This is a genomic window from Marinobacterium lutimaris (genome assembly GCF_900108065.1).
Lineage (GTDB): Bacteria > Pseudomonadota > Gammaproteobacteria > Pseudomonadales > Balneatricaceae > Marinobacterium_D > Marinobacterium_D lutimaris.
The window spans coordinates 115,344-173,014 of record NZ_FNVQ01000004.1 but is presented as its reverse complement, the minus strand read 5'-3'; the positions used below and the strand labels follow the sequence as shown (position 1 = coordinate 173,014).

Annotated in this window: 47 protein-coding genes and 6 tRNA genes (2 of these 53 cut by a window edge); 23 read left to right on the top strand and 30 right to left on the bottom strand. The window is 58.5% G+C overall.

Translation table 11 applies throughout. The features are described 5' to 3' along the window. From recB to C4S72_RS17855, 3 genes are all read left to right on the top strand, one after another. Positions 1-2,955: the 3' portion of an exodeoxyribonuclease V subunit beta gene (recB, locus tag C4S72_RS17865; protein ID WP_104004545.1), read on the top strand. The gene continues 765 nt to the left of window position 1, outside the view; the window shows 2,955 of its 3,720 coding nt (coding positions 766-3,720); its start codon lies off the left edge, out of view; the stop codon is at positions 2,953-2,955. After that, positions 2,948-4,993, top strand: coding sequence for an exodeoxyribonuclease V subunit alpha (recD, locus tag C4S72_RS17860; RefSeq protein WP_235009185.1), 2,046 nt, complete (start codon positions 2,948-2,950; stop codon positions 4,991-4,993). The genes recB and recD overlap by 8 nt, the downstream gene beginning before the upstream one ends. Positions 4,994-5,075: 82 nt before the next feature. Next, a complete protein-coding gene (locus C4S72_RS17855; RefSeq protein ID WP_235009184.1) occupies positions 5,076-5,582 on the top strand; it encodes a GNAT family N-acetyltransferase in 507 nt (168 codons plus the stop codon). A gap of 72 nt (positions 5,583-5,654) precedes the next feature. On the opposite strand, the gene C4S72_RS17850 is transcribed toward C4S72_RS17855, so the two are convergent. Both C4S72_RS17850 and C4S72_RS17845 read right to left on the bottom strand, forming a co-directional pair. Further along, positions 5,655-6,497, bottom strand: coding sequence for a universal stress protein (locus tag C4S72_RS17850; RefSeq protein WP_104004543.1), 843 nt, complete (start codon positions 6,495-6,497; stop codon positions 5,655-5,657). A 54-nt stretch (positions 6,498-6,551) separates the two neighbouring features. Then, on the bottom strand, positions 6,552-8,042 hold the full coding sequence (locus C4S72_RS17845) for a SulP family inorganic anion transporter (protein ID WP_104004542.1): 1,491 nt from the start codon (positions 8,040-8,042) through the stop codon (positions 6,552-6,554). A 363-nt stretch (positions 8,043-8,405) separates the two neighbouring features. Here C4S72_RS17845 and C4S72_RS17840 point away from each other — a divergent pair, with 363 nt between their 5' ends. The 4 genes from C4S72_RS17840 to C4S72_RS17825 all read left to right on the top strand — a co-directional run bounded on the left by C4S72_RS17840 (position 8,406) and on the right by C4S72_RS17825 (position 11,117). Beyond that, positions 8,406-9,062 carry a c-type cytochrome gene (locus C4S72_RS17840; protein WP_104004541.1) on the top strand — a complete coding sequence of 219 codons (657 nt, stop codon included), beginning with the start codon at positions 8,406-8,408 and terminating at the stop codon, positions 9,060-9,062. After that, positions 9,059-10,033 (top strand): c-type cytochrome, encoded by a 975-nt coding sequence (locus C4S72_RS17835; RefSeq protein WP_104004540.1) that lies wholly within the window; start codon positions 9,059-9,061, stop codon positions 10,031-10,033. The genes C4S72_RS17840 and C4S72_RS17835 overlap by 4 nt, the downstream gene beginning before the upstream one ends. 224 nt (positions 10,034-10,257) lie before the next feature. Then, positions 10,258-10,740, top strand: coding sequence for a DUF2489 domain-containing protein (locus C4S72_RS17830; protein ID WP_104004539.1), 483 nt, complete (start codon positions 10,258-10,260; stop codon positions 10,738-10,740). Further along, on the top strand, positions 10,740-11,117 hold the full coding sequence (locus tag C4S72_RS17825) for a hypothetical protein (RefSeq protein WP_104004538.1): 378 nt from the start codon (positions 10,740-10,742) through the stop codon (positions 11,115-11,117). Before C4S72_RS17830 ends, C4S72_RS17825 begins: the two co-directional genes overlap by 1 nt. 180 nt (positions 11,118-11,297) lie before the next feature. Here the strand turns inward: C4S72_RS17825 and C4S72_RS17820 are convergent, their stop codons facing one another. From C4S72_RS17820 to C4S72_RS17800, 6 genes are all read right to left on the bottom strand, one after another. Continuing rightward, the gene (locus C4S72_RS17820) at positions 11,298-13,952 is read right to left on the bottom strand and encodes a hybrid sensor histidine kinase/response regulator (RefSeq protein ID WP_104004537.1); all 2,655 of its coding nucleotides are present in this window, start codon (positions 13,950-13,952) and stop codon (positions 11,298-11,300) included. Positions 13,953-13,962: 10 nt separating this feature from the next. After that, positions 13,963-14,832 (bottom strand): type 1 periplasmic-binding domain-containing protein, encoded by an 870-nt coding sequence (locus C4S72_RS17815; RefSeq protein ID WP_160115546.1) that lies wholly within the window; start codon positions 14,830-14,832, stop codon positions 13,963-13,965. Between the two features lie 71 nt (positions 14,833-14,903). Continuing rightward, on the bottom strand, positions 14,904-16,910 hold the full coding sequence (locus C4S72_RS17810) for a TonB-dependent receptor plug domain-containing protein (RefSeq protein WP_104004535.1): 2,007 nt from the start codon (positions 16,908-16,910) through the stop codon (positions 14,904-14,906). Between the two features lie 33 nt (positions 16,911-16,943). Continuing rightward, positions 16,944-19,097, bottom strand: coding sequence for a TonB-dependent receptor plug domain-containing protein (locus C4S72_RS17805; RefSeq protein WP_104004534.1), 2,154 nt, complete (start codon positions 19,095-19,097; stop codon positions 16,944-16,946). Positions 19,098-19,121: 24 nt separating this feature from the next. Next, complete coding sequence (locus C4S72_RS25805) at positions 19,122-19,274, bottom strand: hypothetical protein (protein ID WP_160115545.1); 153 nt, start codon at positions 19,272-19,274, stop codon at positions 19,122-19,124. 161 nt (positions 19,275-19,435) lie between these two features. After that, positions 19,436-19,693, bottom strand: a complete 258-nt coding sequence (locus C4S72_RS17800; RefSeq protein WP_104004533.1) for a hypothetical protein — start codon at positions 19,691-19,693, stop codon at positions 19,436-19,438. Positions 19,694-20,076: 383 nt separating this feature from the next. Here C4S72_RS17800 and C4S72_RS17795 point away from each other — a divergent pair, with 383 nt between their 5' ends. The 4 genes from C4S72_RS17795 (at position 20,077) to C4S72_RS17780 (ending at position 25,594) form a co-directional block, all read left to right on the top strand. Further along, the gene (locus C4S72_RS17795; protein WP_104004532.1) at positions 20,077-21,594 is read left to right on the top strand and encodes a putative bifunctional diguanylate cyclase/phosphodiesterase; all 1,518 of its coding nucleotides are present in this window, start codon (positions 20,077-20,079) and stop codon (positions 21,592-21,594) included. Between the two features lie 394 nt (positions 21,595-21,988). Next, positions 21,989-22,528, top strand: a complete 540-nt coding sequence (locus C4S72_RS17790) for a sugar dehydrogenase complex small subunit (protein ID WP_104004531.1) — start codon at positions 21,989-21,991, stop codon at positions 22,526-22,528. 19 nt (positions 22,529-22,547) lie between these two features. Next, positions 22,548-24,197 carry a GMC family oxidoreductase gene (locus C4S72_RS17785; protein WP_104004530.1) on the top strand — a complete coding sequence of 550 codons (1,650 nt, stop codon included), beginning with the start codon at positions 22,548-22,550 and terminating at the stop codon, positions 24,195-24,197. Continuing rightward, positions 24,197-25,594 carry a cytochrome c gene (locus C4S72_RS17780; RefSeq protein WP_200826830.1) on the top strand — a complete coding sequence of 466 codons (1,398 nt, stop codon included), beginning with the start codon at positions 24,197-24,199 and terminating at the stop codon, positions 25,592-25,594. Before C4S72_RS17785 ends, C4S72_RS17780 begins: the two co-directional genes overlap by 1 nt. 442 nt (positions 25,595-26,036) lie before the next feature. Here C4S72_RS17780 and C4S72_RS17775 read toward each other — a convergent pair whose 3' ends face one another. The 6 genes from C4S72_RS17775 to C4S72_RS17750 all read right to left on the bottom strand — a co-directional run bounded on the left by C4S72_RS17775 (position 26,037) and on the right by C4S72_RS17750 (position 31,093). Next, positions 26,037-26,714, bottom strand: coding sequence for an endonuclease (locus tag C4S72_RS17775; protein ID WP_104004529.1), 678 nt, complete (start codon positions 26,712-26,714; stop codon positions 26,037-26,039). A gap of 224 nt (positions 26,715-26,938) precedes the next feature. Continuing rightward, positions 26,939-27,886: an agmatinase gene (locus C4S72_RS17770; RefSeq protein ID WP_104004528.1), complete on the bottom strand. Its 948-nt coding sequence runs from the start codon at positions 27,884-27,886 to the stop codon at positions 26,939-26,941. 78 nt (positions 27,887-27,964) lie between these two features. Continuing rightward, complete coding sequence (locus C4S72_RS17765; RefSeq protein WP_104004527.1) at positions 27,965-28,714, bottom strand: amino acid ABC transporter ATP-binding protein; 750 nt, start codon at positions 28,712-28,714, stop codon at positions 27,965-27,967. Beyond that, positions 28,711-29,382 (bottom strand): amino acid ABC transporter permease, encoded by a 672-nt coding sequence (locus C4S72_RS17760; protein WP_104004526.1) that lies wholly within the window; start codon positions 29,380-29,382, stop codon positions 28,711-28,713. Before C4S72_RS17760 ends, C4S72_RS17765 begins: the two co-directional genes overlap by 4 nt. A 3-nt stretch (positions 29,383-29,385) precedes the next feature. Next, entirely contained in the window at positions 29,386-30,117 is a 732-nt protein-coding gene (locus C4S72_RS17755) for a transporter substrate-binding domain-containing protein (RefSeq protein ID WP_104004525.1), read from the bottom strand. Between the two features lie 10 nt (positions 30,118-30,127). After that, positions 30,128-31,093 carry an agmatinase gene (locus C4S72_RS17750; protein ID WP_104004524.1) on the bottom strand — a complete coding sequence of 322 codons (966 nt, stop codon included), beginning with the start codon at positions 31,091-31,093 and terminating at the stop codon, positions 30,128-30,130. A 118-nt stretch (positions 31,094-31,211) separates the two neighbouring features. Here C4S72_RS17750 and C4S72_RS17745 point away from each other — a divergent pair, with 118 nt between their 5' ends. Both C4S72_RS17745 and C4S72_RS17740 read left to right on the top strand, forming a co-directional pair. Beyond that, positions 31,212-32,096: a LysR family transcriptional regulator gene (locus C4S72_RS17745; protein ID WP_104004523.1), complete on the top strand. Its 885-nt coding sequence runs from the start codon at positions 31,212-31,214 to the stop codon at positions 32,094-32,096. Between the two features lie 146 nt (positions 32,097-32,242). Beyond that, positions 32,243-32,554, top strand: coding sequence for a hypothetical protein (locus C4S72_RS17740; protein ID WP_104004522.1), 312 nt, complete (start codon positions 32,243-32,245; stop codon positions 32,552-32,554). 368 nt (positions 32,555-32,922) lie between these two features. Here C4S72_RS17740 and C4S72_RS17735 read toward each other — a convergent pair whose 3' ends face one another. Together C4S72_RS17735 and C4S72_RS17730 are read right to left on the bottom strand one after the other, a co-directional pair. Continuing rightward, a complete protein-coding gene (locus C4S72_RS17735; protein ID WP_104004521.1) occupies positions 32,923-33,996 on the bottom strand; it encodes a type I restriction endonuclease in 1,074 nt (357 codons plus the stop codon). Between the two features lie 270 nt (positions 33,997-34,266). Continuing rightward, positions 34,267-34,353: transfer RNA gene (locus tag C4S72_RS17730), tRNA-Leu, on the bottom strand. 158 nt (positions 34,354-34,511) lie between these two features. On the opposite strand from C4S72_RS17730, the gene queA reads away from it, so the two are divergent. The 6 genes from queA to rnr all read left to right on the top strand — a co-directional run bounded on the left by queA (position 34,512) and on the right by rnr (position 42,589). Further along, complete coding sequence (gene queA / locus C4S72_RS17725; RefSeq protein WP_104004520.1) at positions 34,512-35,555, top strand: tRNA preQ1(34) S-adenosylmethionine ribosyltransferase-isomerase QueA; 1,044 nt, start codon at positions 34,512-34,514, stop codon at positions 35,553-35,555. 26 nt (positions 35,556-35,581) lie between these two features. Beyond that, complete coding sequence (gene tgt / locus C4S72_RS17720) at positions 35,582-36,700, top strand: tRNA guanosine(34) transglycosylase Tgt (RefSeq protein ID WP_104004824.1); 1,119 nt, start codon at positions 35,582-35,584, stop codon at positions 36,698-36,700. A gap of 58 nt (positions 36,701-36,758) precedes the next feature. After that, positions 36,759-37,094, top strand: a complete 336-nt coding sequence (yajC, locus tag C4S72_RS17715) for a preprotein translocase subunit YajC (RefSeq protein ID WP_104004519.1) — start codon at positions 36,759-36,761, stop codon at positions 37,092-37,094. Between the two features lie 67 nt (positions 37,095-37,161). Beyond that, entirely contained in the window at positions 37,162-39,015 is a 1,854-nt protein-coding gene (gene secD / locus C4S72_RS17710) for a protein translocase subunit SecD (protein WP_104004518.1), read from the top strand. 13 nt (positions 39,016-39,028) lie between these two features. Beyond that, positions 39,029-39,955 carry a protein translocase subunit SecF gene (gene secF / locus C4S72_RS17705; protein ID WP_104004517.1) on the top strand — a complete coding sequence of 309 codons (927 nt, stop codon included), beginning with the start codon at positions 39,029-39,031 and terminating at the stop codon, positions 39,953-39,955. A 159-nt stretch (positions 39,956-40,114) separates the two neighbouring features. Then, positions 40,115-42,589: a ribonuclease R gene (rnr, locus tag C4S72_RS17700; RefSeq protein WP_104004516.1), complete on the top strand. Its 2,475-nt coding sequence runs from the start codon at positions 40,115-40,117 to the stop codon at positions 42,587-42,589. Between the two features lie 153 nt (positions 42,590-42,742). On the opposite strand, the gene C4S72_RS17695 is transcribed toward rnr, so the two are convergent. Continuing rightward, positions 42,743-44,068, bottom strand: a complete 1,326-nt coding sequence (locus C4S72_RS17695) for a bifunctional DedA family/phosphatase PAP2 family protein (protein WP_104004515.1) — start codon at positions 44,066-44,068, stop codon at positions 42,743-42,745. Positions 44,069-44,223: 155 nt separating this feature from the next. Between C4S72_RS17695 and serB the strand changes: the two genes are divergently transcribed. Next, the gene (gene serB / locus C4S72_RS17690) at positions 44,224-45,441 is read left to right on the top strand and encodes a phosphoserine phosphatase SerB (RefSeq protein WP_104004514.1); all 1,218 of its coding nucleotides are present in this window, start codon (positions 44,224-44,226) and stop codon (positions 45,439-45,441) included. Positions 45,442-45,956: 515 nt separating this feature from the next. On the opposite strand, the gene C4S72_RS17685 is transcribed toward serB, so the two are convergent. The 6 genes from C4S72_RS17685 to C4S72_RS25800 all read right to left on the bottom strand — a co-directional run bounded on the left by C4S72_RS17685 (position 45,957) and on the right by C4S72_RS25800 (position 48,834). Beyond that, positions 45,957-47,927, bottom strand: a complete 1,971-nt coding sequence (locus C4S72_RS17685) for an EAL domain-containing protein (RefSeq protein ID WP_160115544.1) — start codon at positions 47,925-47,927, stop codon at positions 45,957-45,959. 322 nt (positions 47,928-48,249) lie between these two features. Then, a tRNA-Gln gene (locus C4S72_RS17680) sits at positions 48,250-48,324 on the bottom strand. Between the two features lie 17 nt (positions 48,325-48,341). Beyond that, positions 48,342-48,418: transfer RNA gene (locus C4S72_RS17675), tRNA-Met, on the bottom strand. Positions 48,419-48,430: 12 nt separating this feature from the next. Continuing rightward, positions 48,431-48,505 (bottom strand) — tRNA-Gln (locus tag C4S72_RS17670). 18 nt (positions 48,506-48,523) lie between these two features. Further along, positions 48,524-48,600, bottom strand: a tRNA-Met gene (locus C4S72_RS17665). Between the two features lie 42 nt (positions 48,601-48,642). Continuing rightward, the gene (locus tag C4S72_RS25800; RefSeq protein WP_104004512.1) at positions 48,643-48,834 is read right to left on the bottom strand and encodes a hypothetical protein; all 192 of its coding nucleotides are present in this window, start codon (positions 48,832-48,834) and stop codon (positions 48,643-48,645) included. Between C4S72_RS25800 and C4S72_RS17655 the strand changes: the two genes are divergently transcribed. Continuing rightward, the gene (locus C4S72_RS17655; protein WP_160115543.1) at positions 48,827-49,606 is read left to right on the top strand and encodes a tetratricopeptide repeat protein; all 780 of its coding nucleotides are present in this window, start codon (positions 48,827-48,829) and stop codon (positions 49,604-49,606) included. The genes C4S72_RS25800 and C4S72_RS17655 overlap by 8 nt on opposite strands. A 378-nt stretch (positions 49,607-49,984) precedes the next feature. On the opposite strand, the gene ychF is transcribed toward C4S72_RS17655, so the two are convergent. The 7 genes from ychF to C4S72_RS17620 all read right to left on the bottom strand — a co-directional run bounded on the left by ychF (position 49,985) and on the right by C4S72_RS17620 (position 55,902). After that, positions 49,985-51,076 carry a redox-regulated ATPase YchF gene (gene ychF, locus C4S72_RS17650; RefSeq protein ID WP_104004510.1) on the bottom strand — a complete coding sequence of 364 codons (1,092 nt, stop codon included), beginning with the start codon at positions 51,074-51,076 and terminating at the stop codon, positions 49,985-49,987. A gap of 49 nt (positions 51,077-51,125) precedes the next feature. Next, entirely contained in the window at positions 51,126-51,719 is a 594-nt protein-coding gene (gene pth / locus C4S72_RS17645; RefSeq protein WP_104004509.1) for an aminoacyl-tRNA hydrolase, read from the bottom strand. A 21-nt stretch (positions 51,720-51,740) separates the two neighbouring features. Next, positions 51,741-52,325, bottom strand: a complete 585-nt coding sequence (locus C4S72_RS17640; RefSeq protein WP_104004508.1) for a 50S ribosomal protein L25/general stress protein Ctc — start codon at positions 52,323-52,325, stop codon at positions 51,741-51,743. A gap of 121 nt (positions 52,326-52,446) precedes the next feature. After that, positions 52,447-53,388, bottom strand: a complete 942-nt coding sequence (locus C4S72_RS17635) for a ribose-phosphate pyrophosphokinase (RefSeq protein WP_132293385.1) — start codon at positions 53,386-53,388, stop codon at positions 52,447-52,449. A gap of 76 nt (positions 53,389-53,464) precedes the next feature. Beyond that, a tRNA-Gln gene (locus tag C4S72_RS17630) sits at positions 53,465-53,539 on the bottom strand. 93 nt (positions 53,540-53,632) lie between these two features. Then, positions 53,633-54,196, bottom strand: a complete 564-nt coding sequence (gene lolB, locus C4S72_RS17625; RefSeq protein WP_104004506.1) for a lipoprotein insertase outer membrane protein LolB — start codon at positions 54,194-54,196, stop codon at positions 53,633-53,635. After that, positions 54,193-55,902 carry a tetratricopeptide repeat protein gene (locus C4S72_RS17620; protein WP_104004505.1) on the bottom strand — a complete coding sequence of 570 codons (1,710 nt, stop codon included), beginning with the start codon at positions 55,900-55,902 and terminating at the stop codon, positions 54,193-54,195. Before C4S72_RS17620 ends, lolB begins: the two co-directional genes overlap by 4 nt. 209 nt (positions 55,903-56,111) lie before the next feature. Between C4S72_RS17620 and hemA the strand changes: the two genes are divergently transcribed. Continuing rightward, positions 56,112-57,383, top strand: coding sequence for a glutamyl-tRNA reductase (gene hemA, locus C4S72_RS17615; RefSeq protein WP_104004504.1), 1,272 nt, complete (start codon positions 56,112-56,114; stop codon positions 57,381-57,383). A gap of 13 nt (positions 57,384-57,396) precedes the next feature. Next, positions 57,397-57,671 carry the start of a peptide chain release factor 1 gene (gene prfA, locus C4S72_RS17610; protein WP_104004503.1) on the top strand. Its footprint extends 814 nt past the window's final position, so the window shows 275 of its 1,089 coding nt (coding positions 1-275); it begins with the start codon at positions 57,397-57,399; the stop codon falls past the right edge of the window.

Genomic DNA, 57,671 nt, shown 5'->3' with positions numbered 1-57,671 from the left:
GAAACGGTAGAAGGCCTGATATTCGCGGCTGTGGAAAAGGGCGCGCTGAGCAAACAGGTCTATAAGGCGGAGAAACTGCCGGAGCAGTTCCAGAGCATGCTGGAGTGGAGCCAGGGCGATGAGGGCGACGCCAAGCTGCTGGCGAACTTTGGCAGTGAAAAGCTGCGCAGCAAGACCAACAAGAAATTCCAGCCCGATGGCACGCCGCAGCATGAGGTGTTCGATGCGCTGCAGCAGCTGGCGGATCATCTGGAAACCAGCCCGGACCTCAACCCGGTACGTGTTCATGCGGCACGTTGGGTCGCTGCTCGGGTAGAGCAGAACAAGCGCCGCGTAGCGACCCTGGGCTTTGATGATCTGCTGACTCGCTTGGCTGGCGCCCTGGCGGACGAGGATGCAGGCCCGCGCCTCGCGCGGCAGATCGTACAGCAGTACCCGGTGGCGCTGATCGACGAGTTTCAGGATACGGACCCGACGCAGTACCAGAGCTTCCGCCGGATCTATGCTGACGCCGATCCCGAGCGCAGTGCGCTGCTGATGATCGGCGATCCCAAGCAGGCGATCTACGCCTTCCGCGGCGCCGATATCCACACCTATCTCAAGGCGCGCCGCGATTGTGCCGGCGCGCTCTATACGCTGGGCACCAACTTCCGCTCCTCCGAGTCGATGGTGGCGGCGGTGAATACCCTGTTTGAAGAAGCGGAAGACAGCCAGTCCGCCGGGGCCTTCCAGTTCGGCAGCGGCGAGGACAACCCGCTGCCGTTTATGCCGGTAGAGGCGAACGGCCGCAAGGAGCGATTGGAGCTGGAAGGTGAACCTGTATCGGCGTTAACCGCCTGGCACCTGGGGGCTGACGAGGCCGCTACTAAGCCGGAGTTTCGCGCGGCTATGGCCAATACCACCGCCAGCCAGATCTGCCGTTTGCTGAATCTGTCCCAGCAGGGGCAAGCCGGTTTCAGGCTGCCTGATGCAACGCTGAAGCCGCTGCGGCCCGGCGATATCGCGATCCTGGTGCGCACCGGCAGCGAGGCGCAGTTGATCCGCCAGGCGTTGGAAAAACGCGATGTGCGCAGCGTTTACCTGTCGGACCGGGAATCGGTGTTCGATAGCCAGGAATCCCAAGATCTCTGGCGCTGGCTCAAGGCCTGCGCGGAACCGGAACAGCCGGGGCTGATCCATGAGGCGCTGGCGAGTCAGACCCTGGGGCTGGCGCTGGTGGAACTGGAGCGACTCAACCGCGACGAGCTGCTTTGGGAGCAGCGGGTCGAGCTGTTCCGCAGCCTGCGCGATCACTGGCGCCGTCATGGCGTGCTGGCGCTGATCCGCCGCTGGCTGGATGCTTTCGAACTGCCGGCGCGGCTGCTGCAAAGCACCGAGGGTGAGCGGGTACTGACTAACCTGCTGCACCTGGGCGAGATTCTGCAGCAGGCTAGCCAGCAGCTTGATGGTGAGCTGGCGCTGGTGCGCTGGCTGGCGGAGCAGCTGGTAGAGCGTCAGGGCGATGCCGAAGAGCGGGTGCTGCGCCTGGAAAGCGATGCGGACCGGGTGCAGGTGATCACCATCCACAAATCCAAGGGGCTGGAGTATCCGCTGGTGTTCCTGCCCTTTATCAGCGATTGCCGTCCTGTCAGTGCGCGTAACGGCAGCTATCTCTACCACGATGAAGCCGGCGGTACCGCCATCGAACTGGATAAGGATGACAAGGACGCGCAGAAAAGGGCAGACCAGGAGCGTCTGCAGGAGGATCTGCGATTGCTCTACGTGGCGCTGACCCGTCCGGTACACGCCTGCTGGATCGGCCTGGCAGAGCTGAAGGATGTGGGCAAAAGCGCCCTGGGACAGCTGCTTTCAGGTAGTGAGGCAAGCATCGAAACCGCCTTTACCGCGCTTTGCACTGCAGAAGTACTGGCGCTGGAACCGCTGCCGGCCGCAGAGGATGCACGTCTGCCGGTGGCTGCCGAGCGCAATGAGCTCAGACCCGCCGAGCGGGTGAGTCGCGAACCGGACACCGAACGCTGGTGGATCGCCAGTTATTCCGCCATCGCCCGTCTCAAGGGGCAACTGGAGTCGGATCAGCCGGCTACCAATGAGGCCGCGGAGACGGCGGATGACGACAACGTGCTGGAAACCCGGGATGAAACGCCGGGCCTGCCGCTGATCGAGGGCAATCCCGATATCCACCGCTTCTGGAAAGGTCCGGCGGCGGGTACCTTTTTGCACGGCATGCTGGAGTGGGCCGCCGATGAGGGTTTTGACCGGGTGGTGGTGGACGAACCACTGCGGGCCGGCTTCCTGGAACCGCGCTGTCAGCGACGCGACTGGGAGGGCTGGCGCGAGCTGCTCGATGACTGGCTGGTGCGTCTGCTGGATACGCCGCTGCCACTGGGTGATGGCGAGAGCGTAAGACTGGCCGGGCTGGAAACCGCCAAGGCGGAGATGGAGTTCTGGTTCTCCAGCGCCGCGCTGGACGTGAGTGAGCTGGATCGGCGGGTGCGCAAATGGGTGCTGCCCGGCGAGCCGCGACCGGAACTGGAGTGGGGCCAGCTCAACGGCATGCTCAAGGGCTTTATCGACCTGCTGTTTGAGCACGAAGGACGTTATTGGGTGGCGGACTACAAATCCAACTGGCTCGGCACCGATAGCAGTGCCTACACCGAAAGCGCCATGCGCGAGGCGATACTGCACAAGCGTTACGATCTGCAGTACGTGCTCTATACCCTGGCGCTGCACCGGCTGTTGAAGTCCCGCCTGCCCGATTATGCGGCGGACCCGGCAGCGGGCTATCAGCAGTATGTGGGCGGCTCGCTCTACCTGTTCCTGCGTGGAATTGAGGAACCCACGCACCACGGTGCCTTTGTGGATCGCCCGCCGGTGGAGCTGATCCTGGAGCTGGATGATCTCTTTGCCGGAAAAACGCCCATTAACAGCGAATCTGAGGAGCAGGCCTGTGGATAAGATTGAAGGGCTGCAGGATGATCTGTTTACGGTAGAGGCGGATCTTAGCGGCGCACGCCTCTGGGAGGTGCTGGAGCGCTGGCACAGCCAGGGCTGGATTCGTGGCCTGGACCTGGCGCTGGCGCGGATGCTGGCTGAATTGGATAAAGCCGCTCCGGCGGAGCTGATTCTGGCGGCGGTGTTCTGTAGTCATCAGCTCGGTCGTGGCCATATCTGCCTGGATCTGGATGCCACGCTGAGCGACCCCGATGCGGCGCTGTCGCTGCCGCCGGAAGGTGCCTATGGCGAACAGTTGCCGGACCGGCCCAGTGAGTTGCTTGGCGGACTGACGTTAAACGCCTGGCTCGAGAGCTTGAGTGGTTCGGCGCTGGTGCAGCAGGGGGCCGGTAACTCACCCTTGGTGCTGCATCAGGGCAGGCCTTCAAGACTCTACCTGCGGCGGCAGTGGCACTACGAGATCGCCGTGGCTGATTTTATCCGCCAGCGGCTGCTGCTCACAGGAGAGACTGCACCTTCCGGGCTGGCGGAAAAGCTCGATCTGCTGTTCCCGGGCAGCGATCCCGAAACGATGGACTGGCAGCGTCTGGCCTGCGCCCTCGGCGCCCGAGGCCGTTTCGGCATCATCACCGGCGGCCCCGGCACCGGTAAAACCACCACTGTCGTGCGATTGCTGGCGCTGCTGCAAACCCAGGCGCGTGATGAGGGGAGAACCCTGCGAATCCGCCTGGCGGCACCCACCGGCAAGGCTGCGGCGCGACTGACCGAGTCGATCAGCCGTGCGGTTAACTCCCTGACGGATGGCATGGGCGAGGACGTGCCCACCGAGGTGAGTACCCTGCATCGTCTGCTGGGCTCAAGGCCCGACAGCCGCCGGTTCCGTCACCATGCCGGTAATCCGCTGCACGCCGATCTTGTGGTCGTCGATGAAGCCTCGATGATCGACCTGGAAATGATGCACTCGCTGCTGCAGGCACTGCCAGCACAGGCGCGGCTGATATTGCTGGGTGACAAGGATCAGCTGGCGTCGGTGGAAGCCGGCGCCGTGCTGGGGGATCTCTGCCAGCAGGCGCAGCAGGGCGGTTACAGCAAAGGCACGCTGGAATGGGCGGTTGCCGCAGGATGCCCTGGCCTTGGCCAGTGGCAGCAAAGCGAAGGGGAAGCTGGAGAGCAGCCGCTGGCGCAGCAGATCGTGATGCTCAGGCACAGCCACCGGTTTGGCGCTGACAGCGGTATAGGACGGCTGGCGCGGGCGGTCAACGAGGGCGACTCGACAGCGGTGGAGTCAATTCTGCTGGGCGGCTCGGCAGAGCTTGCGCTGCTGGAGCCGGGCGGCGATCAGCAGCGCCTGCTTAAACCGCTGTTGCTGGATGGCGGCGTGCTGGGCCGCAGGCGCGGTGCGCCCGGGTATCGTGCTTATCTTGAGCAGCTGCACGCCAGCAAACCGAACGCCGGAGAACTGACCGATCCTGCCTGGGAGCGTTGGGGCAAAGAGGTGCTGGAGGCGTTCAGCCAGTTCCGCATCCTCTGCGCCCTGCGCAAGGGCCCCTGGGGTGTTGAAGGTCAGAACGAGTCCATCGAACAGGCCCTGGCTGGTGCCGGGCTGATTGTGCCTGATACCCTCTGGTATGAGGGACGACCGGTGATTCTGACCCGCAACGACTATTCGCTGGGGCTGATGAACGGTGATATCGGTATCTGTCTGGCGGTGCCCGATGGTGAGGGCGGGAAGGTGCTGAGAGTGGTATTCCCGCTGCCCGATGGCGGCCTTAAATGGGTGCTGCCGAGCCGGCTGCAGAATGTGGAAACGGTGTTCGCGATGACGGTGCATAAATCCCAGGGATCGGAGTTTGCCCACACCGCCATGGTGCTGCCGCCGGGACCGAACCCGGTGCTGACCCGGGAGCTGATCTACACAGGGATTACCCGCGCCAGTGACTGCTTTACGCTGGTACTGCCCTCGCGCGCGCGCCTCTACGAAGCGGTTGCTACGCGGGTGCATAGAGCCAGCGCGCTACGGGAGCGGATACTCGAGCATTGAGTCGGTTGAGAGAGTCGATTGAATAATCAGGATGAAAAGCAGCAGGGATCAGCGACCGATCTGTGCGGATAAGGGAGGATTAATGAGTAGCGGTTTTTACACCACCTATTACCTGGAAATGACGGCGCAGACTGAGCTGAACGCCAAGCCTTTGCCTGGCAGCCTGAATGTTGTCGAGAGCGAAGAGCCGCAGTACCAGTTCAACCGATTCTTATATTCGCTGGTTGGCAGTGAATGGGAGTGGGGCGACCTGGACAGCTGGAGTGACGCGCAGTGGAAAGCCCAGGTGGAACACGAGCAGCATCGCACCTGGGTGGCCTATTACCGCGGCAGTATTGCCGGCTATTACGAGCTGTTCCGGCCGGATGGGGTGAATGCGGAGATCCGCTATTTTGGCCTGGCGCCGGGATTTATTGCCAAAGGATTTGGTGGGCCGCTGCTCAGTCATGCCATTCAGTCCGCCTGGGACTGGGCGGGCACGGATCGGGTATGGGTGCACACCTGCACCTTTGATCATCCCAATGCATTGAGGAATTACCAGGCGCGGGGGCTCAGGGTTTACAAGGAGGAGCAGACTGCAATTGAGTGAGGCTGTTTGTTCTGCCTGATAGCTACCAAAGAAAAAGCAGCCGTTTGGCTGCTTTTCTGTTTGCGGCGCTGCTTAGCGTAGCAGAAGCAAAGGAACGCGGGTCTGGCGGATCAGGTTGCTGGTGGTGCTGCCCACCAGCATCTGGCGGATGCGGGAGTGGCCGTAAGCGCCCATCACCAGCATATCGGCGCGGCGCATCACTACCTCGTTAAGCAGGGTCTGCTCCACATCGCCGGCGAGGATTTCGGCAGTGACATCGAAGCCCGCCTGAGTCAGCTTCTCTTGCGCCTGCTTCAGTTCCAGCTTCACGTCGTTGGTGGAGGGGGCGATCATCAGCAGGTCACAGGGGATACCGGTGAACAGCGGACTCTGCGCCACCATATCCACCGCCTTGCGGGAGGTGGGGCTGCCGTCGTAGGCGATCAGGAAACGCTCCGGTGCCTTGAAGTCATCCGGCAGCAACAGCATCGGGCGGTGCAGGGCGCGGATTACCGCTTCCACGTTGCGGCCCAGGGTTTCACCGGCACTGCCGCCGCGACCGAACACCAGCAAGCGGGTGTCCGACTCCAGTTCCTGTAGGGTTTCCACCAGGTCACCGTGACGCTGCAGCACCTCGGGCTCGGCGATGCCATCGGCAACGGCGTGATCCCTGGCGGCGTCGAGCATCAGACGGCCCTGTTCACGGGCCAGTTTGCCGCGCTTTTCGTCCAGGTCTGCCAGCTCTTCCAGCAGCGCTTCGCGTGAACCCAGACCGATGGAGCCGGTCAGGTTGGTCTCCGTGGGGTACTGGCTGCGGTCCAGCACATGCAACAGTTTGAGCGGGGCGTCCAGTCTCAGGCTGGCCCAGCTCGCGGCGTCACAGATGCCGCTGGCGCGTTCGCCAACACCATCGATACAGGCGATCACTCGACTCATGGGCACTCCTCTTAGGTCCTTGTCAGGTCCTTTGGGTTTTTTCTTTCAGGAATATCAGTGGCCCATCAACTGGTCAACCGCTTCCGGCTTATCGTGTACGGCAAAACGGTCGACGATGGTTGCGCTGGCTTCGTTCAGACCGATCACCTCGACCTCTGCGCCTTCGCGGCGGAACTTGATGACCACCTTGTCGAGTGCGGATACTGCCGTGATATCCCAGAAATGCGCATGACTCAGATCAATCACGATCCGGTCGATATCTTCCTTGAAGTCGAACGCAGCGGTGAACTTCTCAGAGGAGCTGAAGAACACCTGGCCCACCACCTGGTAGCGGCGCTCCTGCTGGTTTTCGCTCAGTTCGCTGTCGATATAGAGGTACTGACCGATCTTGTTGGCGAAGAACAGCGCCGCCAGCAGCACACCGGCGAATACACCCAGGGCCAGGTTGTGGGTCGCTACAACGATCGCCACGGTGACCAGCATCACCAGGTTGGTAGAGAGCGGATGCTTCTTAAGATTGATGATCGATTCCCAGCTGAAGGTACCGATGGACACCATGATCATCACCGCCACCAGAGCGGCCATGGGGATCTGGGAAACCCATTTATCCAGGAACACCACCAGGATCAGCAGAACGACACCAGCGATCAGCGTGGAGATACGGGTGCGGCCGCCGGACTTCACGTTGATCACGGACTGGCCGATCATGGCGCAACCGGCCATACCGCCAAACAGGCCCGATACGATGTTGGCAGTACCCTGGCCTTTGCACTCGCGGTTTTTGTCGCTGGATGTGTCGGTCAGGTCATCGACGATGGTGGCGGTCATCAGGGACTCAAGCAGGCCCACCACTGCCAGCGGCAGGGAGTAGGGCAGGATGATCCACAGGGTTTCCAGGTTCAGCGGCACGTCGGGCCAGAGGAAGACCGGCAGCGCATCGGGCAGTTCACCCATATCGCCAACGGTGTTGATATTCAGCCCCAGCGCCATGGATACGGCGGTGAGCAGCAGAATGCACACCAGCGGCGAGGGGATCAGTTTCCCCAGCTTCGGCACGTAGGGGAAGAGGTAGATGATGCCGAGTCCCGCTGCAGTCATGGCGTAGACATGCCAGGTCACATCGGTCAGCTCCGGCAGCTGCGCCATAAAGATCAGGATCGCCAGGGCGTTAACGAAGCCGGTGACCACCGAGCGCGAGACGAAACGCATCAGCGATCCCAATTTCAGGAAGCCGGCGATAATCTGGAACACACCGGTCAGCAGAGTGGCTGCCATCAGGTATTCCAGCCCGTGCTCCTTCACCAGCGTCACCATCAACAGCGCCATGGCGCCGGTGGCGGCGGAGATCATCCCCGGACGACCGCCGAAGAACGCCGTGACCACGGCGATACAGAAGGAGGCGTACAGACCCACCTTGGGATCAACCCCGGCGATGATGGAGAAGGCGATCGCTTCCGGAATCAGGGCCAGTGCCACGACAAGCCCGGCGAGGACATCGCCGCGTAAATTCTGAAGAGACCAGCCCGACTTTAGCGTTGCAATCATGAGAGTCCCGATTCTTAGTTCAGACGGATGAATGAAATATTGGATAGTTACCGCAGGACAGCTGTCCTGCCGGCGGGCAGCAAAGCGTTTTATGCCAGCTGAAACAGACAGCAGGCAGCAACAATTGCGGCTCAGGGTAGGGTAAAAACAGCCGGCAATATTAGCACAGACAGGTAGAGGGATCACGGCGGGAGTCTGTGGCGTTCTAGAATTAGCAGTTAAATCAGAGTTTAAATTAGAAAGATCTATATTAGATATATTTAAATATGGGTCGAATAGGGTCTATGATCTATCGGGACGACAACACCTTCTTGCTGGTTTTCGCTGGATAGAGGTGAAACGGACGCTAATGGGAGCAAAACAATGAGAAGATTCCAGGCTGGGTTGGGCCTGGCTGCGATGATGCTGACGCTTGGGGTTGCCTGGGCCGAGGGCGATCCCGCAGCCGGTCAGCAATTGGTGATGCAGGGCGATGGCAAGGGCGGGGCACCCTGTCTGGCCTGTCACGGAGTGGATGGCGCCGGTAATGATGCGGCCGGCTTTCCGCGCTTGGCGGGGCTTGACGCCGGCTATCTGGCGCGTCAGTTGCGGGACTACCGTGATGGTCGCCGTACTGATCCGATTATGCTGCCAAACGCGGCCAATCTCAGCGATCAGCAGATCGATGATGTGGCGGCTTACTACCAGGGCCAGTCGGCACAGCCTACCCCGGCAGCCGCTGACGACAGCGTGCTGGCGCTGGGTGAAAAGCTGGTGAAACAGGGCGATTGGGATAATTACATTGCGCCCTGCGAAAGCTGCCACGGCCCCGACAGCCAGGGTGTGGGTTCGACCTTCCCGGCCCTGGCCGGACAGCATGCCGGTTACCTGCGCAAGCAACTGCAAGCCTGGCAGAGCGGCGCCCGCAGTAACGATGAGAACCAACTGATGCTGGCGATCGCCGGGCGTCTGAATCCACAGCAGATCGAGGCGGTGGCTGCCTATCTGTCTCACCAGTCAATCAAGGGGGCAGGCCAATGAACAAGCTGATCGCATTCGCGCTGCTGGGCGCCGTTTCTCTGCCGCTGATGGCGGAGAACTCCGTGCCGGTGCAACTGCCTGCGTTCAAGGAGGGGCAGTACGTGCACCAGGCCCCCACCGTTGATGATCTGATGAACGATGAGTCGATCAAGCCTCAGCTTAAAGAGGTGATCCTGAAGGGGCGTGATCTGTTCATGAATACCCAGCAGAAGCGCGGTGAATACGTTTTCAACGATATGAACTGCAAGAGCTGCCATATGGGCGAGGGCCGTATGAACTGGTCCGGGCCGGTGTGGCCGGCGGCGACCACGCTGCCGGACTTCCGTGGCAAAAACCAGCATGTGAACTCGCTGGAAGAGCGCATCGCCGGCTGTTTCTCCTTCTCCATGAACGGTAAGCCGCCGGAGTACGGCAGCGACGATATGCTGGCGCTGGTGGCTTATCATCAGTGGCTGGCCAAGGGCGCCCAGGTGTATGAAACCAATATCGGTGGCCGTGGTTTCAGCCATCTGGGGCGTGAGCCGGAGCAGCCCGCCGATTACGAGCGTGGTGCCCAGGTTTATGCGGATAACTGTGCGGTCTGTCACGGCGCTGACGGCCAGGGCCAGCATGTGGATGGCAAGGTGGTGTTCCCGCCGCTCTGGGGGGATAACTCCTATAACTGGGGCGCCGGTATGACCCGTGTTTTCACCGCGGCTTCGTTCATCAAGAACAATATGCCTCTGGGTAAACCGGGCTCACTGAGCGATCAGCAGGCCTGGGATGTGGCGATGTTCGTCAACAGCCACGAGCGCCCACAGGACCCGCGCTATACCGGAGATGCGAAAGAAACCCGTGAGAAGTACAACAACTTCCACAAGTGGACCCGCTACGGCACCGAGTTTAATGGCCAGATCTTGGGTCAGCATGACAACTCCGGCGACAAGCCGTTCCTGAAACCGGATGTGCTGCGTCCGCGCACTTTCGACTAAGCCCTTCAAGTAAGCCCTTCGAGTAAGCGCTCTAACCCAGCCGTCCCGACCGGGGCGGCTGGGTTATCCTCAGCACCCCCTGCCGCTATAATACGCTTAATAGTTGAACACTTAGCTCGGGCTTTTCGTATACGCCCGAAGCCGTTCATTACAAAGCTTTAAACTGAAGCCGAAAGCCATAACCACAAGCCACAACCACAAGCCACAACCTAAAGAGAGTTCTGATGAGTCCTAGTTTGACCTATACGCTGATCGCCATCGGCCTGGTCGCCATTGTGTTGCTGAGTAGCCTTATCTACCGCCAGCTCAAGTCGGCTCGCGAGCTGCGCGAACAGCAGGAGCGGCAGACCCGCGAATATGAACAGCAGGCCCAGGAGCAGCGCCGCTATCTGATCGACAGTATCCGTATCATCGCCTCTGCTGTGCTGAACGACGAGAAAATGACCATGACCGAGGGCTGTATCCGCGTCAAAGTGATGCTGGATAACCTGGCGCCGCATCTGCACCAGCACGAAAACTTCGCCGTGATTGAGCGGGTCTACCGGGCCACCGAGCACATTCCGTTCCTGGAGGACTGGAAAGCGCTGAGTCGCGCAGAAAAGCGGGAGTACCAGAAGCAGATGGCGCAGCTGGAGAAGGAGCATGGCGAGCAGGTACGCACGGCGATGACTGAGCTGCAGCGTTACCCGCTTGAGCAGATGCAGTAATGGGCGAATTCGTCCTGATTTTCGTACTGACGCTGGTTATCCTGCTGGTGCTGGTGTGCTTTCTCAGTTTTGGCCGCGCGCCAGCCTACAGACCCAGCCGCGAGGAGATCCGAGATATCCTCGCCGGCGTGATGAACCGCACCACCTCGGTGGAAGCCTGGGATATGTTCCTGGGGATGCCGATTATCCATGATGCTGAGCTCGAGCAGTTGCGCCGCCGCTGCATCAGTATTCACGAAGGGCTTGATGGCGAGCCTGCCGCCTCTGGGGGCATGGACGGTTATCTGTACGACCGGGCAGGGCGTGAGCGGATCAAGCGGGTGCTTGATGAGCTGGAGCGAATTATCCGAGAGTCCCCGTTTACGCGGGAGTTTTGATCTACTGCGTTGATCTTACCGGTTTTGAATCACCCTCGTGCAGGCATCAATCGGCGCGAGGCGCGCCTCCTACCGGGCAGATTTCCAGTAGGAGCGGCGCCCCGCCGCGATCATCCCCCGGAGTTTGAACTAACCGCGGCTCAGGGTTCAATCGACACGTAGCGTGTCTCCTACCTGTAATTATTCCAGCTGTTCCTGATCCGCTACGCGCTTCAGCCTTGAACTGGTTTCCCAGAGCGCTCGCATATCGCCTTCCTGCGCGGCCTGCTGAAGTTCGGAGGTGCAGCTCTCCAGTACCGGCATATCGTAAAGCCCGGCGACGCCGATCAACTGGTGGGCGTAGGCGCGAACCTGATTGCGGTCTTTCTCCCAGACCGAGCGCATGATCTCCTGGGCCAGGCGGCGTACCTCCTGCTGCAGGCTGTCCGGCGAGGTAAGGTTGGTCAGCGAATTGGTCAATTCCGGTGTTGCCGCAGGCGTATCGTGAGACAGGCCGGTCTTTTCTTCGCACAGCCCTATCAGCGCGCGCAGCAGCTCCGGTACGTTGATCGGCTTCAGCATAAGGCCATTGATGCCTGCCGCCTCCAGTGCCAGGTGCTCGTGGGGCACCACGTTGGCGGTCAGGGCGAAGATCGGCAGCGTTTTCGAGCGCAGACGCACCCGACGGGTCGCCTCGATACCGTCCATGCCCGGCATGTGTACATCCATCAGGATCAGATCCGGTTCGCCGGAACTGTCCAGGTAATCGAGCACCTCCTGGCCTGAGCCAACCTCGGTAACCCGCGCACCCAGGCCCTCCAGCAGGCGATGGATCAGCAGGCGGTTAAACTCATTGTCTTCGGCCACCAGGATCTCAAGCGGATAGGGCAGCTGTGTCTCCAGGGCAGGGTTGGAGCGGCTGTGGCTTTCGTCCACCGCCAGCCCCACGGCACCGAGCAGCTCCCGCCAGCGTGGGGGCTTCGACAGCACCTTGAGAGAGTCGGCATGCAGATGAATCGCGCCGCGCCCGGGAATCAGGAAGATCAGCGGTGCGCTGGTATGAGCACGAATCCTGTCGCACAGCTGCTGCACATGGCGCGTGCCCGCTTCCAGTGGGCTGACGCCGACCACCATCGTGCAACTGGCGTTATCCTGGCAGTAGTCACGCATCTCCTCCAGATGGCGGATAGGGATAACGGGAATCGGCAGAATCTGCAGTTGCTGTAACAGCATGGCGCGGCTGCCGGCGTGCGGCTCATACAGCAGCAGCGGCATCTCCGGCTGGTTCTCAAAGCAGTGAATGCCACCTTCAACCGATGCATAGCGCAGTGGCAGATCCAGATGCACGCGGGTGCCCTGGCCCTCGACGCTGTCGAGGTGGATTTTTCCGCCCATCAGTTCGGTAAGGCGCTGTGCAATCACAAGACCCAGGCCCGAGCCACCAAAGCGCCGGCTGATGGAGCTATCGCCCTGGGTGAAGGCGCTGAACAGGTGGCCGATGCGGGAGGCGGCGATGCCGATACCGGTATCGCGCACGCAGATCAGCAGGCGCGGATTGTCGCCGGGCAGCCGGCTGATCCTGACCTGAAGCTCCACCTCGCCACGCTCGGTGAACTTCACCGCATTGCCGAGCAGGTTGTTGAGTATCTGGCTGAGTCGGGTGGGATCGCCGATAACCCGGCGTGGCAGATCCGGCGGCAGGCTGGCGGTCAGTTCCAGCCCTTTGCGGGCCGCCACCGGTGACTGGGCCTCGAGCACGTCAAACAGGCGCTGTGTCAGGTCGAATTCCAGCGCTTCGATCTCGATGGCGTTGGATTCCAGGCGTGAGAAATCGAGGATGTCATCGATGATGGTCAGCAGCAGCTCGGAGGTGCGGCTGACAATCTGCAGGTACTGCTTCTGCTGGCGGTCCAGACGGGTGCTTTCCAGCAGTTCGGTGAAGCCGATAACCGAGGTCAGCGGAGTACGCAGCTCATGGCTCATGCGGGCCAGGAACTCATCCTTGGCGCGGTTGGCGTCGTCGGCGCGCTGGCGCTCCTGCTGCAGTTCCCGATTACGGCGTTCCAGGTGACGCAGGGTCTGGGTCAGACGCCGGGTGGCGCTGTCGACACGGAATTCGAACTGCAGGTTGGATTCCTGTACCCGCGTCGCCAGGCGGTTGATACCGGTGGCGAGGGTTTGCAGCTCGCCGGTGTAGCTGGTGTCGGCGCGGGCGTTAAGCTCACCGCGCTGCAGGCGTTCGATCAGCCGGGTCAGGCCCAGCACCGGGTAGGTGATGCGGCGGCCAAAGCGGTTGGCCAGCGCCAGGGCGATAACCAGGCAGATCAGCGTCAGCCCTGCGCCACGCATCAGTATCGCGCGCTCTTGGGCCAGCGTGGGCTGGGCGGAGATCAGTACCGCGACCCAGCCGAGTGTTTCACTGCCGTCATCGATGGAGAGCAGTTCAGGATTGTCCTGTAACGGCAGGGTGCGGGCGGTAATCGGCGCAACAAAGTGCCAGGTGCCCTGGTAGAGACGGGGTTCCTTTTGATCGCGGGCGACCTCGACATCGAACTCACCACTGCGGAACAGCAGGCGGAAGTCAGCGTCGTAGAACAGAATATCGGTCACTTCTTCGGCCCGGACTGGGCCGCTGCTGAGGCTGCGCAGCAGTTGGCGGTTGCCGCTGAGGACACCGAATTCGGAGGCGGAAGCGATCAATCGGGCCGTGGCCTGGCCCTGCTCAAGCAGGTTGGCGCGGGTTTCTGCCACGCGGGTCAGGGTGAAATAGCCGCCCAGTACCAGGGCCAGAAGTGTCATCGGAAGCAGGGTGAGTGCCATCACCCGGTAGCGGATGCTCAGTGAGCGGCGCCTCATCGCCTCCGCCTCACTGGCCGACCCGGTCGCGACGTTTCAGTTCGATCATCAGGGCATCACTGGGCGCCAGGGCCAGGCCAAGGTTCCGTGCTGCCGTTTCGTTGATGGTGATACTGAAGTCATCCGGGTAGGCCGGTGCGGGCAGCGGATCCTTGATGCCTCTGTGGTTGACGATCTCCATCGCCTGTTTTGCAATCTGTTCTACATTCGAATGAACCGAAACCACGGCGCCGGCGTAGGCGTAACTCGCGGAGAAACCGATCAGCGGGATACGGTTTCTCAGCGTCAGGTACAAAATCCACTTGGCGGAGGCACGGTTGAACACCGAGCTGTCGGGCAGCGGCAGAAAGACATCGCTCTGCTCGATGATCGGGGTCAGCTCGCGCACCGGGTTTTCGCTGTCCTGCAGGCGGCCGATCAGCGGCGTCAGCCCCAGGGAGCTGGCAGCAGCTGCAAAGTATGAGGCCTGCCGGTCACTGCCGGGGCCCAGTACCGTACCGATGGTTTGCATTCTCGGCTTGAGCATCTTGGCCAGTAGCATCTGTCGTGTCAGTGGCTGATCCAGATAAATCGCACTCAGGCGTTTATCTGCAAGCAGCCCTTGCCCCTTGGGGCCGGTGGTCAGATCGGCAAAGGTCTGCGAGGGCAGAAATACGCACAGGGCGTAGTCATCGGAATCGATACCGGCGATCGTAGCCTCGCAGGCCCGGGAGCCTACTGCCAAAGTAAAAGGGTGGCCTGAAGGCGCCTGTACTGACAGGACCTCAGACTCCAGTAGTCCGTTGTGGTGCTCCGTCAGCGCCTTGAGCATTTCGCTGTAGCTGCCATCGGAATCGCTTAATAAAACGAATGGGGATTCTGCCTTCGCCATCACTGGCATTAACAGAAGCAGCCACAACAATGTTGTTTGCAGCCAGGGTCTCACACGCGCCATCCTTGCCGGTGTACCGTTCATGGGTAAGTAAGATTCAACTGCAGGAAAACGCCACGATGGTAACTGTTATCCTGCGAAAACTCGTGCCACTGCGAATCGCCGAGGCCCTGTATCAGTAGAGCAGTTTCGAGCCCAGAGTCAACTTGCGGCCAGCGATAGGCTAATCTGAGGTTGGTCTGATGCTGACTAGCAGTGAACGTCCTGTCGTTCTGTAGCCATTCTACGCCACTAAGATACCTGTGATTAACGCTGGCTTCCATATTTTCACTCAGACTCCAGTTTAGCAACAGCGAAAGCGTATGTTCAGGTACTGGTGTGTCTATATAGGTCGGAAGACCGGTTTCCTCACTGCTCCTGGCGTAGCTGTAACTGGCCAGAGAGTAGATATCAGGTGTTAGTTGCAGTTTGACCTGCGTCTCGATGCCGCTGGTCACCCAGCCCGCTCCGTTGGCCCTGGCGGTTACCTTGTTGTTGATAACCGAGTCTCTCTCCCGCTCGGATTCGGACAGGGTATAGACAGTGCCGTATATGGCGTTGCTGACTTTTTCCCGGAACAGCCTCAGATCGATGAAGTCGCTGCTCCCCAGGCGGCGGTGGTAGCCCAGCTCCCAGGTCTGGTTCAGCTCGGGCTCCAGCGATTCGTACTGTTTATAGTCCACCAGATAAGCATCCCTGCCCGGCAGGTAGAAACTGGAGTTCTGGTTGGTTTCCAGAATAGAGGGCAGTCGCTCACTGCGGGACCAGCCGAGGCGGATCACCGACTGCTCGTCTGGCTTGAAGTTGACCGACTGACGCAGAGACAGGGCGTTGTTTTCGTCGGAGGCCTCGACCAGGGCGCCGCCGTTCAGCGTCCAGTGCGGCGACACCCGCCACTCCAGGGCTGACTGTGCCCGCCACTGGTCTTCGCTCACCTTGCCATCGTACAGCAGCAGATCACTTTTCTCGGACAGACCACGCCAGCCAAGGCTGGAGCTGACCGACACCGGACCGAACTTGTCGGATACCCGCAGTGACAGATCCCGGATCAGGCTATCGCCATGTTCGGCTACCGGCCGCAGGCCGCTGTTGGCACTGCGAAAAGCGTCCAGATCTACGCCGGAAAGCGCCGGCCCGAAAAAGCGCTCGAGTTGCTCATCGGTCGCGGTAGGTGTTTCCAGGTCCACCGACTGTTCCCAGGCGGAAAGGGTCAGCGTACCGGTGGCGGAGTAGATGTGTTCATAATCCAGCGCCAGGTGGTGGGATTTGTGCTCCCGCTTGTCACTGTAGCGTCCACGGGCGTGGGTGTAGTCGGTGCTGCTGATGATATATCCCTGGTCGACGCCGGCTCGGAAGGTGAGCGTGTCGCGCAGGTTGAGCGGCTGCACCAGCTGCAGGTTCAGGTAGCGGTCGCGAAAGCCGTCGTTCGAGTCCTGGCTGCCGTCATCCTCCTGATAGCCGGCAGACACACGGAAGTGGGTGGAGCCGAAGCGGTCGCTGGCGCTGAACGTCTGTTTCCGTGCGCCGCGGTTACCCAGTTCGGTGCTGGCGCGGAAGCCCTGCTCCTTCAGTGCAGAGCGGGTGATGATATTGACCGAGCCATTGAAGGCGTTGGAGCCCTGGGTCGCTGCGTTGGAGCCGCGCACCACCTCGATTCTGTCGATATCGTCCAGGCTCAGCCCCAGCGAAGACCAGTCTACGCTGGACAGCAGCGGCAGATATACCGAACGGCCATCCACCTGGAACAGCAGCCGGTTGGGCAGGTCGTCCGCCATGCCGTGGTAGGTCACGCCCCATTTATGCGAGTCCACACGGTAGCTCTGGAAACCGGGCACCAGCTGCAGCAGTTCAGGAATGGTGCGCGCACCCGAAGCATCGATGATTTCACGGGTCAGAATGGTGACCGATGCGGGGGCATCGTTGATACCCTGGCTGCTGCCGGAAACAGCCGTTACCTGCGGGATATCCACCAGATACCGGCACTCATCCGCATATAGCAGCGGAGAGAACAGTGCTAAAGCCAGGGCTAGAGGTAAAGGGTACTTCATCGATCGGGAATCATCCTTGACGCGGAAAACGGGTCAATCGTGCCTTATGCTGAATTGCAGGAAAGTGCGGCGATCAAACTCATTCAATTCATAAAAATCCTGGTAATCCGGCTCAAAGGCGTTCTGCATGATAACAGCGGCTTCCAGCTCGGTTTCCCGGCTGACCTGCCAGCGTTTTGCCACGCGCAGGTCGGTACGGTTGTATCCGGGCAGTTCGACGGAGTCGATCCAGCGCACGCCACTCATGTAATAGTGCGACAGGGTCAGATCCAGCGTTGGATCGGGTGACCAGTTCAGCATCAGTGAGGCGGTGTGCTCCGGAGAGATGTTGCTTGAAACGTTAAAGAAGCGCTTGCCCTCATAGACTTTATCTTCGCCGGTACGCCAGTTGCTGTGCTTGGTATTGATGTAGGCGTAGGAAAGTAATGTCCAGACCTGCGGAGTCAGCTCAAAACGCAGCTGTGCCTCGGCGCCTTCGTTGATCCAGCTGGCCGTATTGCGGGAGGTAAACACCCGACCGTCCTCTTCATCGGCATAGAGCAGGAAGCTGTCGACGACGTTGTTCAGCTCTTCGCGGAAAATGCGCAGATCCAGATAGCTGCGCTGCCCCGGCAGGGTCTGATAGTAGCCCAGCTCCCAACTGGATATCTCTTCAGGTTCCAGATCCGGAGTAGGGGTACGGATATGGTCGTACTCATCGCCACCCAGGTAAAGCGTGGCTTCGCCGTAGCGCTCCAGCAGCGAAGGCAGGCGCTCGCTGCTGGAATACCCCAGCCGCAGGCTGCTGCCCTGGCGTGGCGTAAAGATCAGCGCGTTACGATAGGAAAACGCTTCGCTGGCTTCGCTGCTGTATTCGTACATGACGCCGCTGCTGAGCTGCCAGCGCGGGGTGAAGTCCCAATCGGCGTTGGCAAACAGGCGCGAGCGGTCTTCGTGGACCTGGCCATTCTGCAGCAGTACAGCGCTCTTTGCGGCCATATGCCGGTAACCGATGCCGCCGGCAACGGCGAGATTTTCCCGCTTGTCACTGATCTGCAGCTCAATATCGCCGGTGTGGGTTTTGCCGTTCTCTTCCACCAGGTGGTAATCGTTAAGATCGATCAGAGACTGTGCGGCCTGGAGCCTTGCCGTACAGATTGAGCGCGCGGATGCGGATAGCCCTGATGCGGTGCAGTTGGCGGGCCCTGGCACGCCCAGCTCGGTCAAAACCTCGGCCGCGTTGGCCTTTGGGGTCTCAAGCGAAAGGCGGTTCAGCGATGCCTTCAGCTGCACCATACCGGTATCGGAATAAAGATGGTTGTAGCGGGCGCTGGCAAAGGCACTTTCGTGGTCCCTGTCGGCAAAGTGCGCATCTTCGGTGTCCAGTGCGCCCATGCGGCTGGTGCCACGGTCGATGCCGGCCTGAAACCAGAGACTGTTGACCAGGTCCGGGGTCCAGGTGGTACTCAGGTTCAGGTAGTTACGGCTTTGTTCATCCTGCCACTTGCCGTCGCTGCCGTCTTCGGCAAACCAGTCACCGGTATAAAAGTTACTGTAGTGATCGTTGCCGTCGCTCTGTTCATGATTGGCGCTGATGCGATAGCTGATCAGACCGTTACTGTCGGCAAAGCTGAGATGGCCGTTGCGGGTGTTATCGCTGCCGTACAGGGTGGTCAGGTCCAGGCCGCTGGTGGCGGTGGGCTCACGGGTGACGATATTGATCGAGCCCAGGAATGCGTTGGAGCCCTGGGTTGGGACGTTGGAGCCCCTGACCACTTCGATCCGTTCTACATCATGTATGGATATACCCAGCGTTTCCCAGCGTACGGTGGAGAGCAGCGGCAGATAGACGGACCGCCCGTCGATCATCACTTCGAGCTGGTTCGGGTATTCGCCGGCGGCACCGTGATAAGAGGTCGCAGGGGTGTCGCTGTTCAGCGTATAGGTCTGGAAGCCGGGCACCAGACGCATCAGGTCGGGAATCGTCTGAAAGCCGGATGCTTCGATAACCTCGCGGTCGATGACGGTCATCGATGCGGGGGCTTCCGACAGTTTCTGCGGCATCCGCGTGGCGGAGGTGACTTCCGGAATATCGACGAAGAAGTCCGCTTCGCTCAGCAGCCGATCATCAGAGGCCTCGGCGGCGCTGGCAAAGAGTGCGAGACTCATCAGCAGTGTTTGGGTGATACCTGGAGACTGCATGTTCATCGACCGGTTCAGGCGGCTGCGTGGTTATTTTATTTTGAGGCCGACATAGACAACGATGGCGCCCAAAATGATGGCTTCGATGATGAAACCATTGTTTTCAAGAATCCATCCAAGCATTGCAGTTTCCCTTAACTGCCAGCGACCAAGCCAGTAGATTGCACGCTTATTGATCAGCATGCACAAAGCGCGGCGATTATACCAGCGCAGATGGTCATCAACTAATCAGATTGAAATAAAGTCTCAAAAGGGTGACGTTGGGTCGAGCATCCAGACAGGAATAACGCTGCGCAGGACCGGTTTCGTGAGCGATTCCCGGCCCGGAAGGAGATCAATGTGTGTCAGTGGCTGCCTTCGGCCTCGCGATAAACGTAAAACAGCTCATCCGTGGCCTGTTCACGAAAAATAAGGCCACAGGTTTGGCCTCTCAGGTCGATATAGAGATAGGGCGCGGTGCTGAACACGCTTTCAGGGTGAGCGGCGCGCAGTGCTTCGTTAGCGTCGTAGAGCAGTGCCCAGTCCGGCAACGCTGCCTGGTTAAAGGGAGTTAGCTGCTCAAGCAGAAAAGCGGGCAGCGCTGGAAAACGGTCGATCTGCATTGCAGTGTCCTCAGGAAGGATAGATGTTGCGGATAGAGTTGTTGCAGGGTATCAGCTTCGCTAAAACGGCCCAAATCAGGTGTCGTACGCGGCGCTTCAGTGACTGATTTTGGGCTGAAACCCCAGTGTTCAGCACGCTAAGTGCCTAAATGCTGAAGAATAATGATTGTTTTGCGGAAATGGGTATAAAATCCGCGACACGTTAAAACTCATCAAAGGAAGGGTCTTTCTGTTGATGCAAATCGTCAGGGCGAAATGTTACAAATAGTCTGCATCGACGTCACGGGCATGGCGTTGAAGCAGGGTTCAACCTGGCTACATATATAAAGACGGCTTTTGTTGGCGCTTCGGGTGCCGGGCCGCTGCTGGAATTTAAACAAATAATGAAACTATCTGTGCGCTCGGCACTTAAGATCTCGTTGATCTATGTGCTGATAGGTGTGCTGTGGATTCTGTTCTCTGACCGCGGGCTGGCCATCTTGGTGCCGGATCCCGAGCGGCAGGCCACCTGGCAAATGCTGAAAGGATGGCTATATGTGGGCGCCACAGCTCTGTTCCTCTATCTGCTGGTGAAGAGGCAGGTCAATCATGTCTCTTCACTGTCACGTGTAAACCATCTTTCCCAACTGCCGATCCGTCAGGCATTTGACGAGGAAGCTTCCGAATATCTTGAGCAGGCAGCCAAGGATTCGCGTCTTGTCGGCCTTTTACTGATCGACCTGGACAACTTTCAGGCGGTTAACGACGTTTCAGGATACTGCGGGGGAGATCGGCTGATTGGCGAGGCCGCCCGGTTATTGAAAGCTAACCTTCCAGACGAATCCGGTCTGTACCACTTTGGTGGAGACAAGTTTGTGGTTTTGGCCAGCATGTCAGAGCCCGATCAGGGTGAGGTGCTGGCGCGGCGCCTCGGCGAGCTGGTGGCGGATGAGCTGGAGGCTCCCGGCAGTGAGCACCATCGCCTCTCCGCCAGTATCGGTGTTGCCGTCTCACCGGATGATTCCGATAACCTGGATGAGCTGCTGCGCTTTGCCGATGCAGCACTGCTGAGGGCGAAGCGGGAAAAGGGCGGAGTCTGCCGTTTTCATCATTCGCTCTATAAACGCCAGCTCTGGTTGCAGCAGCTGGCGCAGGAACTGGATGTGGCGGTCAGTTCAGACATCGACCAGTTCCACGTCATGTTCCAGCCGCAGTACGATCTGCGCAGCCATACACTGACCGGTGTCGAGGCGCTGGTACGCTGGCACCATCCGGAGCGCGGGCTGGTGTCGCCGGAGGACTTTATTCCGGTGTCGGAAAACAACGGCACCATTCTGCCGATCACCGAGCAGGTAATCAGCCGCTCCATTGCACTGCTGACTTCCCACGATTTGCTGGGTGAGCATGGCGTCGGCCGGCTATCGATCAATATCTCGGAAAAGCTGGTTGGCAGTGAGCTGAGCTGTGCCCGACTGGAGGAGATGCTTGAACCCTACGCCGAGTACATGCCCTGGCTGACCTTTGAGATCACCGAAACCGCCGCCATGGAAAATGTGGACGCCTGCCTGCAGATGATGCAGCGGCTCTGCGCCCAGGGCGCGCGTTTCTCCATCGATGATTTTGGCACCGGCTTTTCATCGCTGCTGAAATTGAAGCAGCTGCCTATCCATGAGCTGAAGATCGACCGCAGCTTTATCGATGAACTGCCGGGCAACAAGGATGATCTGGCGATCGTCCGCACCACCATTCTGATGGCGCGTGAGTTGGGCATACAGGTGGTGGCGGAAGGGATAGAAACCGCCGAGCAGGAGCAGGCGCTGCTGGCGCAAAGCTGCCCTCAGGGGCAGGGCTACTTTTTCGCCAGGCCGATGCAGATCGACGCACTCAAGCTGTTCTTCCATTCTCAGCGGAACTCCATCTGAGTTTTCGCTGATCCGGGCGTAACTGGTGTGGGGTCAGGCCAAGTCTGAGTCCCACGCCGGTTATGAGCCACCTGAATTCGCTGTTCTCTTTGGCACCGCCTTTTATGCAGGCTGTCGTAGGCAGCTGTCACGCAACTTTCTTTCTCAGCTATGCAATCGCGTTAGCAGGCAAACTGGCGTCTCGGCTGATGGCGGTATTTACGCGCGTTTCCAACGTATCGGTGGGATTCTGAACCGATGATCGGAGTGTAAAACCATCTTTGATATAGATGAATATTCGACTAAATATGTAAGTGTTGTGTAAAATTCATACTTAGTCCTGACCTGTATCAATGTGAATTGTCGCTGTTTATCTCAGGTCCGCTATCCAACAAGAACCGTGGATAAGTCTTCTATGAGCCGAAACAATAACGAGCGGGAGCTGCAAAGCCTGTCCCGACGTAAACTCCTGATGGCCGGAGCCGCCCTGGGCGCGGGCGGCCTGCTGGGTGTACAGCTGCCGGTCAGTGCAGCGCTGGCAGCCGAGCCGGGTGTCGCCCCCTTTATGGAACTCTCCCGCCTGCTGGTGAACCATCAGCTCGACGAAGGCGTCGGCCAGCGTATGTGGCAGTTGCTGCAGCAGGAAAACGCCCAGCTAGATAGCCAGGTTGCGGCGGTGCTGAAGATCGCACAGGCTGAAAACGCCAAGATCGTTGAAGACTTCTTCCCGGCGATTACCGAGGGCGAACTCCAGGATCTGGCCTACCAGATCATCTTCGGCTGGTATGCGGGCTGTCTGAACACCAGCAAAACCGCCGAATCCTTCGCCTTTGCGCAGGCTCTGACATTCCAGAACACCGCGGACGTCATCACCATTCCGTCCTACGGTCTGACCGGTCCTAACGAATGGGCCGACCGCCCGAACGTTCCCGTGCTGCCGCTGCGCGACTTCTAAGCCGTATCTGAGAGCAAATATGTCCCTACCTTCGAATTCCGATGTCGTCATCGTCGGTACTGGCGTTGTTGCCGCTGTTGTAGCCGAGCAGCTGCTGGATGCCGGTCTTTCCGTGGTCATGCTGGAAGCTGGCCCGCGCGTCAGCCGCGCTGAGATTGTTGAGAACTACCGTAACCTGCCGCTGGGTAACAAGGGCAACGCGATTGCCAGCTACCCCTCCAAGCCCTGGGCGCCGCACCCGGAACCCAACTCGGGCCGCCCGGGTGATGACTACCTGCAGGTGTCCGGCCCCAACGGCATCGGTTATCTGCAGAGCTACGTGCGTTACGCCGGTGGCTCCACCTGGCACTGGGCCGGCACCAGCTGGCGTCTGACGCCGGAAGATATGCGTCTGAACTCCAACTTCGGTGTCGGCCGCGACTGGCCCTTCCCGTACGAAGAGCTGGAACCCTACTACGTCAAAGCCGAGTACAAACTCGGTATCTGCGGCCCCAGCGATGAAGCCGAGCAGTGGCCCCAGGGTGTGGCCCGTTCAGCGCCATATCCGATGCCGGAACTGCCGTTCAGCCCAGGCGAGCGCAAGTTCACCGACGTGGTGCGCGACAAACTCGGTCTGCGTAACGTACATGTGGCCCAGGCCCGTAACAGCGGCACCTCCTACGACAACCGTCCGGCCTGCTGTGGCAGCAACAACTGCGTACCGGTCTGCCCGGTCGGCGCCAAGTACGACGCCGCCACCGCGCTGGGACGTCTCGAAGCCAAGGGCGCGAAGATCCTGCACAACGCCGTGGTCTACAAGGTAGAAACCAACGCCCAGAATCAGGTCGAAGCCGTTAACTACCTGGACCCGGACAAGCAGTCGCACCGTGTTACCGGCAAGACCTTCGTGCTCGCCTGCAACGGTATCGAAACACCGAAGCTGCTGCTGATGTCCGCCGACGATCGCAACCCGAACGGTCTGGCCAACAGCTCCGACCAGGTGGGTCGCAACATGATGGATCACCCCCAGCTGGCGTACAAAATCAAGCTCAAGGAGCCGTACTGGACCGGTGTCGGCCCCGTGGTCAACAGCGGCATCATGGAAACCTCCCAGGGTGACTATCGTGCCCGCCATGCGGCGGCGTACTTCCGTTTCAACAACTTTGCCCAGAACCGTTTCGTCACCTTCGATACCCTGCAGCAGGGCCTGGTGGGCAAGGCGCTAGACGAGCAGCTGCGTCACAACACCGGTACCTCCGGCATGATCGTGGCGGCGCATGAGATCCTGCCGGATCCGAACAACCGCCTGACCCTTTCTGACAAGAAAGACTGGTTGGGCCTGCCGAAACCGTCGGTGCATTACGATGTGGGCGACTACGTGCGCCGCAGTGCCGAGGAGTTCTCCGGCCCGATGATCCAGCGCATCGCCGAGGCGATGGGTGTACTCGAAGCGCCGACGACCGCCGGTTTCCGTCCCAGCAAGCACATCATGGGCGGCACCATCATGGGTACAGACAGCAGCAACTCCGTGGTTGATGATGTCTGCCGCTCCCACGATCACGCAAACCTTTACCTGCCGGGCGGTGGCGCCATGCCGAGTACCGCTACCGGTAACAGCACCATCACCATGGTGGCGCTGGCGTTCCGCGCGGCCGAAGCGATCGTGCAGCAGATGAAGGCGGGGGCGTAATGATGAAGAAACTCACAGCGTCTCTGATTTTTGGTGCCTCCGTACTGCTGTCGCCGCTGGCGATGGCGGCGGCATCCGATGATCCGGCAGTGATCGCCAAGGGTGAATACCTGGCGGAGGCCTCCGACTGTACCGCCTGCCACACCCAGGAACACGGCGGTAAGCCGTTTGCCGGCGGCAAGGCGATCCATTCGCCGGTGGGCGAGATCTTTGCCACCAACATCACGCCGTCGAAACAGTTCGGTATCGGTAACTACAGCGAAGAGCAGTTCGCCAACGCCCTGCGTAACGGCGTGGCTGCGGACGGTTCCCGCCTGTACCCGGCGATGCCTTACACCGCCTACGCCAAACTGACCGATGAAGATATCCACGCTCTCTACAGCTACTTTATGCACGGTGTAGAGCCGGTGGATAACCCGACCAGCGAGACGGTGCTGCCGTTCCCGATGAACCTGCGCTTCTCCATGGCGATCTGGAACACCCTGTTCCACGACAACAAGCCCCATGAAGATGACCCGAGTAAGTCTGCTGAATGGAATCGCGGTCGCTACCTGGCGGAAGGCCCGACCCACTGCAGCACCTGCCACACGCCGCGCGGCTTCATGATGCAGGAGCTGGGCGACCAGAACCTGGCCGGTGCCCAGGTAGGCCCCTGGTACGCGCCGAACATCACCCCGGACGACGTCAGCGGTATCGGCAGCTGGAGCAAGGCTGAGCTGGTCGAATACCTGAAAACCGGTCGTATCGAAGGCAAGGCTCAGGCAGCGGGCAGCATGGCGGAAGCGGTTACCAACAGCTTCCAGCATCTGACCGATGAAGACCTCAACGCCATTGCTGAATACGTGATGAGCGTTCCGGCGATCAACAATGCTTCCGAGAATCGTTTCAACCAGGGCGAAGCCGGCAACCAGCTGGCCCAGTTCCGCGGTAAGGCGTTCGATGCCGAGACCGAGGCGGAAGGTGCACGGATCTACTCCGGCAACTGCGCCGCTTGCCACGGCTACAACGGCCAGGGTACGGCAGACGGTTACTACCCGAGCATGTTCAACAACTCGGTGACCGGCGAGGAGAACACCTCCAACCTGATCGCGGCGATCATCTACGGTGTGCACCGCGAGACGGAAGCGGGCGGCAACGTCTTCATGCCGCCGTTCGGCGATCAGCCCAACGCGCTGAATTCGCTGAGCGATGAGCAGATCGCCACACTGTCCAACTACCTGATGGACAGCTATGGGCTTGCCTCTGCCGAGGTCACTCCGGAGCAGGTCGCCGTGATCCGCGCCGGTGGTGAGAAGTCACCGCTGGTACAGCAGGCTCGTATCGGCATGGCTGCCGGCGCGGTTATCGTTGTGCTGTTGCTGCTTGGGTTTGTGCTGCGTCGTAAGCGTCGCAGCTAACCGGCACGCCTAGGCTTCGGAACATGCCTTTGTAGTGTCTCTGTGGTTCAGTGGAACGATGCAGCTGGTGTCTCAAGCGGCTGCATTATTCTGGCGCAGTTTTCGCCTGCTGGCGAGTTAAGGGATTTTGCGGAAAATCCCTTAACAATCCCTAGCCGCCCCTACGGCTTGGTCGGCTGCGCCGACTTCCCTGTGCTTCTCGCCTGAAAGAGCGGGATCTCAAACTCGCCGCTTCGCGACTCAGACAGTCGATCCCTTATTTCTCTTTCAGTCTGCGATGCTCGGCTGCGCCAAAGGGGATCGAGTGCTGCGCTCAGATGCCTATGGAAAGCCTTCTAAGCAGTGGATGTTTGATAATAAAAAGCCAGCGCTCTTTCCGGAGCACGGGCTTTTTGTATGCCGAATTTAATTATCCACAGAGTGTCTGAGCTGTTGGGATGAATCAGCGACTTGCATCGGCAATCCGCCGCGCCCGCTCCTGTTCCCAGGCATCCACCGGGTCTTGTTTATCCCAGGCTTCAAACAGCTGGCGCTGCTTGCGGCTGATTTTCAGGCCGTAGGTCTTCTCCATATAGAAGTAGGTGCGTGCGATATCGCCGCGTACCTCTGGCCGTGGTTCCGCCACGCGCTGTTTGAAGTCCACCTTGAAGTCGCAGCGGCCGTAGGCGCCGGCTTCGCCGCCGATCATGCCGTAGCGGAAGTTGCTGCGATCGCCGTTCAGCTCGCCCACTGCGGGCACCAGGTTCATCATGTCCGATTCCATCGCCTTGAACTGCGGGTCTTTCTTGCACGCCTTGCGCCCGCCCTGCTGCCAGCATTGCAGTTGATGGCCAAACTCCCAGGCCGGCACCACGTGTTCCCACTCAATTCGGCCGGCACGGTTGGCGTTCTTACGCGGCTTCAGCCCGCAGCTGCTGGCATCGGGAGTCAGGCGGGTTCTATCCGGCTTGCCGGGAACAGGGGCTTCGCCATAGCTGCAGCCACAGTAAAAGCTGACCTGATTGCCTGTGTATATCTTTTCATTGAGTACTTTTTTCGCGGAATAAAACGAAGCGGGCCTGTCGGCCAGTGCGGTCAGCGGCAGGCTGACCAGCAGAGAAAGCAAAAGCGTACGGCGCACAGCCTGTCCTTACTGCCAAAAACGGATACATGGCGTCCTGCCTTAGTAAATTGTTGATCCATAACGGAAAGGGGGAGGATGGTACGTGATATTCCGCGAATACCCAATATCCGAAAATTGCGACAGGATTGGCGTGGTGAGCCGCGGGCGCAGAGCTTCAGCCCGCACTCGCGCACGGAGCGACCAGCAACCCGGCAGGGGCGTGCTGCTGGTCAGAAAGAGCCTTAGCGTGAATGGAAAATATGGCCGATAAACTCAACCATGGTGTGCGCAGCCAGGTATGAGGTAACGCCGGTGCCTACGTCCAGCGGCGGGCAGACCTCCACCAGATCGAAGCCGACGATCTCCATGCGCTCGGCCAGCGCAATCAGTGAGTCGCGCAGTTCGTCGTAGAGCAACCCGTTGGGCTCGGCGGAGACGCAGCCAGGGATCAGCGACAGGTCCAGGGCATCGATATCGATACTGACGTAGCACTTTTCACCGGCGGGCAGCAGCTCGGCCACGCCCTGGGGCGTCAGCTCGTGGAAGCGGCTCATGGTGACGATATTGCTGCCATCGCGGTTGGCGTCCGAAAATTCGATGGGCCGCACGCGCAGGCTGCGGATGCCGACCTGGGTGATGCTTTTTACGTTTTCAAGGCCAGAGATATGGCGGAAAGGCTGGCCGTTGGTGTACTTCAGGTGCGGCGACAGCGGCGTGTAATCCAGGTGTGCATCGAACTGGATCACATGGATCGGCTCGTCAAAGCCGCGCAAAATTGGGTAGCTGACTGAGTGGTCGCCGCCGATGCCCACCGGGATCACGCCCTTGTCGCGCAGGCTGCGTACCAGCTGGGTCACGTTCTCGCTGCTTTTTTCGACATTGGTCGGGGTGACGTCCACATCGCCCACATCGACGATCTTGCCGGACAGGATCTCGTCCTTCAGAAAGTGGATATCACGTTCGATATCGTAAAAGCCGGTGGGAGAAAAACGCATGGAGTGCTCGCGGATGCTGCGCGGCGCAAAACGCATCCCCGGCATGTAGGGGGAGCCTTCATCCATCGGCACGCCAAAGACCGCCATTTCGGCTTCGATGCTCTCCACGTTATTCACATAGTTGGAGCGCAAAAACGTGGGCACGCCCACAAACGCGCGATTGGTCCGCTCGTGACCGCGCATATCGTAACTCATGCTTTTCTCCAGGGGCCTGGCTTGATTGGTTTGAACAGGGGAGGCCGGTGAGCGGATGCCCAGCGACCGGGGTGCGCGTTAGGCAATCTGCTTCAGCAGTGCCTTGGTGCGGGCATGGTTCGGGTTGTTGAAGATAACGTCGGCGGGGCCGCTTTCAACGATCAGGCCGTCTTCCATCACCACAACGGTATCGGCAACCTCGCGGGCGAAGGACATCTCGTGGGTCACCACCATCATGGTCATACCGTCATTAGCCAGCTGCTTCATTACCTGCAGCACCTCGCCGACCAGCTCCGGGTCCAGCGCTGAGGTGGGCTCGTCAAACAGCATCACCTCCGGCTCCATCGCCAGCGCCCGGGCGATGGCCACGCGCTGTTTCTGGCCGCCGGACAGACTCGCCGGCATCGCCTCGGCACGATCACCAAGGCCGACCTTTTCCAGCAGCTGCTGTGCCGCTTTCTCCGCCTCTTTTAGTGGGCGGCGGCGGATCTTATGCGGCCCTATCGCCACGTTCCTGAGAACGGATAGATGGGGGAACAGGTTGAAGGACTGAAACACCATCCCGACCTGCATGCGCAGGCTGTTCAGGGCGCGGTCTTCCAGCAGCAGGCCATCGTTTACCAGGTGCTGACCACAGATCTGGATAGAGCCCTGCTGGGCGTTTTCCAGGCCGTTACAGCAGCGCAGGAAGGTACTTTTGCCGGAACCGCTGGGGCCGATTACCACGACCACCTCGCCACGCTGGATGTTCAGGTCCAGCCCTTTCAGGACGACATGGTCGCCGTAGCTCTTTTTCAGCTGGTTTATCGCTATCAACGGCGTTGTCATTGCACCATACCTCCGGAACGCAGTTTGTTTTCAAGGCGGTTCAGCAAGGTCATGGAGACGCTGGTCAGCACCAGGTAAATCGCCGCGATCGCGATATACACCTCCAGTGAGGCGTAGGAAACGCTGATGATTTTCTGCCCTTCATGCATGACGTCGTTGATGGTGACCAGGGATACCAGCGCCGAGTTTTTCGTCAGCGCGATAAATTCATTGCCCAAGGGCGGCACCATTCGAACCAGTGCCTGGGGGAGAATAATCATCCGCATCGCCTGCGCGGATGACATCCCCATTGAGCGTGCAGCTTCCATCTGACCCTTGTCCACAGAGCGGATAGAACCGCGGACAATTTCAGAGACGTAGGCTGCGGAGTAACACCCCATGCCGATCACGCCGCAGACAAAGGCCGGCAGCAGAATGTTGAAGTAGGGCAGGCCGAAGTACAGGATAAACAGCTGTACCAGCAGCGGCGTGCCCCGGATCAGAACAACATAGGTGTTACCGGCGAAGTAACGTACCGGCTTCTTTGAATCGAGCCGGGACAGCCCGATTAAGGTTCCCAGTACACAACTGACCAGCAGTGCACACAGGGTTACCTCAATGGTGACCAGTGCGCCGTGGAAAAGATCGGACCAGTTAGCGAATACTGGAGAAAAATCGAGCTGTACCATTAATTACTCCTGAGTACCGAACCACTTGTCGACAAGCTTGGTCATGGTGCCGTCAGCCTTCATATCGGCGATTGCGGTATTCAGTGCTTCGCGCAGTTCCGGTTTACGTTTACTCACGGCAATACCGTAGTTCTCGTCGGTCAGCGGCTCCGGCAGTACCTTGCCGATACCGGTGGTTTTGGCGAACAGCATCGCCGCCGGGCGACCGATCACAACCGCATCGGCACGACCGCTTTCCAGGGCGTCAAACAGCTGGTTGTTCTTTTCCATCTCCAGGCGGTTGACGGCCGGGTAGTCGGTCTTGAGCAGGTTGACCGCCTTGTTGCCTACCTGCACGGCGACACGCTTGCCATCCAGGTCGGCGGCGGACTTGATGCGCTCTTCATCGCTGCGGACCAGAATGACCAGGCCGGCGGCGAAGTAAGAGTTGGTAAAGTCCACCACCTTGGCGCGCTCGTCGGTGATGTAGATAGCAGAAAGAATCATGTCCTGGCGGCCGGAAACGACCGAGGGCACCATCGCCTTGAAGTCCATGTCGGTGTATGCGAACGACAGGTCAGCACGCTTCTGCAATTCTTCAGCGAAATCTATATCGAAGCCGGCACGCTCGCCGGCGACGAGAAACTCCATCGGCGGGAAAGTCGGATCAATCGCGACATTCACGGTTTCGCTTGCCATTACCGGCAGGCAGATCACCGTAAGAGACGCCAGTATGCTTCTAACTGCTTTCTTCATCGTTTAATCCTCAGCGGTTTTTATCGAAATAACCCGCGCGGATAGAAGCTCCGATCAGGTTAAGAATGAGTCGGCCGGCATTCATGCAGGAGTGTTTGTTGAAATCTTTTTCCGGCTGAATTTCGACGATATCCATGCCTACAACCTTGCCCTTGCCCACCAGGCCGTGGATCAGCTTGCGAGCCTGCAGGAAGGTCACGCCACCCGGTGCAGGGCCAGCAACAGCGGGCATGCAGGTGGGGTCGAGGCCGTCGGCATCAATGGTGATGTAGTAGTTACCGCCATCGGGGATCTCATCGAGGATCGCGTCCATGCCGCGGTCGTGCAGTTCGTAAGCGGTGTAGACCTTGGAACCCCAGGCCGCAGCGGCTTCAACATCTTCCGGACGGGCGCTGCCGGAGGCACGCATACCGATCTGGTACATGTCTTTCACGTAGGGCAGCTCAGAGGCGCGGCGCATCGGGCTGGAAAGACCGTCGGTAACGCCATTGACCTCGTCACGCCAGTCCAGGTGAGCATCGATATGGACGATGGTCAGCGGACCCTGGTCGTCATAAGCCTTGAGGATCGGGTTGGTGATACCGTGGTCGCCGCCGAGGATGATCGGCATGGCGCCGCCTTTCAGAATCTTGCGGGTCGCTTCTTCGGCACGGGCATAGTGCGCACGCGGGTCATTCAGATCAGCGGGCACATCGCCGCAGTCAACGAAGCGAATATCGGTGCGTCCCTGCAGCAGCGGGCCGCCAATATCGTAGTCGTAACGCTCGGGGCTACGGATTACACGGTCAGACGCCTGGCGAATAGCGGTGGGCGCATTGGTCTGATCGTTGTTGTAATCACCGGGTGTATAAGCGGCGCCATAAGGCATACCAAGAACGGCAATGTCTGCGCGAAAATTATCCAGGTCCAGATCGACCTCGGAGAATAAAAGTGACTTGTGAGAGGTCTTCGGTGCTTGAGTAAGCGGTTTAGACATAATCCAATTTCTCTATTTAAATAACGCATCAAAATTACTGAGTGATGGCAGTCTATTGACCTTTAGCTGGGCAAAAAATACTCTTTTTTCGAGACCAAGGTTACGAGAATTGAAACCAATGAATAAGCGCACCATCACAGAGCGAGACCTTAGGTTTTTGCACACTTTCTGTGCGGCTGCTGAGGCCGGAGGCTTCGCCGCAGCCGAGGGCCGTCTGCATATGACCAAGGCAACAATAAGCAGACAAATCAAAGAGGTAGAAGAAAATTTGGGGGTGACGCTCTGCTCCCGCGGGCCCCAGGGATTCGAGCTGACAGAGGCGGGGAAGACCGCGCTGAAATACGCAAAAGAAGCGCTGGATGCGCTGGACCGCATCGTGCCGCAGCTGGATGCGATGCGCGGGGTGATCTCCGGCAAGCTGCGTATCGGGATCACCGATAACCTGCTGGGAAACCCCTCAGCGAAAATATCCCAGGCGCTGACCCGGTTAAAAAAGGAGGCGCCAGAGGTAGAGTTCAGCCTTTATACGCTGACCACTCATGAGCTGGTGGAGTCATTAAGAACGCGACGGCTGGATATTATTATCAAGGGGATCCACCCGGGGCAGGAGATAAAATCGTTTAACTACACCAAGTTATTCGGTGAAAAACATTTTATCTGTTACAGCCCGCAGGATAACTGCGAGGTGTCGGAGATGTCCCTGGTCTTCAGGGAGAAACACCCCTTCGTCGAAGATGCCATCGCCAACTACGGTTTCAAGGTCGGCCCGGTCGTCAGCGGCATGGAGTCCGTCGCCACACTGATATCCACAGGGCTCTTTGCCGGCATCCTGCCGGAACAGTACTCCGCCATGCTCAGCTCGGTGTTCCCGCTTGAACAGATACCCGATACGCCGGAGTACAACGTCAACCACTTCGCTGTAACCAATGCGGACTACCCGCTGACACCGGCGTCAGAAGCCTTTGTGAAGCTGCTGATCGAGGAGCATCAAGGGGTGGAGTAGGTGGGGGCCATTGTTGCCAACTGTCGGAATCTTTACTAAAGATATAAGGAGGTTTTCGCATTTGATACGTCATACGGAATAGGGTTGGGCAGAAGCCCAGGGAGTAACCTTAGTTCGCACCAGACAAGACCCCGGGTGAGCTCTCTATGTATCTGGTCAAAGACCTCGTGGGCGGCCGCATTGTGTACTTTTGGCAGGATAAAAATGGCAGCCCGCGAAGTGACTTTTTCAGTACCTTCCTCAACGCCGAAGAGTGGTGGAAAACCCACGTGTTTGCTCTTTACGCAGGCGTAGAGCGCCGCACTTCGATCATCGATCGCCGCACCAATTACGATAAGCGTCGACGCCTCGACCACAGCCATCGTTTCGCATCCAGCAACCCAAACGGCCGCCGTATCACCGATCTGCCCGTCAAAGTCTCCAGGGATCTCGCTGCTGAGAAACTGCAGGGGCGTTAGGGGCAGGTAGTTTTGTTTCAGGCTAGAAAATCATTTCTGATCGGAAGACAGGGGGCGCTACCGGAAAAAACTGGCTTGCAGCGTCTAAGGCGCATTATCAGGCACTGTAAGTAATCTTAACTCCGACTCCGACACGAAGACGAAGAATGAGGATAGAGTGCACATAACGATTCTCCCCCGTTACCTGCTATGCCCCTATGTTATTTCCGCCGAAATTAAACCGCTGCTTAGAGAGGGGGAACGTACGTGCGCTAATCGCTAAAGACAATGGCAAGTAAACTAAGGGTAGCTGCCGCTGATTCATAACTCTGTTAGATCGCCAATTCATCTATGATTGAGGGAGGGTTTCCGCCCTCCCTCAATCGTTTTTAATCGTAGTAGCTGACAGTTTCTTTAAGCTTATCTGCAAAAGTAAAAATGTCCTCGACCCGCTCTATCGGTTCACGAGTTTCTTTTTTTGCATCGTCAAATAATCCTATGTATTTCTGAGTGCGGTTAAAGTGCAATCTGCAGATTGGCTTTCGGTTATTATCATCAAGCAGTACGCCAAAATAGCTTTTTGTGTCTCGCTGGCTAATACGATCTACCCCTACTGATTGACAAAGTATTGCACGAACGATGTTATATCCCTCCAACTCTTCCATCGTAGTGACAATATCGCTGTGTTCTTCCTCTACACGATCTTGTTCTTCCTCAATAGACTCGCGTTCACGCAAAACTTCGGGGGAGTTAGCTAGCGCAGACTTAAGGCGGTCATTAATACGATCATTCAAATATTGTTTGAACGCTTTCGTGGTGAGAGTAGCGAACTGATCCCTTACTTTCTGAGTGATTGCACCTTCGTAGACTTTTGATGCAAAAAAGCGAATAAATTCATCATCTGGAGATGTGAGTTGAGTAGCTATCACTTTTTTGATTTGGCTGACGTATTTGAGTTCGCCCGCAGCATTTATTACCGAAGCTACGTCGAAATCTTCTTTAGTAAGCTTTGCTACTTCGGGGACTACATGATCATCAATATCAGCAAGATTTAATTCAAGAAAAGGCTTTTCATCCATTTTGTTTGGGGCATCTAAATCGGTAAAAAACTGATAGATAACACCGTTGGTAAGGATTGCTATGCGGGCATTAGTTACTGAGAAATATCGATAGAGTTGCGATGCGTGCTTTATGGATAGCTGTTCTCCAAACTTCTTACATTCTATAAGAACTTGAACATCGCTATCTTTCAGAATGGCGTAGTCGACTTTTTCTCCCTTCTTGGTCCCCGTATCTGCTGTAAATTCTGGAATTACTTCCGATGGGTCGAAAACGTCGTAACCTAATACATTGTTTAGAAAAGGCATCACAAAAGCATTTTTCGTCGCCTCTTCGGTCTCGATGATGCTTCCACGCTCTTCTATCTTTCTTGCTAGGGACGCAAGGGCGCTACCAATCTCCATGTGATACTCCATGTGCTTCTTGATTCCTGACTCCTATAGCGCGTAACAGCGATACCTGAGGCACATGCGCGCACAGTATTAGAGATTGGTTTAGGAGTGGGTATTCTGCAAGTTATTAGAGTCAATATGGTCGAGGAGTAGGTTTTATCGCCATTACTGTCCGTATGATACGCATGTATTCTGAGAGTCAGCTGGGCTAAATTGTGACCAATCCACGAAGAATTGTCTTTGGCAGACGGAAGAAAGCGATTTGAGCGATTGTTTCTAAAGTGGTGCCGGTGGTCGGACTCGAACCGACACGCCCGTAAAGGCGGGGGATTTTGAATCCCCTGTGTATACCAATTTCACCACACCGGCACTGTTGCTGTTGCCGCAGGGTTGGGCGTCAGCGATGTGGAAGGCCGCCATTATATGCAGTTGGCGGGCCGGGTCAATCCACTCAGGTCAGGGAGTGCTAAAAAGCTGACTAATCTGGTAAAATTCGCGCCCCTTTGAATAGTGATTCCTTCTTCCTGATGCAGCTTAAAGACTTCTATTTCGATCTGCCTGAAGAGCTGATTGCGCGCTACCCGCTGGAGCAGCGCAGTGCCAGCCGCATGCTCTGTGTCGATGGCAACAGCGGTGAGCTTAACCACCGCGTGTTCAGCGATATTCTCGACCTGCTGGAACCCGGCGATCTGCTGGTGTTCAACGATACCCGCGTGATTCCGGCGCGGCTGTTCGGCCAGAAGGAGAGCGGAGGCAAGGTTGAGCTGCTGATCGAACGCGTCACCGGCGAGCATGAGGCGTTGGCCCATATCCGTTCCAGCCGTTCCCCCAAGCCCGGCGCCAGGCTGCTGCTGGAAGGTGGGCTCAAGGCTGAGGTGACCGGTCGCAGGGAAAATCTGTTTGAGCTGCGCTTCGATATCGAGGGCCACCTGGTGGCGGCGCTGGAGGAGTTCGGTCATATACCGCTGCCTCCTTATATGAAGCGTGACGATCAGCTCTCTGACCGTGAACGCTACCAGACGGTGTATAACCGCAAGCCCGGCGCCGTCGCCGCGCCTACGGCCGGTCTGCATTTCGACCAGCCGCTGCTCGACAAGCTGAAAGAGAAGGGGATCGAAACCGCGTTTGTCACTCTGCATGTGGGCGCCGGCACCTTCCAGCCGGTGAAGGTCGACAAGATCGAAGACCATCACATGCACGCGGAGTATATCGAGGTATCCGCCGAGGTCTGTGAGGCGGTGAAGGCCGCCCGCGCCCGTGGCAAGCGCGTGGTCGCGGTGGGCACTACCAGCGTGCGCAGCCTGGAAAGTGCCAGCCGTTCCGGCGAGATCGCACCTTTCTATGGCGATACCGAGATCTTTATCTACCCGGGCTACCAGTATGTCAGCGTGGATGCGCTGATCACCAACTTCCACCTGCCGGAGTCGACGCTGCTGATGTTGGTCAGTGCGTTCGCCGGCTATGAACATATGATGCATGCCTACGAGCAGGCGGTGGCCGAGCGTTACCGTTTCTTCAGTTATGGCGATGCCATGTTCCTGACCCGCCGCGATGCGCAGGAGAACCCATGAGCGACAACAGTACCCGTGAGTGTTTTATGAACTTTGAGCTGCTCGGCAGCGAAGGCAAGGCCCGTCGCGGTCGCCTGACCTTCCCGCGCGGCACGGTAGAAACACCGGCCTTCATGCCGGTGGGCACCTACGGCACCGTTAAGGGGATGCTGCCCCGTGACGTCGAAGAGATCGGCGCGCAGATTATCCTCGGTAACACCTTTCACCTGATGCTGCGTCCGGGTACCGAGATCATCAAACAGCATGGTGATCTGCACGATTTCATGAACTGGAAGGGGCCGATCCTTACCGATTCCGGCGGTTTCCAGGTGTTCAGCCTGGGCAATATGCGCAAGATCACCGAGGAGGGTGTCTCCTTCCAGTCGCCGGTGAACGGCAGCAAGGTTTTTATCAGCCCGGAAGTCTCCATGCAGGTTCAGCGTGATCTGGGCTCCGATATCGTCATGATCTTCGACGAGTGTACGCCGTACCCTGCTGATGAGATGGAAGCCGCCAAGTCGATGCGTATGTCGCTGCGCTGGGCCGAGCGTTCCAAGAAGGCTCACGGCGACAGCCCTTCGGCGCTGTTCGGTATTATCCAGGGCGGTATGTACGAGCATCTGCGTGATGAGTCGCTTGAAGGCCTCACCGGTATCGGTTTCGACGGTTACGCTATCGGTGGTCTGTCGGTGGGCGAGCCGAAAGAGGAGATGATCAAGATCCTCGATCACCTGGCCTATAAAATGCCGGAAGACAAACCGCGCTACCTGATGGGCGTGGGCAAGCCGGAAGACCTGGTGGAGGGCGTGCGCCGCGGTGTGGATATGTTCGACTGTGTGATGCCGACCCGTAACGCCCGCAACGGCTTCCTGTTTACTACCGATGGCATCGTCAAGATCCGTAATTCGGCTAATAAGACGAATACAGGCCCGGTGGATGAAACATGTGACTGTTATACCTGTCAGAACTTCAGTCGCGCCTATCTGCATCACCTGGATAAGTGCGGAGAAATTCTCGGTTCACAGCTCAATACCATCCACAATCTGCACTACTACCAGGTGCTGATGGCTGGTTTGCGCGGTGCACTTGAACAGGGTACATTGAGCGCCTTTGTAGCGGACTTCTATGCCAAAAGAGGCAAGGAAGTTCCTCCGCTGAAGGGTTGAAAAACGTACCCGTAACCCCACATAAAGATTTCTAATCAAGTCTCAGGAGAACGCTTTAATGAGCTTCCTTATCGCTACCGCCCAGGCCGCTGAAGGCGCACCCGCAGGTCAAATGGACTCGGGTCTGTTTAACATCATCTTCCTGGTTGGTTTCGGTCTGATTTTCTACTTCTTCATGTGGCGCCCCCAGGCCAAGCGCTCTAAAGAGCACAAAAACCTGATCGCGGGACTGTCCAAGGGTGATGAAGTGATCACCGCCGGCGGCATCATCGGCAAAGTAACCCGTCTGAACGACGACTACGTCGTGCTGGAAGTCGCTGAAGGCACCGAAATGAAGTTCCAGAAAGCCCACGTGGCTGCGGAACTGCCGAAAGGTACGATCAAGGGTATCTGATCGAACCGCGCCGATAGCGCCACTGCCTAGCCAGTGGCGCTTTTGTTTTTGCTGAGGACGGAGCACGATGCTCAACCGCTATCCACTCTGGAAAAATCTCCTGATACTGCTTGTACTGGTCATCGCCGGTATCTACGCTGCACCCAACCTTTACCCCGAAGATTACGCCGTCCAGGTATCGGGCACCCGTGAAGCTTACACGGTTGATTCGGCGCTGATGTCCCGACTCGAACAGGATCTGGAGAAGGCCGGGGTAGCCTACAAAGCGGCTGAACTTAACGATGGCACCGGCCTGATCCGCTTTGCCGATGGCGACGCCCAGCTGCGCGCCAAGGATATGATCGCCGATGAGTTGGGCGGCAACTATGTGGTTGCACTGAACCTGGCTCCGACCACCCCCGAGTGGCTCTCCGATATCGGTGCGGGCCCGATGAAACTCGGTCTCGACCTGCGCGGTGGTGTGCACTTCCTGCTTGAAGTAGACATGGCCCAGGCCGTTGGCCAGCGCCTTGATGTCTACGTTAGCGATATCAAAGGCCAGCTGCGCGACGAGCGCCTGCGCTACCGTCAGGTAGAGCACCTGGATGATGGTCGCCTGTCGGTTCGGTTTGCCGATGCGGAAACCCGCGATCAGGCCGAAGACCTGCTGCGTGGCAACTTCCCGGAATTCCTGACTGAAACGGACGATACCGAAGAGGGTAACTTCGTTTACATCAACCTGAGCGAGCAGACGATCCGCGAGATCGAAGACTACGCGGTGAAACAGAACCTCACCACGCTGCGTAACCGAGTCAACGAGCTGGGTGTCGCCGAGCCGCTGGTTCAGCGCCAGGGCCGTAACCGTATTGTGGTGCAGCTGCCGGGTATTCAGGACGCCGCTGCGGCCAAACGCATCATCGGTAAAACCGCGAACCTGGAGTTCCGTCTTGAAGCCAAGCCGGATGAAAGCCGCGCCAACACCGAGGTTTACCCGTTCCGCACCACGCCGGGCCGTACCGCCGAGCTGGAGCGTGACATCATTATCACCGGTTCTAACGTAGCCAACGCCCAGGCCTCTTTCGATGAGAACGGCCAGCCCCAGGTAAATATCACCCTGGACGGCAAGGGCGGTCAGATGATGAGCCGCGTGACCCGCAACGCGATCCAGCGCCGCATGGCGGTACTGTTCGTTGAGCACAAGTCGCGCATGGTGGAGCAGCGTGTCGATGGTGAAACCGTCGAGAAGCGCGTGCCGTACACCGAGAAGGGCATTATCTCGCTGGCAACCATCCAGAGCACCCTGGGTAACTCCTTCCGTATCACTGGCCTTGAAAGCTCCCAGGAATCTTCTGAACTGGCGCTGCTGCTGCGTGCCGGTGCCCTGGCGGCGCCGATCTACTTCGTGGAAGAGCGCACGGTGGGCCCGAGCATGGGTGCCGAGAACATCAAGATGGGTGTGACCTCGGTACAGATCGGCTTCGCGCTGGTACTGGCGTTCATGCTGCTCTATTACCGTGTCTTCGGTCTGCTGGCCAACGTGGCGCTGACGCTGAACCTGGTGCTGCTGGTGGCGGTGATGTCGATCCTGTCGGCCACGCTGACGCTGCCCGGTATCGCCGGTATCGTCCTTACGGTCGGTATGGCGGTGGATGCGAACGTGTTGATATTTGAGCGAATAAAAGAGGAGCTGAAAAACGGTATGCCGGTACAGTCGGCGATCAACGCAGGCTTCTCGCGGGCTCATACCACCATCCTCGATGCCAACATCACGACGCTGCTGGCGGCGGTGATCCTGTTCGCCATGGGTACAGGACCTGTGAAGGGCTTCGCCGTGACCCTGTCGGTCGGTATCCTCACGTCCATGTTTACTGCAATTCTCGTCACCCGTGCCCTGGTCAACCTGGCCTACGGCGGTCGGACGCTGAAGAAGCTGGGTCTTTGAGAGGAGCAGGATAATGTCCAAGACGAAGAAAATTTATAACTTCATGGGGCCGCGCAAGATCATGGCGGCCTTCTCGATCATCCTGCTGCTGGTCTCTATCGGATCACTGGCGGTGAATGGTCTTAAGTTCGGTCTCGACTTTACCGGCGGTAGCCTGGTCGAGATCGGCTACCAGCAGCCGGCGGACCTTGGCAAGATCCGTCAGTCGATGGAGAACGCGGGTTACCCCGATGTCACGGTACAGACCTTCGGTGCAGCCACCGATGTGCTGATCCGTCTCGGTGAAACCCACGATCCGAAGCTCGGCGACACTATTCTGGCCAGTCTGCAGGCGGATGAGCCCGATCAGACGCTGGAGCTGCGCCGCAACGAGTTTGTTGGCTCCCAGGTGGGTGAAGAGCTGCGTGAGCAGGGCGGCCTCGGCATGCTGCTGGCGCTGGCGATGATCATGCTGTACCTGGCGTTCCGCTTCCAGCTGAAGTTCTCTATCGGCGCGGTGCTGGCACTGGTGCATGACGTAATCATCGTGCTGGGCCTGTTCTCGATCCTGCAGCTGGAGTTCGACCTGACCGTACTGGCGGCGATTCTGGCGGTGATCGGTTACTCGCTTAACGATACGATCGTGGTCTACGACCGTATCCGTGAGAACTTCCGCATCATGCGCACCGAAACTCCGGTGGAGGTGATGAACAGCTCACTGAGCCAGACGCTGAGCCGTACATTGATGACCTCGTTCACCACCTTGCTGGTGTTGATGGCGCTGGCTATATTCGGTGGCACCACCATCTTCGGCTTTGCCGTGGCGCTGCTGGCCGGTATCGGTATCGGTACATACTCTTCTATTTATGTGGCGGCTAACCTGTTGCTGCTGCTCAAGGTGCAGCGCGAAGACCTGATTCCGCCACCGAAAGAAGAGACTGAAGTGGATGATATGCCCTGATCCACGGGAAAAAAGCCGGCTTGTGCCGGCTTTTTTGTTTTTCGCGTCGTCTATGTGTAGGCGATGGCTGTTTAACCGACTATCCTAGTATGAAATTTATACACCGCCCTGAAGTTGATTGCGCACGAAGCGCGAACGGGCGGCCCAAATGGAAAACGAATGAGTAACAACTGGAAAGATAAAGATCCCAACGCCCAGGAAGAGGCAAGCAAGTACGACAATCCCGTCCCGAGCCGCGAGTTCCTGCTGGAATTTCTGCGCAAGTGGGGCTCCCCCATCAAACATCCCCATCTATGCCGCGAACTTAGCCTTAGTGACGAGGACGATATCGAGGCGGTACGCCGTCGTCTGATCGCCATGTGTCGCGATGGTCAGCTGATCTCCAACCGCAAGGGCGAGTTCGGCCTGATCGAGAAGATGAACCTGATTCCGGGGCGTGTTATCGGCCACCGTGACGGCTTTGGCTTCCTTAAGCCCGATGCCGGTGGCGACGATCTGTTTTTGAGCCCGCGCAACATGCGCGAGCTGTTCGATGGCGACCGCGCCCTGGTGCAGGAGATCGGCGTCGACTTCAAAGGTCGCCGTGAAGGCAAGATCGTTGAGGTGCTCGAGCGCAACACCCGCAAGCTTGTGGGTAAGTTTGACGGCGAGAACGGCTTCGGCAGCATCGTGCCGGAAAACCAGCGCATCACCAACCAGGTGATGGTTATCCCTGATCCCTCCACAGGCTTGAGCTACGAAACCGGTCAGCTCGTCGTGGTGGAACTGATGCAGCAGCCGACCCGTCGCCAGCCGGCGCGTGGTCGTGTTATTGAAGTGCTCGGCGATCATCTGGCCGCGGGCATGGAGATTCAGGTGGCTATCCACAGCCACGATATCCCCAACGAATGGCCGGAGCAGGTTCACCAGGAGATTGGCGAGCTGACGCCGGAAGTGCGTGAGTCCGACAAGACCAACCGTGTCGATCTGCGTGATCTGCCGTTTGTCACCATCGATGGCGAAGACGCCCGCGACTTTGACGATGCAGTTTACTGCGAGAAGAAGCGCTTTGGTGGCTGGCGCCTGCGCGTCGCCATTGCAGATGTCTCCTATTACGTGCGCCCGGACTCTGCGCTGGACCAGGAAGCGATCAATCGCGGTAACTCGGTCTACTTCCCCGAGTACGTGGTGCCGATGCTGCCGGAGCTGCTCTCCAACGGCCTCTGCTCACTGAACCCGCAGGTGGACCGTCTGGCGATGGTCTGCGAGATGAACATCACTCGCGCCGGCAAGCTCTCGGACTTCACCTTCTACGAAGGCCTGATCAACTCCAAGGCACGCCTGACCTACACCAAGGTTGGCGCCATGCTGCAGGAGCCGGACAGCGACGAGGGCGCGCAGTGGCGTAAGGAATACGCTGCAGTAGTGCCGGATCTGGAAGTGCTGTACGGGCTCTACAAGAAACTGCGTCAGGCGCGTGAAGAGCGCGGTGCGATGGATTTCGAAACCACCGAAACCCGCATCGTTTTCAGCGAAGATCGCAAGATTGAAGAGCTGGTTCCGGTGCATCGTAACGATGCCCACAAGCTGATCGAAGAGTGCATGCTGATGGCCAACGTGGCTACCGCGCGCTTCCTCGACAAGCTGAAGAAGCCGGCGCTGTACCGTATCCATGAAGGTCCGAAAGAGCAGAAGCTGGAAAACCTGCGCGCCTACCTGAGCGAGCTGGGTCTTAACCTGCCGGGCGGTGAAAAGCCGGAGCCGAAGGATTATCTGCGTCTGTCCGAGACCATCGAAAGCCGTCCGGACCGCCACATCATCCAGACCATGATGCTGCGCTCCATGCAGCAGGCGGTCTACAGCCCGGATAACCACGGCCACTTCGGTCTGGCTTATGATGCCTACACCCACTTCACCTCCCCGATCCGCCGCTACCCGGACCTGGTAGTGCATCGCCTGATCCGCTCAGCTATCCATAGCGACAAGCGGCTCAAGCATGTGGAGCGGCCGAAGGGCTTCAAGGCCAACCCGGCGTTCCAGGTGGGCTACGGCATGGACAAGATGCTTGCCCTGGGTGAGCACTGCTCCATGACAGAGCGTCGTGCTGACGATGCCACCCGTGACGTGGTGGCCTGGCTGAAGTGCGAATACATGCAGAGCCAGATCGGCGAAGAGTTCGAGGGCGTTATCTCTGCCGTTACCGGCTTTGGTGCCTTTATCGAACTGACCGATCTCTATGTTGAAGGCCTGGTGCACATCACCGCACTGCCGAGCGACTACTACAACTTCGAGGCCGCCAAGCAGCGCCTGGTCGGCGAGCGCACCCGCAAGGTGTTCAAGCTGGGTGACGCGCTGAAGGTGAAGGTGGTGCGTGTCGACCTGGACGAGCGCAAGATCGACTTTGAACTTGCGGATCAGCCGGGTTCTGCACCGACAAAAAAACCGAGCAAGCGTGAGTTGCTGGCGTCCGGCAAGCTCGGACCCGATGGCCGTAGCGATGGTCGTAATGACGGTCGCGGTGATTCCCGCGGCCCAGGGGGCGGTAGCGGTAAGGCGCGTGCGCGGGTCTCTGACGATAAGGGACCGCGTAAGGCCAAACGCAAGGCTTCTACCAAGCCGAAGCTCCCGCCGCGGGCTCGACGCAGTAAATCTTGAGGCTCATTCCCTGAGTTCTAAGTTTTAAGTTCTAAGTCCTAAATCTTGAAGTGATAAAGCCGGGCGAAAGCCCGGCTTACTTTTGCGGATTCGATCTTGGGCATAGACCTGGGCTTAAACCCGGGTTTCTGAACAGAGATTTAGATCCGGGCTTTAGAAAAGAGTCATTACACTGGCGTAGACAAGGATCGGCAGCCCTAACAGCGGCAGGGTCCGGGTCAACGCCAGTGTCCGTTCCGGTGGATAGCGATGCAGCCATAGACGGAACAACGCGGCCAGCATCAACCCCTCAAGCCATCCCGCCATAATATCCAGTGGCCAGTGCACGCCCAGCAGGGCTCGTGACAGGCCGATCAGCAGTATCAGCCCAGCAGTGAGCATATAGCCGATATGGCGTGTGCGATGGCTTTGCCCGCTCAGCAGCCAGATCGCCAGTATGGCGTAGACAGCGCAGGCGCCGCTGCTATGTCCGCTGGGGAAGCTGTAGCTCTGCAGGATCGCCTGTCCCGCTTCGGGACGCGCCACCTGAAAACTCTCCTTCAGCAGATGGTTGCTCAGCGCAGCGGTGAGTCCGCCCAGCAGCAGTATCAGGCTGCCTCTGTCGCGATACACCAGTAAGCCGATCAGTGCCGCCAGCGCGGTAAGCCCTATCAGCAGGGGCGGATCGCCAAGGTGGGTGATGAACTGTGCAACAGGAGTGATCTTTTGACCGATACCGTAGAGCAGCGCGTACAGCCCCTCATTGATGGCGGCAAAACGTCCGGACAGCTGCGCCCAGATGCTAAAGCCGAACAGAGTACTGCTGATCAGCAGCAGGCTGAGGATCGAAGTCAGGCGGGGATTGAGGCGGCGGTTTGCCAGCCAGTGCCAGAGCCCGGCGTCGGGATGCAGGCGCACATGGATCTGCTGAAAGCCGATCACCAGGCTGATGATCGCTACCAGGATAAAGGTGCCCTGTTCCTCGATCAGCGGCAGGTGTTTGAAGCCCATGCCGGTGAGATATCCTGGCAGCAGGTAGGCCGGCGACCAGGCCAGGGCCGAGCAGCCGTTAATCAGGGTGAAGCGTGCGGGCGGCATCTTGCAGCTGCCGGCGATAAACGGGATCAGCGGCCGCACCGGGCCGATAAAGCGGCCGATAACGATGCTGGTGCCGCCACGGCGGCGGAAAAAGGTTTCTCCCCTCTGTCGCCATTCCGGATAGCGGCTTAGCGGCCAGCGCTCCTGCAGGGAAGGGCCAAAGTATCTGCCCAGCAGGAAACTGAGCTGATCACCGATGATCGCTCCGATCACGCCACCGGCGATCAGTGGTATCAAGGCGGCTTCCAGGCTGCCGGAGAGGGCGCTGAGGGCAAACAGGATTGCCACACCCGGCACCACCAGACCGATAAACGCCACGCTTTCGGCGAAGGAGATAAGGCCTACCAGCAATGGTAGGAGCAGCGGATTTTGGCGGGCCAGGTCGAGTAGTTGTTCGGTCACAGAATCTCGGCAAAGTGTCAGGGCATAGGGCGGTTCATTGGGAAACTATACTGGATTCCCGGCCCGACTCGGTAGAGGGCGGGAAAAACGGTATACTTACGCCCCTATCCGCACATTCACTTTCACGAGTTCGGCGACGGACGGATCTATACGCGATGCACGAAATTATTCTGCTCACCCTGTCGGGTGAGGATAAACCCGGTGTGACCTCTGAGATGACGGCTATTCTGGCCCGTTACGGAATCGGTATTCTTGATATCGGCCAGGCAGTTATCCACAACACCCTGTCGCTCGGCATGCTGATCCAGGTGCCGCAGGAGGCGGAATCTTCGCCGGTGCTGCGCGATATCCTGTTCAAGGCCCATGAGCTCAACCTGCAGGCACGTTTTGAGCCGGTCAGCGATGACGCCTACTCGGAGTGGGTTGAAGGCCAGGGCAAAACCCGTCATATCATCACGCTGCTGGCACGCCGCATCACCGCGACCCATATCGCCCGGGTCACCGATATCGCCGCCTGCCACGGCCTCAATATCGACAATATCAGCCGTTTGTCCGGCCGTGTTGGTCTGGATGATGATCAGGATTCGAAAACCAACGCCTGTGTCGAGTTCTCGGTACGTGGCATGCCGGCTGACGCGAGCGAGCTGCGTGAGGCGTTCCTGAAAGCCGCTTCCGAGCTGGATGTGGATATTGCCTTCCAGAAGGACGATATCTACCGTCGCAACCGCCGCCTGGTGGTGTTCGATATGGACTCTACGTTGATCGAGGCGGAAGTGATCGACGAGCTGGCGAAAGAGGCGGGTGTTGGCGACCAGGTGATCGAGATTACCGAAGCGGCCATGCGTGGCGAGATCGACTTCAACGAGAGCTTCCGCCGCCGCGTCGGCCTGTTGAAGGGACTGGATGCCAGCGTTCTGGAACAGATCGCACAGCGGCTGCCGATGACCGAGGGCGTTGAAGAGCTGGTCTCCAACCTGCGTGCGCTGGGCTTTAAAACCGCGATTCTCTCCGGTGGCTTCACCTACTTTGCCCGCCACCTGCAGCAGAAGCTGGGCTTCGATTATATCCACGCCAACGAGCTGGATATCCAGGATGGCAAGGTGACCGGTGAAGTGGTCGGTGAGATCGTCAACGGTGAGCGCAAGGCGCAACTGCTGCGTGAAATCGCCGAGAAGGAAGGTGTACGCCTGGAGCAGACCATTGCTGTCGGCGATGGCGCCAACGACCTGCCGATGCTCTCTATCGCTGGCCTGGGTATCGCGTTCCGAGCCAAGCCGCTGGTACGCCGCAGCGCCAAGAACGCCATCTCCACCCTGGGGCTGGACGGTATTCTTTACCTGATCGGCTTCCGCGATCGCGACCGCGCACTCTGATTCGGGTAGTGCTGAAAATAATAAAAGGCCGGCTATCCAAGCCGGCCTTTTAGTTTGAAGTCCTTACCTCTTATTTAGGTGTTATCGGTCGTGTCTGTCTTGCGCCTGATTGTTAACAGGGCTCGATGTCTCATTGCTGTCTGAGCGTATAATCGATCCCCTTTGGCGCAGCCGAGCATCGCAGGCTGAAAGAGAAACAAGGGACGGGTTGTTTGAGGCGAAGCCGACTGATTCTGAATAAGTAAGCCCGTCCCGCTCTTTCAGACGAGAAGCACAGGGTAGTCGGCGCAGCCGACCAAGACTTAGGGGCGGTTTGGGATTGCAAAGGGACTTACTTGGCAACGAAAGCCGTACAAGTCCCTTTGCTCGGCAGCAGACGAAACCGGCCTCGAAAAGGAAGCGGATATGGGTGATCCCGGCATTAGTCGGTAGGTCTATCCAGGCTTCCCTATAGCGAGCTTCATGCAAAGCCAGCTGCTATGCAGGTTGGTGTATGAGGCTTACTTAAAGCCTCATTACTCAAAGTAATCGTAATCCATCGCCTCTCGCGGTGGCTGCAGGTAGTAACCCTGGATCAGCTGGATACCGCAACGGAACAGCTTGCTGATGATCTTGTTGTTTTCGACCATCGGCGCGATCAGTATCCGGCCCTCGGCGGCCACTGGCTGTAACTGTTCCTGCATCTCCTTGATGGTCAGATCCCCGCTTTCCAGGTCCTGCACATAGGCGGCATCGAGCTTGATGTAGTCGGCATGAATGCTGGCGAACACCCGGTGGGAGTTGGGCGAGCTGCCAAAGTGTTTCAGGCAGAGCTGGCAGTTCAGGGCGTTGACCCTTTCGGCGAAGCGGCGGGCCTGATCAATATTACTGGCGGCATCGGTTTCGCTGATCTGGAATACCACCAGGTTAGGCGGTATCTGCAGTTCGCCGATCACATGTTCGACCCAGTCGAGCAGCGACTTGCTCTGCAGTGAACGACCGGCAATGTTGATAAACAGGCGGTTGCGGAAACCCTTGTCGAGTTCGGTCTTGAGCATCTGCAGCGAGCGTTCCACTACCCAGCGGTCCATCTTCACCATGACGTCGCTCTGTTCCACTGCGGTCATGAACAGGCTGGGTACCAGCGGGGCGTTGTTCTCATCCAGCATGCGGATAAGCACTTCGTAGTTGTGCTCTTCGCTCTCTTCGGTCAGGGAGACCACCGGCTGGAACAGCATCTTCAGGCGGCAATCGGTGATCGCGTCCAGAATCCGCTTGATGGCGTCATCGTCCTGATGCATATGCAGGCTGGACTGGCTGCGATATACCGAGCAGCCTTTGCCGTCATCTAGGGAATTAACCGCGATATGGGCGCGGTTCAGCAGTTCGCTGGCGGGCGGTGCATTATCGTTGATAGTGACTATACCTACCGCTGCGGAGCTGTTGAGCGCGGCCTGGCCGAAAGGCACCTGTAGATCGGAAACCTGGCGGAACAGCTTGCGGCCGATCTTCTGGGTCGCCTCGGTATCGGGATGGACGAACAGAATGGCAAAGCTGTCGTCTTCCAGGCGGCAGGGCAGGTGTGGTGCAGGAAACGCCTTGGCCAGCCGCTCTGCAATCGCGGTAAGCAGGGTTTCGCCCGCTTCCTGGCCCTGGGTATCGTTGATATCGCGAAACTGATTAAGGCGCAGATAGATCAGGTGGGCATCGTGGCCACCACTCAGAGCCTTCTGGGCGGTTTCATCCAGCTTCTGGGTCAGGAAAGTCCCGTTCTTGAGGCCGGTGAGAGGATCTTCGTCATGTCGGCCCAGCGCCAGTGCCAGATCATAATCCGATTTCGCCGTCAGGGTCAGGCAGAGCTGGCCCTCGTAGCGATTGGTCTGGAGTTCGGCATTGACGCTGATTGTGGTGTTATCGGCGCGCTGCAGCGACAGATCCAGGGTGGTGTCTACCGGCTCATGTTTCTCAAACAGGCGAGAGAGCGATTCGTTCAGCAGTTCCTGGTCCGCGGGTGGCAGCAGTTCCGACAGGGAGTGACCGACCAGCTGGCGCGCGTTGTCGAACCCAAGCAGGGTGACCAGGCTGTCGTTGGCGAAAACGAATCCGCCTTCGTTCAGGTAGCCGATGGCGTCGGCCGAGTTCAGTACTTGCTGGTGGTAATGACGCTCGGCTACTTCCAGCATCGCCTCGGTCTGGCGCAGGCGGCGGCGGATATCCAGCTCGCTGATCAGGTGGCGCATAACGTGCAGCAGCAGTTCGCCGGGGTTTTCGGGCAGCAGTGCCTGAATACCATCTTTCCAGGAGCGCAGCTGGGCCGCGGGGGAAGAATCCGCACTCAGCTCGATGACGGGGATATCTCGGTCATGCTGGGTAAGCTGGTGGACCACGTTGTAAGGCAGATGCGGATCATTGGCGTTGCCTGTACATAGCAGCAGGTCCCAGGAACGCTCGCTCAGAGCCTGTGAAAGCTCCTCGCGGGTATTTACGTGACGCCCTCGTGGCGCCATGCGGCCGGTGCGAACCAGGGATAGCAGAGGGTCTACTTGCTCGCTTGGAAAGCCAACAAAGAGCAGATTAACGGACCGGTGCTGTCTGGACCCGGAAGAAAGCTTGTCGAGAATGCTGTAACTGGATTCTGATAGGGCTGTCATAACCTGGCTGACTGTTAGGGTGGATGCGAATTACATACTAGCCTGAGTGAACTCGACTGTCAGCGCAGTAATACATATCCGGACAGAAGCTAAGGCTAAAGTTGAGCAGGATATTACAGCTAAGGTGTTTTAACGGAGACTAAAGCGGGAGGTTGTAACGGAATTGTGTCACGGGAGGTGGCAGGGGTAGCAGGATTCGAACCTGCGCATGCTGGAATCAGAATCCAGTGCCTTACCGCTTGGCGATACCCCTACAATGTGGTGTTTCAATGGTGGCAATAGCGGGACTCGAACCTGCGACCCACGCATTATGAATGCGTTGCTCTAACCAACTGAGCTATATTGCCACTATCAAAACGTGGCAGGGGTAGCAGGATTCGAACCTGCGCATGACGGGATCAAAACCCGTTGCCTTACCGCTTGGCGATACCCCTACACCTGTCAATTCTAAATGGTGGCAATAGCGGGACTCGAACCTGCGACCCACGCATTATGAATGCGTTGCTCTAACCAACTGAGCTATATTGCCACGCTTTAGAGGCGCGAATTATTCTCTTTTTCTGATTGCCTGTCAACACTCAATGCCGACAAAAAACTGGTTGTTTTTATAGACTTGAGTCATTCCTTTAAACCCTCGCCAGGGCAGGGGATACCAAGGTGGTATTGCCCGCTGCAAGCTTGCGGACTTCAATGCTCTGAGCAACCTGAAAATAAAAATAACAAGGAGTTTTGCCATGTTGCGGAGCTGGCCGTTGATGGCCATTTTTTGCATTCCCTTTGCGCAGGCGACAGATGTTAACGAGCTGCCGGACGATTTTTACTCTGCCCAGCCTTCGGTGCAGCTGTTCAAGGCGTACGCAGAGTTCAAGATGGCCAATTACGACACGGCGCAGCGGATGTGGATGAGCATCGATGGCAGCGCGCGGGCCGAGGCGCGATTCAATCTGGGAATCCTCTATGACGACGGTTTGGGCGTGGAGGCAGACCTGGAGCAGGCGCTGGCCTATTACCGTGAAGCCGCACTGGCGGGCAGCCGCTCGGCTTCCTATCGATTGGGACTTCTTTATCTGCGGGATCCGCGTATGGCGACTGACATCGATGAGGCCAGGTACTGGCTATACAGGGCTGCATTGGCGGGAGATACCGATGCGGCAGCGTTGCTCCAGGGAATGAATGAACACTCAACGCAGGATGATGGAATGCAAAAAGCCGAAGCGCTGTTGCTTGATGGCGAATCGGACCAGGCCGTGGCGGTATTGACGCAGCTTACGGAGCAGGGCGATGCGGCAGCGATGAATCGACTGGCCTGGATCTACGAATCGGGCGTGCATGTCGAAAAGGATCTTGGCCGCGCCGCCGAACTGTTTCTGCAGGCGGCGCAGCTGGGCGATGCCGGCTCGCAATACGCATTGGGCGTTATGCTGATGACTGGTGTCGGGCTGGACAAGGATAGCGATCAGGCCAAGCACTGGCTCAAGCAGGCCGCTGCCCAGGGGCATGTGTCCGCCAAGCGTGCCCTGCGGGAGATGCGGTAGGAGGTGCAGGTTTCGCCTGCTGGCGAATCAAGGGGGTTGGCGGCAACCCCCTTGATAATCCCAAGCCGCCCCTGTGGCTAGGTCGGCTATGCCGACTTCCCTGTGCTTCTCGTCTGAAAGAGCGGGAAGGGAAACTCGCAGCATAGCTGCTCAAACAGCCCTTCCCTTATTTCTCTTTCAGCCTGCGATGCTCGGCTACGCCAAAGGGGATGGATTGCTGCGCTCAGGCAGTCATGAGATATCGAGCCCCGTCTTCGCGAAAGCACGAGAAAGGCCTAGCCGCGATTCGACGATCACTACCTCCATAGGAGGTGGTTTAAGAGCAACAACAAAAAAGCCAGCACTCTGGCTGGCTTTTTTAATCAACGATATAGCGGATCAGACGTTAAAGCGGAAGTGGACCACGTCGCCGTCTTTGACGATGTATTCCTTGCCTTCCAGGCGCCATTTACCGGCGTCTTTCGCGCCCTGTTCACCCTTGTACTCGATAAAGTCGTCGTAGCCGACCACTTCAGCGCGGATGAAGCCTTTTTCGAAGTCGGTGTGGATAACTCCGGCCGCCTGCGGGGCGGTAGCGCCGACGCGTACGGTCCAGGCGCGTACTTCCTTAACGCCAGCGGTGAAGTAGGTCTGCAGGCCGAGCAGTGAGTAACCGGCGCGGATAACACGGTCCAGGCCTGGTTCTTCCATGCCCATCTCTTCCAGGAACATGCTCTTTTCGTCATCTTCCAGTTCGGCGATTTCCGCTTCCAGCTTGTTGCAGACCGGCACGACGCTGGCGTTTTCGGCGGCTGCGAGTTCACGTACCTGGTCCAGCCAGGGGTTGTTCTCGAAACCGTCTTCGGCCACGTTGGCGATGTACATTGTCGGCTTGGTGGTCAGCAGGTGGAAGCTCGGCAGCAGCTTCTGGTCCTCTTCGGAGAGTTCCAGCGAGCGGACCGGCTGGCCCTCTTCCAGGTGCGGGATCAGTTTTTCAAGCACGGCCTTGGCGGCAACCGATTCCTTGTCACCACCCTTGGCGCTGCGCTGAACGCGCTGCAGCTGCTTCTCGCAGGACTCCAGGTCCGCCAGTGCCAGCTCCAGGTTGATAGTCTCGATATCTTCCAGCGGGTGGATGCGGTTAGCCACGTGGATAACGTTGTCATCTTCGAAGCAGCGCACAACGTGAGCGATGGCGTCTGTCTCGCGGATGTTGGCCAGGAACTTGTTACCCAGGCCTTCACCCTTGGATGCGCCGGCCACGAGGCCCGCGATATCAACGAATTCCATGGTGGTCGGTACAACGCGCTCTGGCTTGACGATGGCAGACAGCGCATCGAGACGCGGATCGGGCATGGGAACGATGCCTGAGTTGGGCTCGATGGTGCAGAACGGGAAGTTTTCCGCCGCGATGCCAGACTTGGTCAGGGCGTTGAACAGTGTGGACTTACCGACGTTGGGCAGGCCTACGATGCCGCATTTGAATCCCATGATGAAAATCCTGTTTAGGGCCTGGGGTCAGGCGCTCGCGTTAAAACGTTTAGGCTTTTGCACTAAAGCTATGCAGATGGTTCATGGCGCGGGACCAATCGCCCTTGATAGCCAGCGGTAACTGGCGCAGCGCCTCGTCAATGGCCGCCTGGGTCAGTTCGCGCTCCTGCTGCGGTGCTTTGCTGAGTACGAAGTTGGAGACCTGGCTGGCATGTCCCGGGTGACCGATACCTAAACGCAAGCGGTAGAAGTCACGATTGTTGCCCATCTGGCTGATGATGCTGCGCAGGCCGTTATGGCCGCCATGACCACCACCTTTTTTCAGGCGTGCGGTGCCAGGGGCGATATCGAGTTCGTCGTGAGCTACCAGAATGGCGCTGACCGGGATCTTGAAAAAGTTGGCGAGGGCGGCGACGGATTGTCCGCTCAGGTTCATGAAGGTAGTGGGTATCAGTAGGTGTACCGGCTGACCTTCAATCAGAATCTTGCCGTACAGCCCCTTGTATTTGCTTTCGGGCTGCAGGGTAGTGTGCTGGTGGGCAGCAAGCTGCTCCACCAGCTCAGCACCGGCATTATGACGGGTCTGCTCATATTGGGGGCCAGGATTACCCAGCCCGACGATCAGAGAGATAGTGTCATTCATGCCGATACGATCAAGCTACAATTACTTCTTCGCGCCGCGCGGAGAGTAGCAGTAACCGATACCCTGGTCGTGGTCTTCGCCGCGACGCAGAGCAACGATCTCAACACCTTCCGGCAGAGTGATGTCGGAAAGGTGAGCGATCTGGCCCAGTTCGATGTTGGTCAGATCAACGTCCAGAGCTTCCGGCAGAGCAGTCGGCAGACACAGGATTTCAACAGTCTGAGCTTCAACGGCGAACTTGGCAGATGCTTTAGCAGCTGCAGAACGACCGAAGTTAACGAAGTTCAGCGGAACCTGGATCTTGATCTTCTTGCTGTCGTCAACGCGCTGGAAGTCAGCGTGCAGGATCAGCGGCTTGAACGGGTGACGCTGCAGGTCTTTGATGATGACGGTAGTTTCCTGGCCATCGACGTTCAGAGCCAGCTTGGAGGAGAAGAAGCCTTCTACCAGCTCAGCTTTGTACAGTTCGTTAGCGTTAACGGACAGGTTTACCGGCTCACCGCTTCCGTACAGGATGCCCGGGATCTGACCTTCGCGACGCAGGCGGCGGCTCGCACCTTTGCCCTGATCGTTACGGGTCTGAGAGTTCAGTACAATCGTAGACATTTTTATTTACCTTTAAATAGATAAAAACTGCAGGCTTCCGCGACCAGAAGCGTGCAGTATTTCTTAACCCTTGCGGGTGCGTATGTACCGGACGTAGCCGGTACGTTCAGGCCTGAATCGCTTAGCGAAACATGGCGCTGATAGACTCCTCGTTGCAGACGCGGCGTACCGCTTCGGCAAGCATGGGAGCCAGAGTCAGCTGGCGGATCTTGTCACATTTAACAGCTGCATCTGAAAGCGGGATGGTGTCGGTGACGACCAGTTCATCCAGCTCGGAATTGGTGATGTTGTTGATGGCCGGGCCAGACAGTACCGGGTGGGTCACGTAGGAAACCACGCGGGATGCGCCTTTGTCTTTCAGGGCTTTGGCCGCTTTGCACAGGGTGCCGGCGGTGTCGCACATGTCATCGACGAGGATGCAGGTACGGCCGGAGACATCACCAATGATGTTCATTACCTGGGCTTCGTTCGCTTTCTCACGACGCTTGTCGATGATCGCCAGGTCGCAGTCGAGCTGCTTGGCGACAGCGCGGGCACGGACTACACCGCCCACGTCCGGGGATACAACGATCGGGTAGTCGTAGGTCTGGTCGAGAATGTCATCGAGCAGTACCGGGGAGCCGTAAACGTTGTCCACAGGGATATCGAAGAAGCCCTGAATCTGGTCGGCGTGCAGATCGACAGTCATAACGCGGTCGATGCCGACGTTGGAGATCATGCTGGCAACGACCTTGGCGCTGATCGGTACACGGGCCGAACGCGGACGACGATCCTGACGGGCGTAACCGAAGTACGGGATGACCGCGGTGACACGGGTCGCCGATGCACGGCGGATGGCGTCAGCGAACACGATCAGTTCCATCAGGTTGTCGTTGGTCGGAGCACAGGTGGACTGGATGATGAAAACATCCTTACCACGCACGTTCTCCTGGATTTCGACGCTGACTTCGCCATCGCTGAAGCGGGTGACGTTAGCCTTGCCCAGCGGGATGTCCAGCCGCTCGACCACTTTCTGCGCCAGCGCAGGGTTAGCGTTGCCGGTGAAAACCATCATTTTAGACACGGCGCGTACCTTTTTGATTGAGTCTGGGTTGGCGGACGAAGTCGCTGAAAGGGAGTCAGTCATCGATAACTTAATTTGGCAGGGGTAGCAGGATTCGAACCTGCGCATGCTGGAATCAGAATCCAGTGCCTTACCGCTTGGCGATACCCCTGTATTCATGGCGGCTAACCGCCAATCCAAGAAGGCGCGTATTTTCGGTAAACAGGTCGGGAAAATCAACCCCTGATGGGGAAATTGGGATTAATTACGGCTGCCAGTCCCGAATCACCAGCCTCAGACGCAGATCCTGGTAGGTGAACTCCAGTCTGCCGGGCAGGATCAGGTCGGGATTTACCTCGGTTAGACGCTGGATTTCCACACGCCAACCGAGTTGTTCGAAGCCGCTGGCATCACTTAGCGGTGTGGATGGGTAGGCGGGGTCGGGCAGTCCCTGCACCCAGTAGCGTGCCTGGCTCACCGGCAGATACCAGCCCAGCGCCTGGTACATCACCTCTTCGGGGGTGCGACCGCGGTAAGTCTCGCTTTCACCGGAGACCTGCATCTCGACGCTGTTGCTGTCGCCGCTGATCACTGCACCGCCCTGGCCCAGGGGGCCGCTGAGGCGGACTTCGTAGGCTTGATCCTGCTGATGCCAGTCGATATTGGCGGAGTCGGCGCTGTTGCCCTGGCGAATGCCAGCCTTGCCGCTGAACTGCCAGTCGTTGTCCAGTTTGCCCTGGAGGTTGGCATCGGGAGCCGTGGGCGGAGACTGGATCGAGGAACAGGCGCTCAGCAGCAGGGCAATAGAAAGTAGCAGTATCCGTGTCACTGAGTGACTCCCAACTGCTGTTCGATCTCCAGTAGGTGTTTATCGTCCGGCGACTTCTCCAGGTTTTCCTGCAACAGGCGCTGAGCCTCTTCGGTACGGTCGAGTTGCCAGAGTACTTCGACCAGGTGGCTGGCCACTTCGGGATCTTCGGAGGCGTCATAGGCGCGCTGCAGGAAGTTGAGTGCCTCCTGAGCGCGGCCTAGTTTGAACAGCACCCAACCCATGGAGTCGAGCACGGCGGCATCGTCCGGGTGCTGCTCCAGAGCCTTGGAGATCAGGTCGTGGGCGCGTTCGTAGTCTTCGGTATAGAGTGTCAGCGAATAGCCGAGGGCGTTCTGCAGCATACCGTTCTGCGGGTCCAGTTCGATGGCGCGCTCCAGGTTGGAGAGCATCTTCTGTGGATCCTGGGGTTCAATCAGCAGTGCATAGGTATATAGCAGGCTCACATCGGCGGGGTCGCGCTTGAGAGCGCTTTCCAGCAGCGTCAGGGCTTCGGTTTCCAGGCCTCGGCTCTGCAGCCAGTTGGCTTCGGTCAGGCGCAGCCGGGTCGCAAGGCCGGGGTGGCGTTTGATGCCCTGGTCGATAATCTCCGCCACCTGGGCGCGGTCTTCCGCGCTGTCGAACAGTTCAACCGCATGGCTGTAAGCCTGGGGCAGGTTGGGACCGGAGCTCACCGAGAGGAAATGTTGCAGGGCGCTTTCGGTATCGCCCTCCGTTTCATCGATGATGCCGAGGTAAAAGTTCAGGTTGCTGTTGTGCGGATCCTGCAGCGCCATCTGCTCGAGGATGCGACGGCTGGCGGCGTACTGTTCATGCTCCAGGGTCAGCAGGGCGAAGTAATAATGCAGCTGGCGCTCATCCGGCTGCTCCGCAATGATGTCGTCGATCAGCGCTACCGCTGCTTCGGGATCGGTGGCGATCAGCAACTGCGCCTTCTGTACACGCAACTGACTCTGCTCCGGGCTGGCGTCGAGCCCCTGGTCGATCAGGGAAAGTGCCGCCTTCTGTTGGCCGCGGGTGCGCAGAATATCGACCTTCTGCAGCAGCAGATCGGTCTGGCCTGGTTCGATGGTCAGGCCCTGATCGAGCAGCGCCAGCGCGCCGTCATCGTCGCCGGCACGGCGCTTCAGCAGGGCGCGGGTCAGCAGCAGATCGAGGCGTTCAGGCTCGTCGGCGGAGTAGCGGGCCAGCAGTTCGTCATAGCGCTTGGCGGATTCTACCGACAGTTCCTGGCTTTTACTGCCAAGAATCAGTACTGCCTCGGAGCTGCCGTCGTCGAGTATGCGCTCCAGTACCGGCAGCGCCTCGTCGAAACGTTCTTCGCTGATCAGGATGGTAGCGCGGATATGATCCGGTTCAGGATTGTCCGGCGATGCTTCCGACCAGATCGTTGCCGCTTCGAGCACCGCATCGGGGTTACGCATGAACTGGGCTATGCGGGTGGCGCGCTCGGCCACGGCGGGATCACGGGATTTCTTCACCTGGCTCAGGTAGAAATCCAGCGCGGTGTCGAAGTCTCGCTGCTGGCCTGCGATCTCGGCAGCCATCAGCTCATAGAGGGACTCCCGGTTCAGCTCGCCTGGGGTGTAGACGGGCTGCCCCGGCTGATAGTCGGTATCGATGCCGCTCTGCTGGGGAGGCGTTACGCTGGCACAGCCGCCGAGTAGCAGAGTGCCGATCAGTAGTGTGATCCCGGTTGTTCTCATCGCTGCTCTGATCCTGAGTCTGATCTTGAGTCCAAAGGTGCACTATAGAGGACAGCAAAGGGCGAAGGGAAGTTGCGGGGGTGGAGAGAAAGAAAACCCTTTTTCTTGATATCGCCCCGGTTGACGTCTAACGACGATGGCTTAATCCGTGGCGTTGAAAGGTGTATGATGTCGCGCTTGTACAAGTAGGGTAGTGTGAACCTCAGTCTATGGCGTTGCTGGCATTCGGGATCAATCACAAGACGGCTCCGGTCGAGGTGCGGGAGCGCGTGTCTTTCGCTCCCGAGCAGCTCGGCGAGGCGATGAGTGCTGCCCGTGATCACGCCAGCCTGCAGGAAGTGGCGATTCTGTCCACCTGCAACCGCACCGAACTCTACTGCGCTACCGATCTCACCGATATCCGCCTGGTGCTGGAGTGGATCGGCCGTTACCACGGTCTTGATCCCGCCGAGCTGGAAAAGTGCAGCTATATCTATCGCGATGAGGAAGCCGTACGCCACATGATGCGCGTGGCCAGCGGGCTGGATTCGCTGGTGCTGGGCGAGCCGCAGATTCTTGGTCAGCTGAAAAGCGCCTTCAGCGTCTCCCAGCAGGCCGGCATGGTCGGCGCTGAGCTGGGACGTCTGTTCCAGCACACCTTCTCCATCGCCAAGCAGGTTCGTACCGAAACCGCCATCGGCCAGAACCCTGTGTCTGTGGCTTATGCGGCGGTGAGCCTGGCGGAACATATTTTTGCAGATCTGGGCGATAGCCATGCACTGCTGATTGGCGCGGGTGAAACCATCGAGCTGGTGGCTCGCCACCTGAAACAGGCGGGGGTGCGCTCGATTACCGTGGCCAACCGTACCCTGGCGCGCGCTCATGCCCTGGCCGACGAGGTAAATGGCGAGGCGATCGAGCTTTCGGCAATGCCGGAGGCGCTGCCCAAGGCCGATATTCTGATCTCCTCCACCGCCAGCCAGCTGCCGATTCTGGGCAAGGGCGCGGTGGAAACGGCGCTGAAGAAGCGCAAACACCGCCCCATGTTTATGGTCGATATTGCCGTCCCCCGCGATATCGAACCCCAGGTGGCGGACCTCGATGATGTCTACCTCTATACCGTCGATGACCTGACCGAGGTGATCGAGGAGAACCAGCGCAGCCGCGAGAGTGCCGCCGCTGATGCAGAAGCGATTATCGAAGCCGGCGCCCATGCGTTTCTCAGCCGCCTGCGCGAGCTGGAAGCGGTGGACACGCTTACGGCACTGCGTGAGCAGGGCCAGGCGATCTGTGATGGCGAGCTGGAAAAGGCGATGAAGCAGCTGGGACAGGGGCGCGACCCCGAACAGGTGCTGCAGCAGCTGGCCCGTGGAATTACCAACAAGATGCTGCACCAGCCCACGGTGCAGCTGCGCAAGGCCTCCGCTGAGGGGCGCACCGATCTGGCGGGGCTGGTTCAGGAACTGTACCAGCTCAGTCCGCCCGCCGAGCGCGATAACTGACAGGCTCCGTTAGATGAAAGACTCGATTCAGACCAAGCTCGAGAAGCTTAGCGATCGTTACGAGGAACTTGCTGCCCTGCTCAGCGAGCCCGAGGTAATTAACGATCAGAACCGCTTCCGTGATTACTCCCGCGAATATTCAGAGATTGAACCTGTCGTACAGGCGTTCGGCGACTGGAACCAGGCGCAGGAAAACCTCGCTGAAGCACAGCTGATGCTGGAGGATTCCGACCCCGATCTTCGTGAAATGGCGAAGGAGGAGATCGACGCGGCGAAGGAGCAGATCGA

Bases quoted from the DNA above. Each gene is read 5' to 3' on its own strand.
- C4S72_RS17855 (WP_235009184.1), top strand. From the start codon at position 5,076: ATGAGTAGCGGTTTTTACACCACCTATTACCTGGAAATGACGGCGCAG.
- C4S72_RS17850 (WP_104004543.1), bottom strand. From the start codon at position 6,497: ATGAGTCGAGTGATCGCCTGTATCGATGGTGTTGGCGAACGCGCCAGC.
- C4S72_RS17845 (WP_104004542.1), bottom strand. From the start codon at position 8,042: ATGATTGCAACGCTAAAGTCGGGCTGGTCTCTTCAGAATTTACGCGGC.
- C4S72_RS17840 (WP_104004541.1), top strand. From the start codon at position 8,406: ATGAGAAGATTCCAGGCTGGGTTGGGCCTGGCTGCGATGATGCTGACG.
- C4S72_RS17835 (WP_104004540.1), top strand. From the start codon at position 9,059: ATGAACAAGCTGATCGCATTCGCGCTGCTGGGCGCCGTTTCTCTGCCG.
- C4S72_RS17830 (WP_104004539.1), top strand. From the start codon at position 10,258: ATGAGTCCTAGTTTGACCTATACGCTGATCGCCATCGGCCTGGTCGCC.
- C4S72_RS17825 (WP_104004538.1), top strand. From the start codon at position 10,740: ATGGGCGAATTCGTCCTGATTTTCGTACTGACGCTGGTTATCCTGCTG.
- C4S72_RS17820 (WP_104004537.1), bottom strand. From the start codon at position 13,952: ATGAGGCGCCGCTCACTGAGCATCCGCTACCGGGTGATGGCACTCACC.
- C4S72_RS17815 (WP_160115546.1), bottom strand. From the start codon at position 14,832: ATGCCAGTGATGGCGAAGGCAGAATCCCCATTCGTTTTATTAAGCGAT.
- C4S72_RS17810 (WP_104004535.1), bottom strand. From the start codon at position 16,910: ATGAAGTACCCTTTACCTCTAGCCCTGGCTTTAGCACTGTTCTCTCCG.
- C4S72_RS17805 (WP_104004534.1), bottom strand. From the start codon at position 19,097: ATGAACATGCAGTCTCCAGGTATCACCCAAACACTGCTGATGAGTCTC.
- C4S72_RS25805 (WP_160115545.1), bottom strand. From the start codon at position 19,274: ATGCTGATCAATAAGCGTGCAATCTACTGGCTTGGTCGCTGGCAGTTA.
- C4S72_RS17800 (WP_104004533.1), bottom strand. From the start codon at position 19,693: ATGCAGATCGACCGTTTTCCAGCGCTGCCCGCTTTTCTGCTTGAGCAG.
- C4S72_RS17795 (WP_104004532.1), top strand. From the start codon at position 20,077: ATGAAACTATCTGTGCGCTCGGCACTTAAGATCTCGTTGATCTATGTG.
- C4S72_RS17790 (WP_104004531.1), top strand. From the start codon at position 21,989: ATGAGCCGAAACAATAACGAGCGGGAGCTGCAAAGCCTGTCCCGACGT.
- C4S72_RS17785 (WP_104004530.1), top strand. From the start codon at position 22,548: ATGTCCCTACCTTCGAATTCCGATGTCGTCATCGTCGGTACTGGCGTT.
- C4S72_RS17780 (WP_200826830.1), top strand. From the start codon at position 24,197: ATGATGAAGAAACTCACAGCGTCTCTGATTTTTGGTGCCTCCGTACTG.
- C4S72_RS17770 (WP_104004528.1), bottom strand. From the start codon at position 27,886: ATGAGTTACGATATGCGCGGTCACGAGCGGACCAATCGCGCGTTTGTG.
- C4S72_RS17765 (WP_104004527.1), bottom strand. From the start codon at position 28,714: ATGACAACGCCGTTGATAGCGATAAACCAGCTGAAAAAGAGCTACGGC.
- C4S72_RS17760 (WP_104004526.1), bottom strand. From the start codon at position 29,382: ATGGTACAGCTCGATTTTTCTCCAGTATTCGCTAACTGGTCCGATCTT.
- C4S72_RS17755 (WP_104004525.1), bottom strand. From the start codon at position 30,117: ATGAAGAAAGCAGTTAGAAGCATACTGGCGTCTCTTACGGTGATCTGC.
- C4S72_RS17750 (WP_104004524.1), bottom strand. From the start codon at position 31,093: ATGTCTAAACCGCTTACTCAAGCACCGAAGACCTCTCACAAGTCACTT.
- C4S72_RS17745 (WP_104004523.1), top strand. From the start codon at position 31,212: ATGAATAAGCGCACCATCACAGAGCGAGACCTTAGGTTTTTGCACACT.
- C4S72_RS17740 (WP_104004522.1), top strand. From the start codon at position 32,243: ATGTATCTGGTCAAAGACCTCGTGGGCGGCCGCATTGTGTACTTTTGG.
- C4S72_RS17735 (WP_104004521.1), bottom strand. From the start codon at position 33,996: ATGGAGATTGGTAGCGCCCTTGCGTCCCTAGCAAGAAAGATAGAAGAG.
- queA (WP_104004520.1), top strand. From the start codon at position 34,512: ATGCAGCTTAAAGACTTCTATTTCGATCTGCCTGAAGAGCTGATTGCG.
- tgt (WP_104004824.1), top strand. From the start codon at position 35,582: ATGAACTTTGAGCTGCTCGGCAGCGAAGGCAAGGCCCGTCGCGGTCGC.
- yajC (WP_104004519.1), top strand. From the start codon at position 36,759: ATGAGCTTCCTTATCGCTACCGCCCAGGCCGCTGAAGGCGCACCCGCA.
- secD (WP_104004518.1), top strand. From the start codon at position 37,162: ATGCTCAACCGCTATCCACTCTGGAAAAATCTCCTGATACTGCTTGTA.
- secF (WP_104004517.1), top strand. From the start codon at position 39,029: ATGTCCAAGACGAAGAAAATTTATAACTTCATGGGGCCGCGCAAGATC.
- rnr (WP_104004516.1), top strand. From the start codon at position 40,115: ATGAGTAACAACTGGAAAGATAAAGATCCCAACGCCCAGGAAGAGGCA.
- serB (WP_104004514.1), top strand. From the start codon at position 44,224: ATGCACGAAATTATTCTGCTCACCCTGTCGGGTGAGGATAAACCCGGT.
- C4S72_RS17685 (WP_160115544.1), bottom strand. From the start codon at position 47,927: ATGGCGCCACGAGGGCGTCACGTAAATACCCGCGAGGAGCTTTCACAG.
- C4S72_RS17655 (WP_160115543.1), top strand. From the start codon at position 48,827: ATGGCCATTTTTTGCATTCCCTTTGCGCAGGCGACAGATGTTAACGAG.
- C4S72_RS25800 (WP_104004512.1), bottom strand. From the start codon at position 48,834: ATGGCCATCAACGGCCAGCTCCGCAACATGGCAAAACTCCTTGTTATT.
- ychF (WP_104004510.1), bottom strand. From the start codon at position 51,076: ATGGGATTCAAATGCGGCATCGTAGGCCTGCCCAACGTCGGTAAGTCC.
- pth (WP_104004509.1), bottom strand. From the start codon at position 51,719: ATGAATGACACTATCTCTCTGATCGTCGGGCTGGGTAATCCTGGCCCC.
- C4S72_RS17640 (WP_104004508.1), bottom strand. From the start codon at position 52,325: ATGTCTACGATTGTACTGAACTCTCAGACCCGTAACGATCAGGGCAAA.
- C4S72_RS17620 (WP_104004505.1), bottom strand. From the start codon at position 55,902: ATGAGAACAACCGGGATCACACTACTGATCGGCACTCTGCTACTCGGC.
- hemA (WP_104004504.1), top strand. From the start codon at position 56,112: ATGGCGTTGCTGGCATTCGGGATCAATCACAAGACGGCTCCGGTCGAG.